This window comes from Brevundimonas sp. SL161 (genome assembly GCF_049896985.1).
Lineage (GTDB): Bacteria > Pseudomonadota > Alphaproteobacteria > Caulobacterales > Caulobacteraceae > Brevundimonas.
Window position 1 is genome coordinate 1 of the sequence record NZ_JAFCVJ010000021.1, and the last position, 47,463, is coordinate 47,463.

General features: G+C 66.1%; 62 protein-coding genes and 3 pseudogenes. 10 read left to right on the forward strand and 55 right to left on the reverse strand.

The window, feature by feature from the left end:
- Positions 1-114: 114 nt before the first annotated feature.
- The 3 genes from ACP7AU_RS13430 to ACP7AU_RS13440 are packed head-to-tail and all read right to left on the reverse strand — an operon-like array spanning position 115 to position 1,378.
- A complete protein-coding gene (locus tag ACP7AU_RS13430; protein WP_426051731.1) occupies positions 115-414 on the reverse strand; it encodes a hypothetical protein in 300 nt (99 codons plus the stop codon).
- Positions 404-946, reverse strand: a complete 543-nt coding sequence (locus ACP7AU_RS13435) for an RNA polymerase sigma factor (protein WP_426051732.1) — start codon at positions 944-946, stop codon at positions 404-406. Before ACP7AU_RS13435 ends, ACP7AU_RS13430 begins: the two co-directional genes overlap by 11 nt.
- A 24-nt stretch (positions 947-970) precedes the next feature.
- Positions 971-1,378: a hypothetical protein gene (locus ACP7AU_RS13440; RefSeq protein ID WP_426035955.1), complete on the reverse strand. Its 408-nt coding sequence runs from the start codon at positions 1,376-1,378 to the stop codon at positions 971-973.
- 124 nt (positions 1,379-1,502) lie between these two features.
- Between ACP7AU_RS13440 and ACP7AU_RS13445 the strand changes: the two genes are divergently transcribed.
- Positions 1,503-1,742, forward strand: coding sequence for a hypothetical protein (locus tag ACP7AU_RS13445; RefSeq protein ID WP_426051733.1), 240 nt, complete (start codon positions 1,503-1,505; stop codon positions 1,740-1,742).
- A 373-nt stretch (positions 1,743-2,115) separates the two neighbouring features.
- Here ACP7AU_RS13445 and ACP7AU_RS13450 read toward each other — a convergent pair whose 3' ends face one another.
- The 6 genes and pseudogenes from ACP7AU_RS13450 to crcB form a co-directional block, all read right to left on the reverse strand.
- On the reverse strand, positions 2,116-2,466 hold the full coding sequence (locus tag ACP7AU_RS13450) for an arsenate reductase (RefSeq protein WP_426051734.1): 351 nt from the start codon (positions 2,464-2,466) through the stop codon (positions 2,116-2,118).
- Complete coding sequence (gene parC, locus ACP7AU_RS13455; RefSeq protein WP_426051735.1) at positions 2,463-4,664, reverse strand: DNA topoisomerase IV subunit A; 2,202 nt, start codon at positions 4,662-4,664, stop codon at positions 2,463-2,465. The genes ACP7AU_RS13450 and parC overlap by 4 nt, the downstream gene beginning before the upstream one ends.
- Before the next feature lie 58 nt (positions 4,665-4,722).
- Positions 4,723-5,487 carry an ATP12 family chaperone protein gene (locus tag ACP7AU_RS13460; protein ID WP_426051736.1) on the reverse strand — a complete coding sequence of 255 codons (765 nt, stop codon included), beginning with the start codon at positions 5,485-5,487 and terminating at the stop codon, positions 4,723-4,725.
- On the reverse strand, positions 5,484-6,158 hold the full coding sequence (locus ACP7AU_RS13465) for an HAD-IA family hydrolase (RefSeq protein ID WP_426051737.1): 675 nt from the start codon (positions 6,156-6,158) through the stop codon (positions 5,484-5,486). Before ACP7AU_RS13465 ends, ACP7AU_RS13460 begins: the two co-directional genes overlap by 4 nt.
- Positions 6,155-7,207, reverse strand: a complete 1,053-nt coding sequence (locus tag ACP7AU_RS13470; RefSeq protein ID WP_426051738.1) for an RluA family pseudouridine synthase — start codon at positions 7,205-7,207, stop codon at positions 6,155-6,157. Before ACP7AU_RS13470 ends, ACP7AU_RS13465 begins: the two co-directional genes overlap by 4 nt.
- Positions 7,204-7,598, reverse strand: a pseudogene (gene crcB, locus ACP7AU_RS13475) (fluoride efflux transporter CrcB). The gene ACP7AU_RS13470 and the pseudogene crcB overlap by 4 nt, the downstream one beginning before the upstream one ends.
- Before the next feature lie 173 nt (positions 7,599-7,771).
- Here crcB and ACP7AU_RS13480 point away from each other — a divergent pair.
- On the forward strand, positions 7,772-8,938 hold the full coding sequence (locus tag ACP7AU_RS13480) for a hypothetical protein (RefSeq protein WP_426051739.1): 1,167 nt from the start codon (positions 7,772-7,774) through the stop codon (positions 8,936-8,938).
- On the opposite strand, the gene ACP7AU_RS13485 is transcribed toward ACP7AU_RS13480, so the two are convergent.
- From ACP7AU_RS13485 to ACP7AU_RS13500, 4 genes are all read right to left on the reverse strand, one after another.
- Entirely contained in the window at positions 8,922-9,422 is a 501-nt protein-coding gene (locus tag ACP7AU_RS13485) for a CC0125/CC1285 family lipoprotein (RefSeq protein WP_426051740.1), read from the reverse strand. The two genes, ACP7AU_RS13480 and ACP7AU_RS13485, sit on opposite strands and share 17 nt — an antisense overlap.
- Before the next feature lie 300 nt (positions 9,423-9,722).
- Positions 9,723-10,454 carry an RluA family pseudouridine synthase gene (locus tag ACP7AU_RS13490; protein WP_426051741.1) on the reverse strand — a complete coding sequence of 244 codons (732 nt, stop codon included), beginning with the start codon at positions 10,452-10,454 and terminating at the stop codon, positions 9,723-9,725.
- Between the two features lie 231 nt (positions 10,455-10,685).
- A complete protein-coding gene (locus ACP7AU_RS13495) occupies positions 10,686-11,126 on the reverse strand; it encodes a hypothetical protein (RefSeq protein ID WP_426051742.1) in 441 nt (146 codons plus the stop codon).
- Positions 11,127-11,274: 148 nt separating this feature from the next.
- Positions 11,275-12,591, reverse strand: coding sequence for a replication-associated recombination protein A (locus ACP7AU_RS13500; RefSeq protein WP_426051743.1), 1,317 nt, complete (start codon positions 12,589-12,591; stop codon positions 11,275-11,277).
- Between the two features lie 70 nt (positions 12,592-12,661).
- Here ACP7AU_RS13500 and ACP7AU_RS13505 point away from each other — a divergent pair, with 70 nt between their 5' ends.
- A complete protein-coding gene (locus ACP7AU_RS13505; RefSeq protein ID WP_426051744.1) occupies positions 12,662-13,078 on the forward strand; it encodes a VOC family protein in 417 nt (138 codons plus the stop codon).
- Positions 13,079-13,197: 119 nt separating this feature from the next.
- Here ACP7AU_RS13505 and ACP7AU_RS13510 read toward each other — a convergent pair whose 3' ends face one another.
- From ACP7AU_RS13510 to ACP7AU_RS13520, 3 genes are all read right to left on the reverse strand, one after another.
- Complete coding sequence (locus ACP7AU_RS13510) at positions 13,198-14,589, reverse strand: Do family serine endopeptidase (RefSeq protein WP_426051767.1); 1,392 nt, start codon at positions 14,587-14,589, stop codon at positions 13,198-13,200.
- A 150-nt stretch (positions 14,590-14,739) separates the two neighbouring features.
- Entirely contained in the window at positions 14,740-15,933 is a 1,194-nt protein-coding gene (locus ACP7AU_RS13515) for a carboxynorspermidine decarboxylase (RefSeq protein ID WP_426051745.1), read from the reverse strand.
- Between the two features lie 3 nt (positions 15,934-15,936).
- The gene (locus ACP7AU_RS13520; RefSeq protein ID WP_426051746.1) at positions 15,937-17,142 is read right to left on the reverse strand and encodes a saccharopine dehydrogenase C-terminal domain-containing protein; all 1,206 of its coding nucleotides are present in this window, start codon (positions 17,140-17,142) and stop codon (positions 15,937-15,939) included.
- A gap of 225 nt (positions 17,143-17,367) precedes the next feature.
- Here ACP7AU_RS13520 and ACP7AU_RS13525 point away from each other — a divergent pair, with 225 nt between their 5' ends.
- The 5 genes from ACP7AU_RS13525 (at position 17,368) to ACP7AU_RS13545 (ending at position 21,310) form a co-directional block, all read left to right on the forward strand.
- Positions 17,368-18,309 (forward strand): ABC transporter ATP-binding protein, encoded by a 942-nt coding sequence (locus ACP7AU_RS13525; RefSeq protein ID WP_426051747.1) that lies wholly within the window; start codon positions 17,368-17,370, stop codon positions 18,307-18,309.
- Positions 18,299-19,162, forward strand: coding sequence for a hypothetical protein (locus ACP7AU_RS13530; RefSeq protein WP_426051748.1), 864 nt, complete (start codon positions 18,299-18,301; stop codon positions 19,160-19,162). Before ACP7AU_RS13525 ends, ACP7AU_RS13530 begins: the two co-directional genes overlap by 11 nt.
- A gap of 264 nt (positions 19,163-19,426) precedes the next feature.
- Entirely contained in the window at positions 19,427-19,843 is a 417-nt protein-coding gene (locus tag ACP7AU_RS13535) for a hypothetical protein (RefSeq protein ID WP_426051749.1), read from the forward strand.
- 82 nt (positions 19,844-19,925) lie between these two features.
- Positions 19,926-20,543 carry a response regulator transcription factor gene (locus ACP7AU_RS13540; protein ID WP_426051750.1) on the forward strand — a complete coding sequence of 206 codons (618 nt, stop codon included), beginning with the start codon at positions 19,926-19,928 and terminating at the stop codon, positions 20,541-20,543.
- 128 nt (positions 20,544-20,671) lie between these two features.
- Positions 20,672-21,310, forward strand: a complete 639-nt coding sequence (locus tag ACP7AU_RS13545; RefSeq protein WP_426051751.1) for a hypothetical protein — start codon at positions 20,672-20,674, stop codon at positions 21,308-21,310.
- Between the two features lie 8 nt (positions 21,311-21,318).
- On the opposite strand, the pseudogene ACP7AU_RS13550 reads toward ACP7AU_RS13545, so the two are convergent.
- Positions 21,319-21,990: pseudogene (locus ACP7AU_RS13550) on the reverse strand (LysR substrate-binding domain-containing protein).
- Here ACP7AU_RS13550 and ACP7AU_RS13555 point away from each other — a divergent pair.
- Complete coding sequence (locus ACP7AU_RS13555; RefSeq protein WP_426051752.1) at positions 21,871-22,263, forward strand: hypothetical protein; 393 nt, start codon at positions 21,871-21,873, stop codon at positions 22,261-22,263. The pseudogene ACP7AU_RS13550 and the gene ACP7AU_RS13555 sit on opposite strands and share 120 nt — an antisense overlap.
- Positions 22,264-22,416: 153 nt before the next feature.
- Here the strand turns inward: ACP7AU_RS13555 and ACP7AU_RS13560 are convergent, their stop codons facing one another.
- From ACP7AU_RS13560 to ACP7AU_RS13730, 35 genes are all read right to left on the reverse strand, one after another.
- The gene (locus ACP7AU_RS13560) at positions 22,417-23,070 is read right to left on the reverse strand and encodes a glutathione S-transferase family protein (protein ID WP_426051753.1); all 654 of its coding nucleotides are present in this window, start codon (positions 23,068-23,070) and stop codon (positions 22,417-22,419) included.
- Entirely contained in the window at positions 23,067-23,528 is a 462-nt protein-coding gene (locus ACP7AU_RS13565; RefSeq protein WP_426036000.1) for a GNAT family N-acetyltransferase, read from the reverse strand. Before ACP7AU_RS13565 ends, ACP7AU_RS13560 begins: the two co-directional genes overlap by 4 nt.
- A gap of 91 nt (positions 23,529-23,619) precedes the next feature.
- Positions 23,620-24,039, reverse strand: a complete 420-nt coding sequence (rplQ, locus tag ACP7AU_RS13570; RefSeq protein ID WP_303695910.1) for a 50S ribosomal protein L17 — start codon at positions 24,037-24,039, stop codon at positions 23,620-23,622.
- A 105-nt stretch (positions 24,040-24,144) separates the two neighbouring features.
- Positions 24,145-25,164: a DNA-directed RNA polymerase subunit alpha gene (locus tag ACP7AU_RS13575; protein WP_426051754.1), complete on the reverse strand. Its 1,020-nt coding sequence runs from the start codon at positions 25,162-25,164 to the stop codon at positions 24,145-24,147.
- Positions 25,165-25,258: 94 nt separating this feature from the next.
- Entirely contained in the window at positions 25,259-25,648 is a 390-nt protein-coding gene (rpsK, locus tag ACP7AU_RS13580) for a 30S ribosomal protein S11 (protein WP_013268944.1), read from the reverse strand.
- Positions 25,649-25,657: 9 nt separating this feature from the next.
- The gene (rpsM, locus tag ACP7AU_RS13585) at positions 25,658-26,026 is read right to left on the reverse strand and encodes a 30S ribosomal protein S13 (protein WP_425991014.1); all 369 of its coding nucleotides are present in this window, start codon (positions 26,024-26,026) and stop codon (positions 25,658-25,660) included.
- Positions 26,027-26,125: 99 nt separating this feature from the next.
- Positions 26,126-26,881, reverse strand: coding sequence for a hypothetical protein (locus tag ACP7AU_RS13590; protein ID WP_426051755.1), 756 nt, complete (start codon positions 26,879-26,881; stop codon positions 26,126-26,128).
- Positions 26,882-26,949: 68 nt separating this feature from the next.
- Positions 26,950-29,409, reverse strand: coding sequence for a zinc-dependent metalloprotease (locus ACP7AU_RS13595; RefSeq protein ID WP_426051756.1), 2,460 nt, complete (start codon positions 29,407-29,409; stop codon positions 26,950-26,952).
- A 71-nt stretch (positions 29,410-29,480) separates the two neighbouring features.
- On the reverse strand, positions 29,481-30,209 hold the full coding sequence (locus tag ACP7AU_RS13600) for a TonB family protein (protein ID WP_426051757.1): 729 nt from the start codon (positions 30,207-30,209) through the stop codon (positions 29,481-29,483).
- Positions 30,210-30,271: 62 nt separating this feature from the next.
- Complete coding sequence (locus tag ACP7AU_RS13605) at positions 30,272-30,838, reverse strand: adenylate kinase (RefSeq protein WP_426051758.1); 567 nt, start codon at positions 30,836-30,838, stop codon at positions 30,272-30,274.
- 68 nt (positions 30,839-30,906) lie between these two features.
- Positions 30,907-32,286 (reverse strand): preprotein translocase subunit SecY, encoded by a 1,380-nt coding sequence (gene secY / locus ACP7AU_RS13610; protein WP_426036012.1) that lies wholly within the window; start codon positions 32,284-32,286, stop codon positions 30,907-30,909.
- 117 nt (positions 32,287-32,403) lie between these two features.
- Positions 32,404-32,997 carry a 50S ribosomal protein L15 gene (gene rplO, locus ACP7AU_RS13615; protein WP_426036014.1) on the reverse strand — a complete coding sequence of 198 codons (594 nt, stop codon included), beginning with the start codon at positions 32,995-32,997 and terminating at the stop codon, positions 32,404-32,406.
- Positions 32,998-33,259: 262 nt separating this feature from the next.
- Positions 33,260-33,454 (reverse strand): 50S ribosomal protein L30, encoded by a 195-nt coding sequence (gene rpmD, locus ACP7AU_RS13620; RefSeq protein WP_425990979.1) that lies wholly within the window; start codon positions 33,452-33,454, stop codon positions 33,260-33,262.
- Positions 33,455-33,456: 2 nt separating this feature from the next.
- On the reverse strand, positions 33,457-34,065 hold the full coding sequence (gene rpsE, locus ACP7AU_RS13625) for a 30S ribosomal protein S5 (protein WP_303697172.1): 609 nt from the start codon (positions 34,063-34,065) through the stop codon (positions 33,457-33,459).
- An 11-nt stretch (positions 34,066-34,076) separates the two neighbouring features.
- A complete protein-coding gene (rplR, locus tag ACP7AU_RS13630; RefSeq protein ID WP_303697171.1) occupies positions 34,077-34,439 on the reverse strand; it encodes a 50S ribosomal protein L18 in 363 nt (120 codons plus the stop codon).
- A gap of 3 nt (positions 34,440-34,442) precedes the next feature.
- A complete protein-coding gene (rplF, locus tag ACP7AU_RS13635) occupies positions 34,443-34,976 on the reverse strand; it encodes a 50S ribosomal protein L6 (protein WP_426036016.1) in 534 nt (177 codons plus the stop codon).
- 2 nt (positions 34,977-34,978) lie between these two features.
- Positions 34,979-35,377, reverse strand: coding sequence for a 30S ribosomal protein S8 (rpsH, locus tag ACP7AU_RS13640; protein ID WP_303697169.1), 399 nt, complete (start codon positions 35,375-35,377; stop codon positions 34,979-34,981).
- Between the two features lie 15 nt (positions 35,378-35,392).
- On the reverse strand, positions 35,393-35,698 hold the full coding sequence (gene rpsN / locus ACP7AU_RS13645) for a 30S ribosomal protein S14 (RefSeq protein ID WP_131249458.1): 306 nt from the start codon (positions 35,696-35,698) through the stop codon (positions 35,393-35,395).
- 19 nt (positions 35,699-35,717) lie between these two features.
- Positions 35,718-36,278, reverse strand: a complete 561-nt coding sequence (gene rplE, locus ACP7AU_RS13650; protein WP_303697168.1) for a 50S ribosomal protein L5 — start codon at positions 36,276-36,278, stop codon at positions 35,718-35,720.
- Positions 36,278-36,586 (reverse strand): 50S ribosomal protein L24, encoded by a 309-nt coding sequence (rplX, locus tag ACP7AU_RS13655; RefSeq protein WP_425990986.1) that lies wholly within the window; start codon positions 36,584-36,586, stop codon positions 36,278-36,280. Before rplX ends, rplE begins: the two co-directional genes overlap by 1 nt.
- 2 nt (positions 36,587-36,588) lie before the next feature.
- Positions 36,589-36,957 carry a 50S ribosomal protein L14 gene (rplN, locus tag ACP7AU_RS13660; protein WP_426051759.1) on the reverse strand — a complete coding sequence of 123 codons (369 nt, stop codon included), beginning with the start codon at positions 36,955-36,957 and terminating at the stop codon, positions 36,589-36,591.
- An 18-nt stretch (positions 36,958-36,975) separates the two neighbouring features.
- Positions 36,976-37,227, reverse strand: a complete 252-nt coding sequence (gene rpsQ / locus ACP7AU_RS13665; RefSeq protein ID WP_303697165.1) for a 30S ribosomal protein S17 — start codon at positions 37,225-37,227, stop codon at positions 36,976-36,978.
- Between the two features lie 9 nt (positions 37,228-37,236).
- Positions 37,237-37,434: a 50S ribosomal protein L29 gene (rpmC, locus tag ACP7AU_RS13670; RefSeq protein ID WP_303697164.1), complete on the reverse strand. Its 198-nt coding sequence runs from the start codon at positions 37,432-37,434 to the stop codon at positions 37,237-37,239.
- Positions 37,431-37,874, reverse strand: coding sequence for a 50S ribosomal protein L16 (rplP, locus tag ACP7AU_RS13675; RefSeq protein ID WP_303697163.1), 444 nt, complete (start codon positions 37,872-37,874; stop codon positions 37,431-37,433). The genes rpmC and rplP overlap by 4 nt, the downstream gene beginning before the upstream one ends.
- 5 nt (positions 37,875-37,879) lie before the next feature.
- Entirely contained in the window at positions 37,880-38,629 is a 750-nt protein-coding gene (gene rpsC / locus ACP7AU_RS13680; RefSeq protein WP_303697162.1) for a 30S ribosomal protein S3, read from the reverse strand.
- A gap of 1 nt (position 38,630) precedes the next feature.
- Positions 38,631-39,011: a 50S ribosomal protein L22 gene (rplV, locus tag ACP7AU_RS13685; RefSeq protein WP_303697161.1), complete on the reverse strand. Its 381-nt coding sequence runs from the start codon at positions 39,009-39,011 to the stop codon at positions 38,631-38,633.
- A 1-nt stretch (position 39,012) separates the two neighbouring features.
- On the reverse strand, positions 39,013-39,291 hold the full coding sequence (gene rpsS, locus ACP7AU_RS13690) for a 30S ribosomal protein S19 (protein WP_013268924.1): 279 nt from the start codon (positions 39,289-39,291) through the stop codon (positions 39,013-39,015).
- 2 nt (positions 39,292-39,293) lie between these two features.
- Positions 39,294-40,127, reverse strand: coding sequence for a 50S ribosomal protein L2 (gene rplB, locus ACP7AU_RS13695; RefSeq protein ID WP_303697160.1), 834 nt, complete (start codon positions 40,125-40,127; stop codon positions 39,294-39,296).
- 4 nt (positions 40,128-40,131) lie between these two features.
- On the reverse strand, positions 40,132-40,434 hold the full coding sequence (locus ACP7AU_RS13700; RefSeq protein ID WP_298158548.1) for a 50S ribosomal protein L23: 303 nt from the start codon (positions 40,432-40,434) through the stop codon (positions 40,132-40,134).
- Entirely contained in the window at positions 40,434-41,102 is a 669-nt protein-coding gene (rplD, locus tag ACP7AU_RS13705; protein ID WP_426051760.1) for a 50S ribosomal protein L4, read from the reverse strand. The genes ACP7AU_RS13700 and rplD overlap by 1 nt, the downstream gene beginning before the upstream one ends.
- Positions 41,099-41,851, reverse strand: coding sequence for a 50S ribosomal protein L3 (gene rplC, locus ACP7AU_RS13710; RefSeq protein WP_426036021.1), 753 nt, complete (start codon positions 41,849-41,851; stop codon positions 41,099-41,101). Before rplC ends, rplD begins: the two co-directional genes overlap by 4 nt.
- 22 nt (positions 41,852-41,873) lie before the next feature.
- The gene (gene rpsJ / locus ACP7AU_RS13715; RefSeq protein WP_003164367.1) at positions 41,874-42,179 is read right to left on the reverse strand and encodes a 30S ribosomal protein S10; all 306 of its coding nucleotides are present in this window, start codon (positions 42,177-42,179) and stop codon (positions 41,874-41,876) included.
- Between the two features lie 402 nt (positions 42,180-42,581).
- On the reverse strand, positions 42,582-43,520 hold the full coding sequence (locus ACP7AU_RS13720; RefSeq protein ID WP_426051761.1) for a GIN domain-containing protein: 939 nt from the start codon (positions 43,518-43,520) through the stop codon (positions 42,582-42,584).
- Positions 43,521-43,775: 255 nt separating this feature from the next.
- On the reverse strand, positions 43,776-44,699 hold the full coding sequence (locus tag ACP7AU_RS13725; RefSeq protein ID WP_426051762.1) for a cupin-like domain-containing protein: 924 nt from the start codon (positions 44,697-44,699) through the stop codon (positions 43,776-43,778).
- An 11-nt stretch (positions 44,700-44,710) separates the two neighbouring features.
- The gene (locus ACP7AU_RS13730; protein WP_426051763.1) at positions 44,711-45,856 is read right to left on the reverse strand and encodes a GNAT family N-acetyltransferase; all 1,146 of its coding nucleotides are present in this window, start codon (positions 45,854-45,856) and stop codon (positions 44,711-44,713) included.
- A gap of 155 nt (positions 45,857-46,011) precedes the next feature.
- Between ACP7AU_RS13730 and ACP7AU_RS13735 the strand changes: the two genes are divergently transcribed.
- Positions 46,012-46,176, forward strand: a complete 165-nt coding sequence (locus ACP7AU_RS13735; protein ID WP_426051764.1) for a hypothetical protein — start codon at positions 46,012-46,014, stop codon at positions 46,174-46,176.
- A 5-nt stretch (positions 46,177-46,181) separates the two neighbouring features.
- Here the strand turns inward: ACP7AU_RS13735 and ACP7AU_RS13740 are convergent, their stop codons facing one another.
- From ACP7AU_RS13740 to tuf, 3 genes and pseudogenes are all read right to left on the reverse strand, one after another.
- Complete coding sequence (locus ACP7AU_RS13740; RefSeq protein WP_426051765.1) at positions 46,182-46,640, reverse strand: hypothetical protein; 459 nt, start codon at positions 46,638-46,640, stop codon at positions 46,182-46,184.
- Positions 46,641-46,805: 165 nt separating this feature from the next.
- Positions 46,806-46,940 carry a hypothetical protein gene (locus ACP7AU_RS13745; RefSeq protein WP_426051766.1) on the reverse strand — a complete coding sequence of 45 codons (135 nt, stop codon included), beginning with the start codon at positions 46,938-46,940 and terminating at the stop codon, positions 46,806-46,808.
- Between the two features lie 361 nt (positions 46,941-47,301).
- Positions 47,302-47,463 (reverse strand): annotated as a pseudogene (gene tuf, locus ACP7AU_RS13750) (elongation factor Tu); the annotation flags it as partial.

Genomic DNA, 47,463 nt, shown 5'->3' on the forward strand with positions numbered 1-47,463 from the left:
CGAAGAACGCCCACTCCGCATCCGACATCAAACCACGAACCATGGCTGCTCTCCGCAAAGAACAGCCTTGAATCAGCGATCAGCTGATTTGGGAATCCACTTTGTCCACATCACCTAGAGCGGCCTCAGCCGCTGCGCCGACGCCGTCAGCCCGACCACGCCCAACCCCGTCAGCCCTAGGATGGCGGCGGCGGGCGCCAGGGTCTGGCTTATGCCCTCGACCACCGGCGCCATCATCGGTCCGACGGCCCAGCACAGCACCATGGCCGCGATGGTCCACGGGATCAGGGCGACGACGGTGGCGACCGCGCGCCGGCGAGCGACCCGCTCGGCGACCCCGGCCTGAAAGCCCAGGTCGCGCGCCGCCGGCGTCGCCTCGGCGAAGAATGCGTTCAGCCGTTCCTCAGGCGTCATCGGACCCTCCCGTCAACGCGGCCAGCAACCGCGCCCTGCCCCTCGCAACATGGGACTTTACGGTCCCGAGCGGCAGGCCCAGCGCTTCGGCTGCGTCCGAATGCGACCAGCCGTCTGCGAGGCAAAGCGCGACGCAGGCCCTCTGGTCCGCCGGCAGTCCGGCCATCGCATCGGCGAGGGCCAGCCGGTCCTCTTCCGAGATCCCGCCCGTCGGCGCCGTCTCGTCCAACCACGACCGGTCGCGCGCCTGCGATCGCAGGCCCGACCGAATCCGGTCCTGCCCCTTGCGCCAGGCGATGCCGAACAGCCAGGATCGCACACCAGCCGGATCCTTCAGCCGCCCCAGGGAACCCCAGGCCGCCACGAATACATCCTGGGCCAGGTCGTCCGCCTCGTCCCAATTGCGTCCCAGCAGCCGCCTGAGAAAGGCCCGCACCGGCGCCTGGTGCCGTTCGACCAGCCGCGCGAAGGCGGCGTCCGAACCGGCGCGCGCGGCCGCCACCAGCCCCACATCCACTGAGGCGCCGTCCATCCTCATGCCCCCCACGGACCGACATCAGTCCCGGCGGCGTCGACGACCGAGAAGGCTCGAGACCAGCGAGGCCGCGGCCAGGGCGCCCATCACGAAGGCCACGATCAGGAAGGCGTCGCCGGCCCCGTACATGTTCGACCAGCTGGCGTAGCCGAAGCCCACGGCCATGATCCCGAACAGCACGACCGAGAAACCGTTGCCGTCGTCCATCCGCCTGTTCTGCGTGTACTCGTGGCGATCGTCGATCGGTTGCTCCACGATCTTCAGCAGCGCCTCGGGCGGCTGTTCGCCCCGGTCAGCGTAGGTCTTGATGATCTTCAGCACGTTCTTCTGGCGGTAGTAGTTCACCATTGCGTTGAAGCCGCCGAAGACGAACCAACCGAGCGGGAACAGAAGCCACCAGAAGGATTGGAACAGTTCGACCATCGTCATTCACCTCTTGGGCGCCGGCCCATCGCCCGCGCTTTCGATGAGTGGTCGGCGCCGACCATGTGAATGGATGCACGTCGGCGAAGAAAATGCCATCAAGGCCGAAATCCCCCACCGGAGTCACATCATGAGCCATGTCACATATCGCATCGTCGAGCACGACGGCGGCTGGGCCTACAAGGTCGGCGACACCTTCTCCGAGACCTTCCCCGATCACGACGCCGCCAAGGCCGCCGCCGTCCGCGCCGCCCGCGAGCAGAAGGTGTCCGACGACAACGCCATGATCGAATACGCCGACAGCAACGGCGACTGGGTCACCGAACGCGCCGACGGCCACGACCGCCCGGAGACGGACGTCGAGGGGTAACGTCCCCACCCTCCGATCATCCCCGCGGAAGCGGGGACCCAGTTCTTTGGGCGCTCGGCGCCCGCCGGACTTTGCACTGGTATTGATCCCACGCACCGTGCCCAACGAAAGCACTGGGTCCCCACTTCCGCGGGGATGAGCGGGATTCTTGAGGTGGTGCGGATTTATTTCCTATCCATGCCTTGCGCCCGTGAAGAAGGCCCACCATCTCCGAGAGACGATTTTTGACACGTCCAATATCCGCCCGCTGTTCGGACGAATCCGATCGGCCCCATCCGCAAGCCACCTCTGATTTTCCAGACGATTTCCCTCGATTTCGTCCGTTTCGTCCGGTTCGTCAGGGTGTTTTTCGTCCGGCCCAACCGGACACGGGTCAGGCCGGGAAGGCAGCCTCATAGAAAGCGGGCTTGAATCCGACGATCGTCTGGTCGCCCAGATCCAGCACCGGCCGTTTGATCATCGACGGCTGCGCCAGCATCAAGGCGGTGGCCTTGTCGGCGTCCAACCCTTCCTTATCGGCCGCGTCCAGTGCCTTGAAAGTCGTGCCGTTCCGGTTCAGCACGATCTCCCAGCCATGCTCGGCGACCCAACCTTCGAGCGACGCCCGGTCGATCCCGACCTTCTTGTAGTCATGGAAGACAAAAGCGCGCCCGTGCTGATCCAGCCAGACGCGCGCCTTCTTCACCGTGTCGCAGTTGGGGATGCCGTAGAGGGTCGGGATCACCGGAACTTCCTCAACCCGCGCGGTCCCATACGACCCGCCCCGGCGCGCTTGCCCAGCCAGTCCTTCCAGTCGGGCCAGTTGCGACGGCGTCCGCCGCCGTCGACCCATTCCGGCCCGACGTCGCCGATGAAGACCGCGATGTCGGTCAGGCCGCCCTGTTTGAAGGACTGCAGCTTGACGCCCTTGCCGCGGCCCATCTCGGGCAGCTCCTCGGCCTTGAAGATCAGGGTCTTCAGATTCTCGCCGATGGTGACGATGTGGTCGCCGGTGACCCGGATCACGGCCAGCAGGTCGCCGTTCAGCACCTGTTTCCCGCCGCGCTTCTGGGCCAGCAGCTCGTCTTCCGGCGCGATGAAGCCGTAACCGGCCTTCGACGCCATCAGCAGTTTCGAGCCCGGCTGGTGCGCCAGGACGGCGATGATGCCCGCGCTCTCCTCCAGCTCGATCATCAGCCGTAGAGGCTCGCCATGCCCACGCCCGGAGGCCAGCTTGTCGGCCCCGACCGTAAACACCCGGCCATCCGAAGCCGCCACAAGCAGCTTGTCGGTCGTGAAGGCCGGCACGAGGAAGCCGAGACTGTCCCCCTCCTTGAACTTCAGCTCGGAAGGATCGTCGACCTTGCCCTTTACAGCGCGAATCCAGCCCCGCTCGGAGAGGATCACCGTGATCGCTTCCTTGGGAATGAAGGCCTCGGCGGTCACGAAGGCCGAGGCATCCACGGCCTCGGCGATCGTCGTCCGGCGCGGTGAGACCATGGCCTTGCGCGTCGCGGCCAGCTCCTGTCCGATCTTCTTCCACTGTTTGGCGGGCGAGGACGACAGTGCCTGCAGATTCGCAAGTTCCTCGGCCAGAGCCTTGTATTCGTTCTCGATCGCCATTTCCTCGATCCGCGCCAGCTGACGCAGTCGGGTGTCGAGAATGTAGTCCGCCTGCATCTCGGTCAGGCCAAACCGGGCGATCATCACAGCCGTCGGCTGTTCCTCCTCACGCACGATCCGGATCACCTCGTCCAGGTTCAGGAAGACGATCCTGAGCCCTTCCAGCAGGTGCAGACGCTTCTCGACCCGCTCGATCCGCCACTGCGACCTGCGGTTCAGCACCTCGCGCCGGTGATCCAGGAAGGCCTGCAGACAAGGCTTCAGACCCATGACGTGCGGCGTGCCGGTCGCGTCCAGCACGTTCATGTTGACCGGGAAGCGGATCTCCAGGTCCGACAGCCGGAACAGGCTCTCCATCAGGCTCTCGGCGTCGATGTTTCGGCTCTTTGGCTCGATGAAGACGCGGATGTCCTCGGCCGACTCGTCGCGCACATCGCCCAGCAGCGGCGCCTTCTTCTGTTCGATCAGCTCCGCCAGGGCCTCGATCAGCTTGCCCTTCTGGACCTGATACGGGACCTCGGTGATCACGATCTGGTAGCCGCCCCGGTCCAGCGGCTCCCGCTCCCAGCGCGCCCGCAGACGTACGCCGCCGCGCCCGGTCTCATAGGCCTCGAGGATCGAGGCATGGCCCTCAACGGCCACGCCGCCGGTCGGGAAATCCGGTCCCGGGACGATCTCGACCAGCTCCGACGTCGTCGCCTCCGGCCTGTCCAGCAGCAGCAGACAGGCATCGATCAACTCGCCGACATTGTGCGGAGGGATCGAGGTCGCCATGCCCACGGCGATGCCCGACGAGCCATTGGCCAGCAGGTTCGGGAACCCGGCCGGCAGGACCACCGGCTCCTCGTCCTGGTCGTCATAGGTGGGGCGGAAGTCCACGGAATCCTGATCGATTCCGTCCATCAGCAGCACCGCCGCCGCCGTCAGCTTGCACTCGGTGTAGCGCATGGCTGCGGCGTTATCGCCGTCGATATTGCCGAAATTCCCCTGCCCGTCGACGAGCGGATAGCGCTGGGCGAAGTCCTGGGCCAGGCGGACCAGAGCGTCATAGATCGAGGCGTCGCCATGCGGGTGATAGGTGCCCATCACCTCGCCGACGACCTTGGCGCATTTCCGCGCTGCGGCCTGCGGGTTCAGACGCATCTGGTGCATGGCGTACATGATCCGCCGGTGCACCGGCTTGAATCCGTCGCGCACGTCCGGCAGGGCCCGGTTGGTGATCGTCGACAGGGCGTAGGCCAGATAGCGGCGCGACAGGGCCTCGGCCATCGGCTCGTCGACGATACGGCCGCCTTCGGGCGGAGGGGTGTGGATGGTCATGGGGCTGCGAATCACTCAGGCGAAGGTCGAAGTCTAGCCGCTTCCGGCCCGGTGCGGCTCAGTCGAGAGCCCGGAACCAGCGGTCGACCAGAACGGCCTCGGCGCGACGCGCGGCGGTCCGCTCTTCGGCCTCGGCGTCCACGCCCCACTGACGCTCCTGGAAGGCCTCGTCGAGCCGGCTCAGTTCGAACGCCGTCTCTCCGCCCAGCGCGCCGCGCTGCAAGGCGAGGCCGAGGAGCGCGCTGCCCAGCAGGGGCACGGCCATGGCCAGGGCCGTCAGGGCGAAGTCGTCCAGTTCCAGGGCCAGGTCGCTCACCCGGGCGATGCTCTCCGGCGGCTGGGCGCGGTGGATGATGCCCTGCGTCGCCACGACGACGACGCCCAGCTCCCGCTCGGCCCACTCGCGCCACGGCGTCCAGGCGCGGGTCTGTTCCGCGACCAGCGGCGTCGGGTGTTCGGCGAGATAGCAGAGCAGGTCCGACCCGACGTAGGCGGCGATTTCCTCGGCCACCGGCTCGCGCGTCACGGCTACCCGGTCGATGGCCGTGGCCGCGATCCGCGTCGCCGGCATGGTCCCGGGATCGAGGAACTCCCCCTGGGCCGCCCATTCGTCGGCGACCATCCGGGCGACAGCCTCGGTCGGCAAAAGGAAGCGGTTGTGCGCCGGCGTCTTGGGCGCGCGGCCGTCCAGCAGGACGATCCAGCCGCCTGCGTCTCCGGCGGCGACAGATGCTTCCTTCCAGAAGCGCTTCAGCCGCTCTTCGGATTCGCGAAAGCCCTTCCTGGCGGCGACCATCGGGTCCAGCGGCGGGATGTGGCTCATGCGAAAGCTCGTGCGGCGAAACGGTCGAGTGCGGCTTCCAGATCGTCGAAGTCCATGGCCACGTGAGCGGCGCCGGCTGCGGTCTGTTCCTGCGGCGTATGGAAGCCCCAGGCCACGCCCTGAGGCATGACCCCTGCCGCCACCGCCATCGAGATGTCGTGAGCCGTGTCGCCGATCATCACCGTCGAGGCGGGCTCGGCCGACGCGGCGGTCATGGCGGCGTGCAGCATGGCAGGGTCGGGCTTGCCCGGACCATCCTCGGCGCAGTGCGATGATACAAACAGCTCCGCCCACCCGGCTCGGGCCATATTCCGCGCTACGCCGCGCCGGTTCTGGCCTGTCGCCAGCGACAGCCGCCAGCCGTCTTTGTGCAATCGACGCAGGGTCTCCATCGCGCCGGGATACAACGGCTCCTCGTGACCCGCATCGAACATCCGGCCGAAGCTGGCTCGGAAGGCGGCGGTGAACCGCTCCAACTCCAACGGCGTCAGGTCTGGCTCAAGCACCGCCAGCGCATGCGGCAGCGACAACCCCACGATCTGACGGACCCTGTCGTATTCGGGATCGGGCAGCCCGAGCTCCCTCGCCGCATCCGTCGCGGCCTGAAGGATCGAGGCGCGGCTATCGACCAGCGTCCCGTCGATGTCGAAGACTGCGAGCGGACGGCTCATCGCTGACGCTTCACGCCTTCGAACGGATCGTAGTCCGCCTCGCCCTCGTCGAACCCAAAATGCTGGAAGCCGGCGCGCAGTTCGGCGCTGATCGGCGCCTCGACGATCAGTTTTCCGCCCGACGGATGGTCCAGCTCGATCCGTCGTGCATGCAGTTGCAGCTTCAGCGGCCCGCTCAGTTCGGTCGATTTCTCGTCGCCGTATTTCGGATCACCCAGAATGGGATGACCGATCGCCTTCAGGTGCGCACGCAACTGGTGCGTTCGCCCGGTGAACGGCCGCAGAGCCATCCACGACGCTCGCTGGCCCGCATGGCTGATCAGGGCAAAGGCGGTTTCGGCCGGCTCCGCCCCGTTCTCCTTCGGATCGGCCGGGCGCATGATCTCGTAGTCGTTGATACCCGACTTCTTCAGATGCATGTCGATCTGGCCCGCGTTCGGCTTGGGCAGGCCCATGACGATGGCCCAGTAGGTCTTCTTGGCCTGACGTCGCGCGAACGCCCCCGCCAGCCGCTTGGCCGCCTCCGGTCCCTTGCCGAGCAGCAGGACGCCGGACGTATCCCGGTCCAGTCGATGCACCAGACGCGGACGGTCCATTCCCTCGCCCCAAGCCGACAGCAGTCGGTCGACGTGGCGCGTCGTCTTGGTCCCGCCCTGCACGGCCAGGCCCCAAGGCTTGTTCAGGGCGATAACCAGGTCGTCCTCATAGATCACCATCGACCTGGCAAAGCCGATCTCTGCGGGCGTCAAGGCCATGTGCTCGCCGGGCGCACGGACGATCGGTTCGGGAATCGGCGGCACGCGAACGGCGGCCCCTGCGGTCAGGCGGCCTTCCGGCTTGATGCGGGCGCCGTCGACGCGGATCTGGCCGCCGCGCGCCATCTTCTGCACCTGGATGTTCGACAGGTGCGGCCAGCGCCGGCGGAACCAGCGGTCCAGCCGGATTCCGTCCTCGGCCTCAGCGACATAGAGGATCTGGGCCTCGCGGGCGCCAACCGGGCCCTTGGGCGCCGGGGCTTCCGGCGCGTCTTCCTTGGGGTCGTAGCTCACAGGGCGTCTCCGAATGCGCGGCGGGCCAGCATCAATCCGGCCATCAGGGCCGCCACGGCCAGCACCACCGACAGCAGACCATAGCGCCCGCCAGACCGTATTCACGCCGCTCGATCATCAGCGCCGTCTCCAGCGAGAAGGCGCTGAAGGTGGTGAAGCCGCCGAGAACGCCCACGGCCGCGAAGACGCGAACCGTGTCCTGCCCTGCCCCTGCCTTCAGACCCATCCAGCCGACCAGCAGACCCATGGCCAAGCCGCCGACGATATTCACCGTCAGCGTGCCCCACGGCCAGGTGGAGGCCGGAAACAGGCGAGCGGCGCCCAGTCCCACGCCATAGCGCGCCATTGAGCCGAGGGCCCCGCCGATGGCGACGAGCAGAAGTCTTGTCATGATCGGGGCCTTATACCTTCACAGACGCCTGCGTCACCTGACCGAAACTTCACTTGCCGCGTTATAGGGTTAACGGCGATACCCAAGCTTCGCGTTGGGAGAGAACCCGGTCGGTCCGCCGACGGGTTCTGCCATAGTGCCGGGTCAAGGTCGCAAGGGTTACACCGTCCGCCATGTCGCATGACGATCATCATACCCCAGAGCCGGGTCCCGACCTGACGATCCCGGCGTCGTCGGCGGCGCCGCCGTCGGGCGCGGCCGATATTCCCGACCGCCCGATTCCGGCGGCCGCGCCCGCCCCGGCGCCCAAGCCGATCACGGCCCAGGAAGGCATCCTGCGTCCGATCCAGGAAAGCGATTATTTCACGCTGGATCCGGAGGCGATCCGGATCATCTCGGCCAATATCGACCAGTATTTCAACCAGGCGCTCGATATCTTCCCGTTCTGGGAGACCGAGAACAAGCCGGACCGGTTCCACGTCCTGTTCACACGTCAGATCGAGGAACGCTTCCCCGCCGACGAGGATATCCGGGGCCGTATCCACGGGTATGGCCGTCGCGTCTTCAACGCCTTGCGCGTGCATGTGATCACCAAACGTCTGACCCAAGGTCTCTCCCTGATCGCATTCGCGGCCATGGCGGTCCTGGGCCCCGGGATCTTCGCAGACTGGACCGGGGGCCAGCCCCAAGGTCTGGGCCTGGCGGTTCTGGGCATGCTGATCACCGTGGGCATCTTCTTCGGCGTGTCCTCGATCCTGTTCGTCCAGTACAGGTTCCGGCTGGAGAACGATTCCTACGAACTGTCGCGCGAAGTGGTTCAGCGGACGCGCGAGCTGCAGAACCTGTTCACCAACGCCCGGGCCCTGTCAGATCAGGCCGAGACCCAATTCCAGATGGACGGCAAGGGTTGGGGCCAGCGCGCCTTGTTCCTCACGCGATTGGTGATGTGGATCGCGGCACGGATGGAATATCTCGAGAAATTCGCCCAGATGGAGCTGTGGCGCGTGCGCCGCGAGCGCTACTGGATGCGCTGGGTTGCGCGGATCACGACGCCTTTCGTCCTGCTGGTCTGGCTAGCCATCTTCGCCTTCTGGCCCGCCCCTGCAGCCAATGAAGCGGGCTTCCGGATCCTGCAGCTGGTCGCTCTGGGTATGGGGCTTCTGGTGTCCTGGCTGTCCTACTTCAACTGGCGGACCCCGACTGCGGCGGTCAAGGACAAGCTGGGGGTCGAGGGATGGGTCCGCTACGCCTCGCTGGACGTCGACAACACGATCGGCGACCAGGTGCGACGCGACAAGGAACGCCTCGTCGAATACCGAGCCCTCACTCGCGGCCGCTGAGGGAGTAACGCACCTCCCGCGCCTCATAGGCCTCGCCCCGATCGGGGCGGGCGCCTCGGCCCAGACGGATTTCCAGAACGGTCGAGGTCGCCGACGGCCCTTCGAAGTTGAGGCCCACGCCGACGCCCACGCCGGAAGACGAGTATCGGCGACCGCCGTAGCGGCCCGAGCTGCCACCGTAGCCGACCGAGACGTTCGGACGGACGCCGCCGGCGCTGTCCGGCCGCCCGTCGATATAGCGCTGGGTCACCTCGAACCAGTCATAGCCCTGCTCGACGGTCAGGTCGGCAGCGCGCAGCAGGGCCATGTCCGCGACGGGTCCGGGCGCGCCGACGCCCTTGTAGGTGACGCGATAGCGGTCGCTCTCGATCCGCTGTTCCGAATAGCCCTGCCCGTTCGGGCCCCGCTGGGCTCCATAAGGGGCGAGGCTGGCGCAAGCCGCCAGCGACAAAGCGGCCGTGACGATGACGAGGGTGCGGATCATGGGCGTAGTCCTTTCCTACGAGTAAGCGCCGCGGGCGGGCGAGCCGTTCCCGATGAACCCGACTCCGGAGAATTCAGTGCAAATAGTCCATTGAGTCTGGCCGGCCCGAATCCGAGAACTCCGTCCGAAACGTTCGCCCATGGTGATCCTCGCCGCACGAAAGGGATCAGTATGGGGGCGTTTCAGGGGGTGATGGATAAAAGACCTCTCGTTAAGGCCGAACCTTGATTTGATTGAGCGAATCGACGCGTCCGTTGATGGGTATCGCCTGTCTTCCTTCTCCCCCTGCGGGAGAAGGGTTTAGATCTTGAGCCCCATCGCTTCCGCCAGCGCTTTAAAATCCTCCGGCGGTTCAGCCGTCACCGTGCGCTCTCCACCGTCCGGGTGCGGGAACTTCAACGACGCGGCATGCAACATCAACCGGGGCGCGCCCCGGCCCGCCGCTGTCAGAGCGCCTCCATAGCGGACATCCCCGACCAGAGGCCGTCCGATGTGGGCCATGTGGACGCGCAGCTGGTGCATACGACCGGTGAAGGGTTGGAGCTCGACCAGGGCGCCGTCCTCGCTGGACGACAGGGTGCGGTATTTGCTGCGTGACCCCTGCGCGCCTTTCGCGTCGAAGGCGGCGACCCGCATGTAGCTTTCGCGGCCGATCTCCTGGCGGACCAGGGGGACATTGATGTCGCCGCTGGGCGGCTCGGGCGCGGCCGAGACCAGGGCCAGATAGGTCTTGGTGAGCTTGTGGGCCTGGATCGCCTTGCCGATGAAGCCGGCGGCCGGCTTGGTCTTGGCGGCGAGGATGACGCCCGAGGTATCGCGGTCCAGACGATGCACGAGATCCGGCCGCTTGCCGTTCGAGCGGGCGAAGGCCCACAGCAGGTCGTCCAGTGTGTGCGCCTGGATGCGGCCGCCCTGGCTGGACAGGCCGGCGGGCTTGGCAAACGCAATCGTCGAGGCGTCCTCGTGGATGACCCACGAGCGGACGGCGGCGATCTCTTCGGGTGACAGGATGACGGGGATGCGGTCGGACACCCCCGGTCCTTAGCGGTCCAGGCAGGCGGCGTCAGCAGTCATAGCACTCACGCAATCCCCAATCAGATAACTTTCTTATTAAAACAGTTACTTAGGGGCCTCATCAGACATCGTCGGACAGCCTGCACCATGTCAGGAGTGAACTACGAAAAAACAGCGTCAAAAGAGTGCAAGTCATTGATCTTGCTGCTTTTCGATTTCACCCAGCGGACTCAGGGAGTCCGATGGATTTCAGCGGAGCACGCCTCGGCGGCTCATGGCCCAGGCGTACCAGAGCAGGAAGGCGGCGATCGCGGCGATGACCCAGGGCATCCAGGCCATGACGGCCATTTCAGGCGGGAGGCCGGGCATGGGGTTCGTCAGGCCGAAGATCAAGCTGGTGACCGCGCCGATGACCGACAAGGCGAAAGCGTGCACCGCCCATTTCATACGCAGCAGCAAAAGGATCGACCCGGCGATCGCGCCCCACACGCCAAAGGTCCACGGTACATACATCCAGGTCGGCATGGCGTTGAAGTAGTCGATCATGGGCTGGGTCATGCCCGAGGCGCGCAGATAGGTTTCGCCCTGGGTGTTGGTCATGATGAAGTCGTAGCCGCCGTAGGCATTCCACAGCAGGCTCAGCACCCCGACCATCCACACGTGCCAGGGCGTCTTCGTTAGGTCAGTCATCGTCCCCTCCCAAGGATTTGAAGGGCAAAGCTATGCCGGAGACGGGCGTTCGACAATGAACGGCGATCACTCAGGGGCTGACGTATTCCCACTTTCGTCATCCCAGGCGCAGCGCAGCGAAGACCGGGGAATGAAGTAGGTGAAGAGGTCAGACGTCTGAGGCTTTGCCCGCGATCTCCGCCCGCATCTGCGCCCAGCGTTCCAGCCGCGACTTGATCTTCTCCTCGTGACCCTGGCCCCTGGGCGAATAGAAGGTCCGCCGCTCCATCTCGTCGGGGAAGAAGTTCGCGCCGGAGAAGCCTTCCTCCGTGCTCGGGTCGTACTGGTAGCCCTTACCGTAGCCGAGCTGTTTCATCAGCTTGGTCGGGGCGTTGCGGATATGGGCCGGCGGCATCAGGGAGCCCGTCTCGGCGGCCGCCTTCTTCGCCGCCTTGAAGGCTTCGTAGACGGCGACCGACTTGGGCGCGGTCGCGAGGTGGACCACCGCCTGGGCCAGGGCCAATTCGCCCTCGGGACTGCCGAGGAAGTCGTAGGTATCCTTGGCGGCGTTCGCGACCATGATGGACAGAGGGTCGGCCTCGCCGATGTCCTCGACCGCCATTCGCACGATCCGGCGCGCCAGATAGAGGGGATCCTCGCCGCCGTTCAGCATCCGCGCCAGCCAGTACAGGGCCGCGTCCGGGTCCGAGCCGCGCACGGATTTATGGAGCGCCGATATGAGGTTGTAGTGTTCTTCTCGACTCTTGTCGTAGGCGGGGGCGCGGCGTTGAAGGGTTCCTGCCAAGGCTTGGACGTCCAGCACCGGCTCGGCCGGCAGGGCGAACAGGGTCTCGGCCATGGTCAGCAGATAGCGGCCGTCGCCGTCGGCCAGGGCGGTCAGGGCGTGACGCGCCTCGGGCGTCAGAGGCAGGGCGTGACCCTCCTGCGCCTCGGCCCGCATCAACAATTGATCCAGAGCCGCGTCGTCGAGACGCTTCAGCACGAAGACCTGGCTGCGCGACAGCAGCGCCCCGTTCAGCTCGAACGACGGATTCTCCGTCGTGGCCCCAACCAGGGTGATGACCCCCTCCTCCACGAACGGCAGGAAGCCGTCCTGCTGGGCACGGTTGAAGCGGTGGATCTCGTCGACGAACAGCAAGGTCGACTGACCGGCGGCGCGACGCACGCGGGCCTGTTCGAAGGCCTTCTTCAGATCGGCGACGCCGGAGAAGACGGCCGAGATCTGCTGGTACTGGTAGCCGGCGGCCCTGGCCAAAAGGCGGGCAATGGTGGTCTTGCCAGTGCCCGGCGGCCCCCACAGGATCATCGAGCCCAGACGTCCGGCCTCGACCATGCGCCGGATCGGCCCGCCCTCGCCCAACAGGTGATCCTGACCCACCACCTCGTCGAGCGTGGCAGGGCGCAGGCGGTCGGCCAGCGGCGCGTCGGGGGGATGGATGCCGGAGGCTTCGAACAGATCGGTCATGGACGGTGAGGTGTAGGCGTTCGCACGGGCGATTTCACGCGTTACAATGGGCCTGAATCGAGGAGATGACATGGAACAGGTCGATGCGCCCCGGCCGCTGACCGGCATCACGCCCTATCTGAGCATAGCCTCGCGCGGCGGCCAGGCGGCGGTGGTGTTCTACGCCCGCGCCTTTGGAGCGGTCGAGGTGCGACGGATGCTGGCGGATGACGGCGAACGTATTATGCACTCCCATCTGCAGATCAACGGCGGCAGCGTGATGCTGTCGGACGAGTTCCCGGAAATGGGCGGCGAGGTCGACGTCGTGCCGAAGTCGGTGACGCTGCACCTCTATGTCGACGATGCGGACGAATGGTGGAACCGCGCCATCGTAGCCGGAGGGGCGCCTGTCCATCCCTTGGCCGATCAGTTCTGGGGCGACCGCTATGGGGTCCTGAAAGACCCGTTCGGCCATTGCTGGTCCGTCGGGTCGCCGATCAAGGGCTAGAGTATTCGACGCGCGAGTTGCGGCGCACTTGGTGGGCGGACCTCCAGGTCCGCTCTTCAGCGGCGAAAAGAGCGGACCTGGGTCCGCGCTCCTTCAAGTGTTTTCGACCACCGAACGCTCTAGCCGACGACGCCCGTCATCCGGCGGCCCTGACGTTCGATGGTGATCTCGGAGCGCCCGATGCGCTGCAAGGCGTCCGGCGAGCGGACCGGGCGACCATTGATCTCGCGCACCAGATCCCCGGGACGCAGGCCCGCGCGAGCCGCGTAGCTGCCGGGTGCGACATTGGTGATCAGCAGACCCTGGGCGAAGGGATCGCCGCCCAGACGATCGGCCAGAGCAGGGTTCAGCGCGGCGATCTGGGAACCCGAGAAGGGGCCCTGCTGGATCAGCAGGCCGTCAGTCTTCGCGTCACCCGGAAGGGATTGGACGCGGGCGTTGATGGTCTGGGTGCGGCCGTCGCGCAGCACGGCGACCGCCACCGTCTCGTTCGGGCTGCGGGTTCCGACGCGGAAGTTCAGACCGGCCTGGTCGTGGACCTCGGCGCCATCCAGCGCGGTGATGACGTCGCCTTCGCGCAGACCCGCGCGCGCACCCGGGCCGCCGTCGTAAACGTCGGTGACGATCAACCCCTGGGGCCGCGCCATGCCGAGCGAGCGCGCGATCTCGGCCGAGACCGTGTCGCCCTTCACGCCCAGCCAGGGGCGCACGACGGCCGTCGCGCCTCCGAGGGCCGAGTCGACCACGCGACGGACCATCGAGGCCGGGACGGCGAAGCCGACGCCCGAGGACGAGCCCGAGCGGGAGAAGATGGCCGTGTTGATACCGATGACGTCGCCGTCCATGTCGACCAGGGGCCCGCCGGAGTTGCCCGGATTGATCGCCGCGTCGGTCTGGATGAAGGAGCCGGAGTCCGAAATGCCGGTCTCGGTTCGGTTGAGGGCCGAGATGATGCCGTTGGTCACCGTCTGGCCGACGCCGAAGGGGTTGCCGATGGCCAGCACGAGGTCGCCGACCTCCTGTTCCTCGCGGTCGTCGATGGCAAGCACGGGCAGCTGTTCGGTGACCCCCTGAAGCTTCAGCACGGCGATGTCGCTGCGCGCATCGGCCAGGATGACCTCGGCCGGGTATTCACGACGGTCATTCAGGACCACGCGGATCTGGGTCGCGCCCTCGACGACATGGTTGTTGGTGACGACGATTCCGTCGGAGCGAACGATGACGCCGGAGCCGGCCGATTCCGCGACCCGCTGCTGGGGCATGCCGCCGCCGAAGAACTGGAAGAAGGGGTCGGCCTGGACCCGCTGGATCGACCGGGCCGAGATGTTGACCACGGCGGGCGCCGCCTCGCGCACCACGGGGGCGAAGCTCTGCTTCATCGACGTGGAGTCGGTGGGCGTCTGGCGCTCGTTGGGCTCGGCGAACACGCCGTCCTGGGCCCTGGAGGAGTTGGCGTTGCCGCAGGCGGCCAGCGTCAGGCACGCCGCGAGGGCGATCATCGAGATCTTCATTGCAGTCCGGAAGTGAGCCATGTCGTGGCCCCTATATCTGTCCCGCTTTCGGGCCGGATCAAGGCGTCGCGGCCCCGCGGCTCCCGAGAGCCAGCATCGACAGGGTCCGGCGGATCCCGCCGATGGATCGCGAATTGTCTCCGCGACGGCTCAGGATAGCCGGTCGCGGAAGTCGGGATAGTCGAACCGGCGAACCACCCGCAGGGCGTCGGTGTCCGAGTTCCAGAGGGCAATGGCCGGCAGCGGCACCCCGTTGAATGTCGTGGTCTTGACCATCGAATAGTGGGCCTGGTCGAGGAAGGCGATGCGCGTCCCCGGGGTCGGCGGCGAGGCGAAGCGGTAGTCGCCGATGATGTCTCCGGCCAGGCAGGACGGGCCGCCGAGCCGGAAGGTGACCCCCTCGTCAGCCTCTCCCAGCATCGCCGGGCGGTAAGGGGCCTCGATGACGTCCGGCATGTGGCAGGTGGCCGAGATGTCCGTGATGGCAACTGGCAGGCTGTTCTCGAAGGTGTCCAGCACCTCACCGACCAGTATGCCGGCGTCGAGCGCGATGGCCTCGCCGGGCTCGATATAGACCTCGATGCCGTGGCGTTCGCCGATGCCGCGCAGCAATGCGATCAGGCCCTCGCGGTCATAGTCGGCGCGAGTGACATGGTGGCCGCCGCCGAGGTTCAGCCATTTCAGCGAGGCCAGGGCGCCCTCGATCTTCGGCTCCAGCGACGCCCAGATGCGTTGCAGCGGTTCGAAGCCCTGCTCGCACAGGGCGTGGAGGTGCAGGCCGTCAACGCCCTGCAGATGTTCGGGCCTGAGCTGCGACACGGGGTATCCCAGCCGCGAGCCGAACTGGCAGGGGTCGTATTTGGCGACCTCGGCCTCGGACTGTTCGGGGTTGAGGCGCAGGCCGATGTCGAAGGTCTCGCCGGCCGCGCGAGCCTCGGCGATCAGGTCGGCGAAGCGCGCGATCTGGGCCGGGGTGTTGAAGATCACCGAGTCGGACAGGCGCAGAATTTCAGATAGATCCCCGGCCTTGTAAGCGGGCGAATAGGTGGTCAGGTGGCCGCGATAGAACTCCCGCGCCAGCCGCGCCTCCCAAAGTCCAGAGGCGCAGACGCCGTCGAGGTATTCCCCGACGAGATCGGCCAGCGACCACATGGAGAAGGCCTTCAGCGCCAGCAGCACGCGCGCGTTCCCCCGCGCGCCCACGTCCTTGAGGAGGGCGAGGTTGCGAAGGATCGCCGCCTCGTCGACGACGAAGGCGGGTGACGGCACGCGGTTCAGGTCGAAACGGGCGAAGGCGCCGGGCCCCCCCGCCCTGGTTTCCATGGCGTCGGAAGGAGTGTGCATCGATCAGAACGCCAGCGGGGCGTCCAGGTCCTGCACCTTCCAGGGCAGGCCGTGCTTGTTCAGCATGTCCATGAAGGGATCGGGATCCAGCTGCTCCATGTTGACCACGCCCGCACCCTTCCACTGGCCGGTCAGGATCATCGCGGCGCCGATCATGGCAGGCACGCCGGTCGTGTAGCTGACGGCCTGATTGCCGGTCTCGGCATAGGCCTCTTCGTGGTCGCAGATGTTGTTGACGTAGACCGTCTTCTGCACGCCGTCCTTCAGGCCGGTGGCGATGGTGCCGATGTTGGTCTTGCCCCTGGTCAACGGACCGAGCGACGACGGCTCGGGCAGGAGCGCCTTCAGGAACTCGATCGGGATGATCTCGCGGCCCTGGAACATCATCGGCTCGATCGAGGTCATGCCGATGTTCTCGAGCACCTCGAGGTGTTTCAGATAGGAGTCGCCGAACGTCATCCAGAAGCGGATGCGGCTGATTTCCGGATAGAATTTCGCCAGCGACTCCAGCTCCTCATGGTACATGAGGTACATGTTCTTTTCGCCCACCTGGTCGAAGTCGAACACCTGTTTGCGAGTCAGGGCCGGGCCCTCGATCCACTGGCCGTTCTCCCAGTGACGCGACGGGGCGGTCACTTCGCGCAGGTTGATCTCGGGATTGAAGTTGGTCGCGAACGGCAGGCCGGTATCGCCGCCGTTGCAGTCGAGGATGTCGAGCGTCTCGATCGAATCCAGCAGATGCTTCTTCGTGTACGTCGTGAACACCGAGGTCACGCCGGGATCGAAACCCGAGCCCAGAAGAGCCATCAGACCGGCCTCCCTGAAGCGGTCCTGATAGGCCCACTGCCACCTGTATTCGAACTTCGCTTCCTCGCGCGGCTCGTAGTTGGCGGTGTCCATGTAGTGGACCCCCGCCGCGAGGCAGGCGTCCATTACGTTCAGGTCCTGGTACGGCAAGGCCAGATTGACCACGAGCGCGGGCTTCACGGCCTTGATCAGGGCCGTGGTCGCGGCGACGTCGTCGGCATCGATGGCCGCCGTGTCGATGACGACGCCGGTGCGTTCCTTCACCGAGGCGGCGATGGCGTCGCATTTGGACTTCGTCCGCGAGGCCAATGTGATGTGGGAGAAGATGTCGGCGTTCATCGCCATCTTGTGGACGGCGACGGAGCCTACGCCCCCCGCCCCGATTACGAGAACCCTGCTCATCTCATGCACTCCTGAAGTCTGCACCGCCTGAAACCCGTCACATCGACGCGTTGGGTGGGGTCCTATACGAGGATGGGCTTTCCCGTAACCGTCCCGGCCGGTGTTTTGCGTTGCCAGGCGTCCTTATTTCGATCGCCAGAGGGACAGGACGCGCCCCGCCGATCCTGTCGGAAGCTTAATCCTCCACACGCTTGCCGAGCGCGATTGGCCGGGCGATGGTCGGGCATGACCGCAGTGATCGAAACCCGGAACCTGACCAAGACCTACGACGCAGTCCGTGCGCTGGACGGGCTCAGCCTCTCCATTCCGCGCGGCGGGGTCTATGGCGTGCTGGGGCCGAACGGCGCCGGCAAGTCGACCCTGTTTCGCATCCTGCTGGGCCTGATCCGGCCGACCGACGGCGAGGCCTCGGTGATGGGCGGGCGCATCGGCGACGTCGCGGCGTCGCGGCGGATGGGCTCGATGATCGAGACGCCGCGCTTCCCGCCCTTCATGACAGCGCGCCAGGTGCTGGTCTGGCTGTCCGCCGCCCACGGGCTGACGCCTGACGCCGCGCGCGTCTCCGGCTGGCTGGAGCGCGTCGGTCTGACCGAGGCCGCCGACCGCAAGGTGCGCGGCTTTTCCGTCGGCATGATGCAGCGACTCGGCGTCGCCGGCGCCCTGATCACCGATCCCGAGCTGGTCATCCTGGATGAGCCGACCAGCGGCATGGACCCGCCCGGCATCCAGGAGATGCGCGCCCTGATCCGGTCGCTGGCCGAACGCGACGGGATCACCGTCATCCTGGCCAGCCATCAGTTGCTGGAGGTCCAGCGCGTCTGCGACCGTGTCGCCATCCTGAACCGGGGCAAGCTGGTGCGCGAAGGCGCCGTCAGCGAGTTGACCGCCTCGGGCGAGCGGCTGCGTCTGTCGGTGACGCCGATCTCGAAGACGCTGGAGATCGTGTCCGGCCTGCCCGGGGCGTCGGGCGTGCTGGAAGGTGACGCCGTCATGGCCACCCTGCCCCGCGCCGACACCCCCGCCCTGCTGCGCGCCCTGATCCAGGCCGGTGTCGACATCGACGAAGCTCGCTGGATCGGCGCCGATCTGGAGAGCGTCTTCATGTCCGAGACCGGCTCCGTGCAACATCCGGAGACAATCATTCAGGAGGTCGGACATGCTGGCTGATTCCGTCCGCTCCGAGCTGTATCGCTTGTCTCGCAACCGCATGGCCGTCTTCTGGTCGGCCCTGTTCGTGCCGCTGCTCTTCGTCGTCGGCGGGGCCGCGTTCCACCTGATCACGAAGTCGAAGATGGCGGAGGTGAGCGGCGATCTGGTGCCCGGCGCGGCCGCCTCGATCGCCGTCACCAACCTGGGTCAGGACCTCGTGCAGGGTGCGGGCATCGTCGCGAACGGCGCCGTCCTCGTCTTCATGCTGATCGGCGCGGCGACCCTCTATGCGGGCGACTACCGCTGGGAGACGTGGCGGCTGATCAGCGCGCGCAACAGCCGGCTCAACCTGATCCTCGGCAAGGTCGGCGCCTTCAAGGTCCTGACCCTGGCGGCCATGGTGGTCTTCCTGATCGCGGGCCTGGTCTTCTCGATGAGCGGGGCCCTGATCAACGGTAACAGCATTACCTTCAGCTTCGACGGCGGCGACGCGGCCGACTTCGGCCTGCTGCTCCTGCTCGGCTACATCCGCATCATCCAGTACGCGATGGTCGCCCTGCTGACGGCGGTGCTTACCCGCTCGTTGCTGGCCACCCTGTTCGTCCCGGTGGTGCTGGGCTTCGGCCAGAGCCTGCTGGGAGGGCCCGGCCTCGCGATCCTGCAGTGGGAGCCGACGGCCTGGCAATCACAACTGCTCCTGCCGGGCCTCGCCTTTGACGCCCTGAAGGCCATGGTAACCGCCGGCGTCGGCGCCCCGCCCGCGCCCGACGGCCTGATGCTCAAGGCCATCGTCAGCCTCGCCCTTTGGCTGCTGGTCCCCCTGGCCGGCGCCATCGCCTGGTTCAATCGCCAGGACCTTTCGAAGGAATAGGCGGAGGCATCCCGTTTGCTTGGCCGACGGTCGTAGTTATTCAGGCGTAGTTATACCGTCGTAGTTATACCGGCGTAGTTATACCGGCGTAGTTATACCGGCGTAGTTATACCGGCGTAGTTATACCGGCGTAGTTATACCGGATAGCCGCCGCGAGGGGCGAGGCCTACGGCTCATGCCAGGAGAGTGTCAGCAAGCCTCTGGCGGCGCCATCTCCCGCTCGGACCCGCACGGGTCTGGCAGCCGTCGCCAGGGAGTCCTGTCATGCGTGTTTCCGGCCTGTTGCTCGGCTTCTCCGTCGGCGTCTACCTCATGTGGAAGGTCGCCGTACCGGCCCCGGACGCGCCTCTCTCCTGCTCCGTCGCTCCCGATTGCGCGGTTGCGACCGGCGGCTCCCCGGATGCAACCCCTGCAGCGCAGCCGGGTCTGCGAGTCGTCGTGTATGATCCCGCGATCGAACCGCGCGACAGGGCCCATGAGGGGCCGCACAGCCCTGGATGGACATCGGCCGAGGACACGTCTCTCGCCGACCGCCCCGTGTTCCCTCCAGCGGCCAATGTGATTCCCCTCCCGAGATTCCGGATCGTCGGCCTCGATCAGGCCAACGCCCACGGGGCATGCGCGGTTCTCGGCGAAAGGAAACTCGGCTGTTTGGGACTGACTAACCTGGGCGAGCAATAGGGAACCGCTTTCGATCACGTGCGTATGATCGAGTGAGTCGGGTATACGACTTATCCTCGCAAATCCGCGGTCACGGGCGTCAATGCATCACAGGGCTTTCGATCGAATTGTCCATATCGTCGATGCTGACGCGGCTGCAAGACAGCATGGCGCGGCGGTCCTCCGCGCTTCAGACTACGAGGTTCAGACCCACGCTTCCGGTAGCGACTTTCTTCTCACCCACCCTGATGCACACCCGGGCTGCGTCCTGCTCGACATCCAGATGCCCGAACCCGACGGCCTCGACGTTCAGGACAAGCTGATCCAGGCCGGTCAGACGATGCCTGTCATCGTTTTCACCGGCGAGAACGCATTGGATATCGCGGTGCGCGCGATGAAGGCCGGCGCGCTGTATTTTCTCGAAAAACCCTATCTGGACGCCGATTTGTTGCGCATGGTCGCTGAAGCGCTTGCGCGCCAGGAGGCGACCCAAGACAGCGCGGATTGCAAGGCGGACGCGACGGCCCGGCTCGACTCGTTGTCGCCTCGTGAAACCCAGGTGATGCAGGGACTGGCGGAGGGCTCGCCCAGCAAGATCATCGCGCATGAGTTGGGACTCAGCATCCGGACCGTCGAGATGTATCGAACCCAGCTGATGGAGAAACTGGAGGCGCGTAGCCTGTCGACCGTGCTCAGACTCTGGTTCGACGCGGGCCGTTAGGCGACCGCCCCGGCTCCCGGTATAACTACGATATCCACCCCGAGGGGCCGTCGGGCTACAACCTGCGAACAGGCAGGTTCATGATTAACGCACAACGTGGAGTCAAATCGGTTTTCAGGGGCCAGTCGGTGCCGATCTTCGGCGCGCTCGGGGCGACACTGCTCGGCGCCGGGGTGGCGCTGGAGTTCGACCGCCTGGTCGCCGTCGCCGACCATCTGATGCTTCCCGTCGGCCGGGAGGTCTTGATTGGGGCGGTCACCACGGCAGGTCTGACAGGCTTTCTGGTGTGGGTCGCCAGCGCGCTCATCGCACGGAGCATCATCAGGGTGACGCTTGAACCCTATGACACCCTGACCGAACAGCTCGAAGGTCTGGCAGACGGAAGGACAGGTACCGACCTCGCTCTGCAGGGCGCGGCCCAGGGGATTCAGCGCCTGGCCCGCGTGATCGTGACGTTCCAGACCAGGCTGGTCGAAAGCCAGCGCTCAGAGGCCGCGCTCCGCGTTCGGTATGACGCTCTTTGCCAGGCGAACGATCATGAGCGCCAGAGCCTGATGGCAGTCCTGCTGGACCGGTCGACGACTGTCACAGTGAAGGCTGCGCCGGTAATCGATGTCGAACCGTCCTCGGGATACGATATCCCCGAGTATTCCGCCGAAGCGTTCGAGGCTCAGTCGCCGGATCCGATCGGGGAGGTCATCGACCTGACGGACCAGCTCGGCCCCATAACGCGGCCCCCTGCATCGTGCGAGGCGACGAGCCATTGAGGCAGACGTCAGGCGGCGTTCCAGCAAACGGGCGGTCCCGGACTGACAGACCCTTCCGCGACCAGCCAGTCACGGAAGGCGTCGACGGACCGGTCCGGGCGGCTCTCCGGCCGCAGGAAGACGAATTTCGACGGCCGCTCGGCAAAGCCGAACGGCGCGACCAGCCGACCGGCCGTCACGTCGGGCGCAACGAAGGCCCACGGCGCGATGGCCGTGCCCATGCCGGCGGCGGCGGCCTCGATCATCGAGTTGTTGTGCTGGAACTCTCGCTCCTGCGGGGCGGCAGGCAGCCGGACCCCGACCAGTTCGCTCCACACGGCTCAGCTTTCGCGGAAGGTCGAGGCGTGCAGGCGCGGCAATCGGCCCAGGGTCTCGATGCTCATTCCGGGCGGCGTGACGGAGGGAGCGCCGACGGGGCCCTGATACTGGCGCAGGAACGGCGTCGCCTCCTGGCGAGCGGGAGCCTGTCCCGGATTGAAGATGCGAATGGCGCCGTCCAGCCGGTCACGGGCGAAATCGACGGCGGCATACGACTCCGACACCTTGACCCGGATGTTTGGATGCAGAGCCATGAACCCGGGCAGGCGCGGGATCAGCCATTTCAGGGCGCAGGTGCCGAGGCAGGAGATTTCGATCTCGCGCCGTTCGTCCCGCCGGGCCGCGTCGACGGCGTCGGTAATCGTCGCGAAGGCGACGGACAGGCGCGCCGCCAGTTCTGCTCCGGCGGGCGTCAGGGTCAGGCGGTGACGCGGGCCGACAACGAGGGCGACGCCGAGATGTTCCTGAAGCGCGGCGACCTAACGGCTGACCGCGCCGTGGGTGACGCAGAGTTCCGTCGCCGCCGTCGTCATGGCACCATGGCGCGCGAACGCCTAAAAGGCACGCAAGGCGTTGAGCGGCGGCGGGGCGACGGACTTCATGTGATCTCAGCTCACAGATTGCCGCCGGTTTAATCGATTTCGGCCCGGAGGCAATTCGGATTGAAGCTGGTCGATGCTGCAGTTCGACAAAGACCCGCCCCCGCCGCGCCGGACCCTCTGGGACCGCATCCTCTATGTCGTGGCCGCCGTCGCGATCTGGGCGGCCGTCTTATACTGCGCCCTGGGTTAGTCCTGGTCGGGAGCGCCGAGAGGGAAATAGTTGCGATATGGCCGTGCCTCATCGAGCGCCCGCGCATAGGTCGGCCGGGCCAGCAGGCGACGGCGATAGGCCCATAGATGGATGTGGTTCTCGGGGATCGCATGGGTCCAGTGGGCGTAGAGCAGGCCCGGCGCCGCGCCGCAGTCGGCCAGGGTGAAAACCTCGCCCGCCGCCCAGGTCCGGTCGGCCATGACGTCGTCGAGCCAGGCGTAGGCGGTCTCCAGTTTCGCCCGCGCCTCGGCCTCAGCGATGGGGTCCCGATCGGCCTCGGGCCGCAGGGCGTTGTAGATGATCCTCTGCTGGTTCGACTGGACGTGGTTGTCGAACACCCGGTCCATGAACCGCGTCTCCAGCGCCAGGGCGGGATCAGCCGGGATCAAAGGGGTTGCGGGGGCGATCTGGTCCAGCCGCTCGATGATGATCGAGGCCTCGGCGAAGCGGCGGTCGCCGTCCTTCAGCACCGGGAACTGACCGAAGGGCCATAACGCCGCGAGTTCGACCATCGCGCCTTGGTCTTCCAGCATCCGCTGCTCGAACGGCAGGTCCTTCTCGTAGAAGGCGACGATGGCCTTCTGGCAGTAGGACGAGAACGGGTGGCTGTAGAGAACGAGGTCGGTCAAAGGCGTTTCTCCATCCAGACATTGCAGCGGGCATAGGGAGTCGGTTGCGGCGGCAGATCGACGAAGCCGAACCTGCGATACAGAGCGATGGCATGCGTCTGGGCGCTGTTGGTCTCGAGATAGAGGCGCGGCGCGCCGGCCGACCGGGCGTGGGCCGCGCAGGCGTCCAGCAGTCGACGCCCGAGGCCGAGGCCCTGGCCGTCCGCCGCCACAGCCATCTTGCCGACCTCGTAGCCGCCGTCCGGCATGAGTATCAGCGAGCAGCAGCCGATCGCCTCACCATCCCGCTCGGCGATGAAGATCACGCCGCCCCCGGACAGGATCGACCCGTCCGGATCGTCGAGCACGAGCCGGTCCTTGGCCTCGATGGCGTAGCCACCGTCCAGAATCCAGTATTCGTTGAGGGCGATCCAGGCGGCGGCGTGATCTGGGCGGTAAGGGAGGATTTCGATGCTCATCAGCCTTACCGTGCACCGGCGCGCGAAAAAGCAAAAGAGCGGCCCGATCGCTCGGGCCGCCCTTTCAATAGCTCAACCGTGGCGTCGAAGCTTACGCTTCGTCGTCGCCCTCGATCGCATAGACCGGACCAGAGTCCAGGCCCTTGGCGTCGACGTCGCGATCGACGAACTCGATCACGGCCATCGGGGCGTTGTCGCCGTGGCGATAGCCGGCCTTCATGATGCGGATATAGCCGCCGTTGCGTTCGGCGTAGCGCGGGCCGATCGTTTCGAACAGCTTGCCGACCTGGGTCACGTCACGGACGTGGCTGATGGCCTGACGACGCGCATGAAGGTCGCCCTTCTTGCCGAGCGTGACCAGCTTTTCGACGAAGGGGCGAAGCTCCTTGGCCTTGGGCAGTGTGGTCGTGATCTGCTCGTGCTTGATCAGAGACGCAGCCATGTTGGCGAACATGGCGGTCCGGTGGCTGGCCGTACGGCCGAGCTTGCGATAGGCGGCGCCGTGGCGCATCGGGGTCTCTCCTACTCCGGCCCTGGTTTCCGTCTTACCGGACCCGTGACCGCATTATTCTAACCGCTCCAATGACCAACAAACGGTCCGGGCGGAGGGTTGAAACTAGATTTGGTCGTCAAACTTCTTGGCGAGGTCTTCGATGTTTTCCGGGGGCCAGTTCGGCACATCCATGCCGAGCGACAGACCCATGGAGGTCAGCACTTCCTTGATCTCGTTCAGCGACTTACGGCCGAAGTTCGGGGTGCGAAGCATTTCGCCCTCGGTCTTCTGGATCAGGTCGCCGATGTAGACGATGTTGTCGTTCTTCAGGCAGTTGGCCGAACGCACCGAAAGTTCCAGCTCGTCGACCTTCTTCAGCAGGGCCGGGTTGAACGGCAGATCGGGCTTGCCGTCCGTCGCTTCCACAGCCTTCTTCGGCTCGTCGAAGGTGATGAAGATCTGCAATTGGTCCTGCAGGATGCGCGAGGCGTAGGCCACGGCGTCCACAGGCGACACGGCGCCGTTGGTTTCGACTTCCAGCACCAGCTTGTCATAGTCCAGCGACTGACCCTGACGGGTTGGCTCGACGCGATAGGCGACGCGCTTGACCGGCGAATACAGGGCGTCGACGGCGATCAGGCCGATCGGGGCGTCTTCCGGACGGTTGAACTCCGAAGCGACATAGCCCTTGCCGTTCTGGACGGTCAGTTCCATGCGCACCGAAGCGCCGTCATCGAGCGTGCAGATGACGTGGTTCGGGTTCAGCACCTCGATATCCGCAGGGACGTCGATCTGGCCGGCGGTGACCGGGCCTGGGCCGGTGGCCTTCAGCGTCATGCGCTTGGGGCCCTCGGCGTGCATGCGCAGCGCCAGTTGCTTGATGTTCAGCACGATGTCGACGACGTCCTCACGCACGCCTTCCAGCGACGAGAATTCGTGCACGACGCCGTCGATCTGGATAGCGGTGACTGCGGCGCCTTGCAGCGACGACAGGAGCACGCGGCGCAGGGCGTTGCCGAGCGTCACGCCGAAACCGCGTTCGAGGGGCTCGGCCACCAGGCGCGCCTTGCGCTGGGCGTCAGAGCCGAGTTCGATTTGCGGCTTCTCGGGACGAATCAGTTCTTGCCAGTTTCGTTCGATCATGGGTGTCCCTCGAATGGAGTTCGCCGGCCCCTCGCTACCTCGTCAGGTGCGTCCAGGGCCGGCGGAGAATAGGGTCGGCGTAGGCGGTGTTCGCTTAGACGCGGCGGCGCTTGGGCGGACGGCAACCGTTGTGCGGCATCGGCGTGACGTCGCGGATGGTCGTGATGGTCAGGCCGACCGACTGCAGGGCGCGGAGCGCCGACTCACGACCGGAACCCGGACCCGAGACGTTGACTTCCAGCGTCTTGACGCCGTGTTCCTGGGCCTTCTTGCCGGCGTCTTCGGCGGCCATCTGGGCGGCGTAGGGCGTAGATTTGCGCGAACCCTTGAAGCCCATGTGACCCGCCGACGACCACGAGATCGCGTTGCCCTGGGCATCCGTGATCGTGATCATGGTGTTGTTGAAAGACGCATTCACGTGGGCGACGCCCGAGGTGATGTTCTTGCGCTCGCGCTTCTTTACGCGACCCGGTTCCTTGGCCATGTGTCTGTCTTACTTCTTCTTGCCGGCGATCGGCTTGGCGGGACCCTTGCGGGTGCGGGCGTTGGTGTGCGTGCGCTGGCCGCGGACCGGCAGGCCCTTGCGGTGACGCAGGCCGCGGTAGCAGGCCAGGTCCATCAGACGCTTGATGTTCATCGACGTCTCGCGGCGCAGGTCGCCCTCGACGGTATGATCCTTGTCGATGGTCTCGCGGATCTGAAGGACTTCGGCGTCCGTCAGTTGGTTGACGCGGCGGGCGGCTTCGATGCCCACCTTGCCCACAATGTCCTTGGCGGCGGCGGGGCCGATGCCGTGAATGTACTGAAGCGCGATTTCCACGCGCTTGTTGGTCGGGATGTTGACGCCAGCAATACGGGCCACGTAGCTCTCCAGATGCGCATGATCAGACGCAGAAACCGCTCCGGTCAACAGACCAGGAGCGTGCGCGTCTTTCGCGGAAGCCGGCTTTATACAGGTGATTCAGCTTCCGTCAACCAGCGCTGTGACGGGTTCCGCCTCGGGGGCAGCCGGAAACGCCATGGCGACGATTTTCCAGCGTCCATCGACGGGTCGCCCACCCTGCTGTGGTGGCAGAAAGCGAAACTCGCGCGATCGCAGGAGGGCGGCTCTGCGATAGCCGGAGGGGCGCGGATGCTCTCCTATCACGCGGCAACCCGTCAGCCGCTGATCTAGACGTATCCGGCAACGCAGAATGACATGAGACTGACCGGCTTGCACCAACGCGGCCGACTGCACGTCCTGGGTGATGACCGCGCCGGCGGGTCCCTCGATGAGGACCGCATCCCTGCTCCCGGCCGCACCAGGCCCTGGTCCGGCCCCTATGCCGTCGCCGCTTACCGTCCCCGCCCCCGCCGATGACGACGGGCTGATCAGGGGCGCGAAGCCCAGCACCAGAGGCTGGAGGGGCGCGGGTTCAATAGGTGCGGTCAGCTCCACCGCATCCAGACGGGGTTCGGGCGCAAGATGGAGGGTCGAGGGGGCGGAGGCCGCGCCGCCACTGGAGGTCGGACTGTCGGAATCGGGGTTCGGCTTCATCGCGGGTCGCATCAGGACAACGTCGAATGCCCGGGTCGTCACCTCCGGGAGGACGGGAACCACACTGACGCCCAGCCAGATCAGCACGGCGACGTGAAGGGCCGTCACGGCGGCGCCGATTGCGGCTCGCCTGCGACGCTCGACATTGACCGCCCCGTTGACCGCCGCGCCGCCGTTCATCGCGCCCGTCCCTTAATTCCGAGAACGCCGGATGCTGGATCTCGGCGGCGAGACGGTCAAGTCCCCGGTCAGCAGTGCCAACAGGCCTCCGCACCTATCGGGCTGCCCGGTGGCGTGGGAGTCTCGACCCGGTTTGCCTCCAGCAGTTGATCCAGGCGTTCGCGATCCTGCAGCAGGGCGCCGAGCCAGCGGTCGTGCGCCCGCTGCACCGGATCAGCGGCGCGGGAGGCCGCCAGCCGCCCGGCCAGCGTTTCCAGCCGGTCGGAGACCACGGCGGCCGTGGTCGCCGACACCGCACCGGACCGCAGCAGACCGGCCAGGGTCAGGGCCGTGCGAGCCTGGACACGGCGCGCGGGCTCGCCAAGGCGACCGGGAGCGGGCGCGAACACGGCCGTGGTCAGGCTGTCGATCGTCTCGGCGAGACCCAGGGCGGCCGGATCGCGGCGCCCCATGTCTGTGAGCCGCTCGACGCGTTGGGGCGCGAACAGGGCCTGAAGGGTGACGTCCGCCGCCGCCTCCGCCGCGCTGCCGGCGTCGAAGTTCCGGCCCTGGCGCGAGGCGAAGACCTCGATGTCGTGCTGCGGGTCGCTATCGCCCGACTGCTGGGCCGCCAGCAGGGCCAGAAGCGGGTCAGGCAGGTCGAGTTCAGCGGGCGACAGGGTCCCGATCAGGCCCGCCAGGGCCGCGCGCTGGATCGCGGCCGGAACCGCCGTCGCCGCTTCATGCCCGTCGCCGACGATGGGGTAGGCATAGTCCACGCCCGCCACCAGCTTGGCCACCGCGTCGACCTGGTAGCGGTGATACAGATAGATCGGCACCAGCCGCCGCCTCAGATCATTGACGGCCGAGCCGGCGGGCAGGTTGTCGGGTCCGAAATGTTCCAGGGCGACGCGGCGGACCTGCATAAGGTGATCCAGTTCGGCGACGGGGTCGGCGCCGTTGTCCCACAAACTGCCCCAGGCCTGGGCATCGCCGCCAATACGGGCGTCCGGATCGGACACGAAACGCCAGGTCGCCGCCCCTGCTGCGGCCCGGCGGTCCAGTTCAGCCTGACTGACATCGGCGTAGAGCCAGTCGATGGCGAACCGGTCCCAGCCGCCCATGCCGACCGAATAGGCGTCCGTGAAGTCCAGGCGGTCACCGTTCACCGCGACCTGGGGAACCGGATAGTCCATCACCGAGGCTCGATCCTGCGTCGAGGCGGCGAAATTGTGCAGCAGGCCTATGGCGTGGCCCACCTCGTGCGCCGACAGCTGGCGAATGCGGGCGAGCGCAATGGCCTGCGGATCGTTGGGGCCGCCCGCGCCGGTCTGGCCGGCGCCGACGAGACCTTCGAAGATCAGCATGTCCTGGCGGATGCGGAGGGAACCCAGAAGAACGCTGCCCTTGACGATCTCGCCCGTGCGCGGATCGACGACGCTCTGGCCGTAGGACCAGCTGCGCGTCGCGCGGTTGACCCAGTTGATGACATTGTAGCGGGCGTCGAGCGGATCGACGTCCTCGGGCAGGACCTCGACGCGGAAGGCGTCGATATAGCCGGCTCGGTCGAAGGCGTCGGCCCACCACATGGCCCCATCGACCAGGGCCGAGCGGATCGGCTCGGGCGCGGCGCGGTCGACGTAGAAGACGATGGGCTCGACCACGGTCGAACGGGCCGCAGACGGATCGGTCTTCACCAGCCGGAAGCGGTTGGCGAGGCGGCTGACAATCGGCTCGTCCAGCGGCGCGGAGAAGTCGGTCACGATAGTGCTGATCGCACCGGTGCGCGGATCATAGGGGCGCGGCGCATAGCCAGCGTCGGGCAGGCGGATGAAACTGTGGCGCACGGTGAAAGTCACCAGCCGAGCATCCGGCGCGATCTGGCGCAGCACCGGGCCGGGGCCATCGACGGAGAAGGTCAGCCGGGCCTCCATCTCGACATTGTCGGGGAAGGACTTCGCCTGCGACGCATCGACCATCGTCAGGTCGGCGACGGGACGCAGCGTCCCCTGCCCTGCCAGCCCCTGGACGATGCCGTGGGCGTCGCGGGTCACGAAACCGGAGATGTCGATGAGGACAGAACCGTCGGGCGCCGTGGCGACCACGTCCCCCGCCCAGATGGTCGAGCCGACGAAGGCGTCGCGCGCCGCCGCCTGCTCCTCGGCCGAGCCCGCCGGCGCGCGATAGCGGGGGTTCTCGAATTCGGCGACGACGCGTTTGCCGACACGGCGGAAGACAAGGATGTTGGTCGCCCCGATCTGTGCCCGGTCCAGCCCGGTTACGGCCGAGCCGACGCCGGTTCGCAACGCCGTGTGATGGATAACGCGCGCCAGAGTCCCGTCCGCTCCGGGCGCGGGCAGTTGCAGCAGAAGCTTGCCGGACGCCGCATCGGTGAACAGGGTCAGGAGGCCGTCCTGCCGCGTCAGGCCCTCGACACTCTCGGCATAGCTCACGGGGGTCGTTTGGGCGATCACGACCGAAGGGGCCATGCCGCCCATGGTCAATACCAGAGCGATCGCCGTCGCCGTCCCGCCGAACCTGAAAGTCATGGTCGCCCCCAACGCAAAATCTGCGCCCCATCTGGGGGTGATTGGGGAGCGGGTGTCAAACCGCCGGGGCTCTACTGGCGGCCGAAGTTGACCGTGACCGTCACGCGGAACCCGTCCACCGGCCGTCCCGATGCCGTCGTCGGCGGGCGGAAGCGGAAATGGGTCTCGGCGATCCGGACGGCGGCCTCACCGAAGCCGAAGCCGCCGGGAGATTCATCGACGACCCGGCAGCCCTCGAGTCGGGTGTCGGCGCGGATCACACAGTTGACCGCGCTTCGGCCCGACCGCCGCTGTCGCCTGGCTTCGGGCGGCACGAAGGCCAGGATCTCACCATTCGAGGCGCCTCGCAGGATGATCGGCCCCGAGCCCGAGCCCGGCCCCTCTCCTTCGCCCGTTCCTGATCCCGTCCCGGTCCCCTGCCCGCCCTGACCGAGGCCTGAGTTCAGACTGGCGGTAGGCGAGGCTCCGACGACCAGCGTCGGAGCGGCCGCGGGCGTCGGCGGGGCGACGGGCAGTTCGGGCGGAACCTCGGGAGGCTTGGGCGTGACATGGACGCGGGACGGCGCTGCGGGCGCGCCGCCGCCGGGAGCGACCTCGACCAGCGCGGGAGGCGGAGGCGGCGGTGGTGTGATGGGGCGGAACAGCTCGACGTCGATCGGCGTGCGCATGGGCACATCGATCGACTCAACCTGTCCCATGCCGACGGCGGCGAACAGGCCGGCATGGACCAGGACGACCAGCGCCACGGCGCCGGCCCGGGCCGCACTGCGGGCTCGCGGAGAGGATGGAGGATGTAACACGGCCGCTTCTACCATGCCCGGCTGAACGCGCAGGAATGCCGAAGGCTCAGCTCCGGTTCAGATCAGGACGCGTCGAGTGCGGTGTCGATGGCAATAGCCACCGTCTCGATCGAGCCCATGCCATCAACCTCGGTCAGCAATCCCTTGTCGCCGTAGTAGGGCAGCAGGGGCGCGGTGTTGCGGTTGTAGGCGTCCAGACGAACCTTGAAGCTCTCCAGATTGTCGTCCGGACGGCCTTGTTCGGCAAAGCGTTTGGAAATCCGATCCGTCAGGGCTGCGTCATCGACCTTGAGGCGGACAACCCGATCGATCTGCTTGCCCATCTTGGCCAACATGGCGTCGAGCGCCTCGGCCTGGGCGATCGTGCGCGGGAAGCCGTCGAAAATTGCGCCTCCGGCGTCTTCGGCTTCCTTCAGTCGGGCCTCGATCAGGGCGATGACGATGTCGTCGGCGATCAGACCGCCTTGCGCCATGATCTCCTTGCACTGCTGACCCAGTTCCGAGCCGGATGCGATCGCCACGCGCAACATGTCGCCGGTCGACAGCTGGACCATGCCGCACTGCTCGACCAGCCGCTTGGCCTGGGTGCCCTTGCCGGCCGCAGGGGGCCCGAACAGGATCAGGTTCATGTTCAGGCCCCTCCCCGGGCGCTCGGGCTCAAATCACGCAATGCGCGACAGCCCATCACAATGCTGGCTTAGCGGCGAACGGGCGTAGGCGCGCCTCGGCCGCCACGACCCCGCAGTCGGGCCTTCTTGATCAGGCCTTCGTACTGGTGAGCCAGCAGTTGAGACTGGATCTGAGCCACGGTGTCCATGGTCACCGACACGACGATCAGGATCGAGGTGCCGCCGAAGTACAGACTGTTGCCCATCTGGGCGACCATCAATTCCGGCAGGAGGCAGACGGCCGTGATATAGGCAGCGCCGATCACGGTCAGGCGGGTCAGGACGTAGTCCAGATATTCCGCCGTGCGCTTGCCCGGACGGATGCCCGGCAGGAAGCCACCGTACTTCCTCAGGTTCTCGGCCGTGTCTTCAGGGTTGAAGGTGATCGAGGTGTAGAAGAAGCAGAAGAAGATGATCAAGCCGGCATACAGCAGCATGAACAGCGGCTGGCCATGGGTCAGCTGGGCGGTCACGAAGGGCAGCCAGCTCATCCATGCCGGCAGGTCGGCCGTGGCGGTCATCTGGGCGACCGTGGTCGGCAGCAGCAGCAGCGACGAGGCGAAGATCGGCGGGATGACCCCGGCGGTGTTCACCTTCAGCGGCAGGAACGAACGCTCGCCCCCGGCCATCCGGTTGCCTTCCTGGCGCTTCGGATACTGGATCAGAAGACGGCGCTGGGCGCGTTCCATGAAGACGATGAAGACGATCGTGGCCACGGCGAGGACGGCCAGGAACAGGAGGCCGAACGCTGAAATCTGACCCTGCTGGGCCAGCCCAAGCATCCGGGCGACGGTGCCCGGCAGAACCGCGACGATACCGGCGAAGATGATCAGCGAGATGCCGTTGCCGACCCCGCGCGCTGTCACCTGCTCACCCAGCCACATCAGGAACATGGTGCCGCCCGTCAGGGAGACGACCGTGGTGGCGATGAAGAAGATGCCGGGCTCGTCAATCAGGCCGGGCTGGGCGTTGAGGCCCGCCGCGATGCCGAACGACTGGGCCAGAGCCAGGAACACGGTCAGGTAACGGGTGTACTGGTTCAGCTGCTTGCGGCCGCTTTCGCCGCCTTCTTTTTTCAGCTTCTCCCACGGCGGATACACACTGCCCATCAGCTGGACGATGATCGAGGCCGAGATGTAGGGCGTCACATTCAGCGCGAAGACGGCCATCCGTTCCACGGCGCCGCCCGAGAACATGTTGAACATGTCCAGGACGCCGCGCTGTCCGTCCGGATCCTGGAAAAACTGCAGGAAGGCGGCGGAGTTGATGCCCGGGATCGGCACATAGGTACCGATGCGATAGACGAGAAGCGCGCCAAGCGTGAACAGCAGACGCTTGTGGAGCTCGGTCGCCTTCGCGAACGAGCCCATGTTCATATTGGCGGCGAGTTGTTCGGCGGCCGAAGCCATATGTCGTTACCCCGACTTGTCAGTACGCTGCGTCCGATCCGCTTTCGAATCCGACGCCTTCGTCCAGATAGGCGAAGGGCGGCCCCTTAGCGAGACCGCCCCCCACGCTTTATTGGATTAAGCCTTGGCGGCCGTGCGGGTCGTGCGAGCCGAGATCTTGTTGGCATCGCCGCGCGGGGCCTTGGCAGCCGGAACCTTGCCCTTGGCGAGGTTGCGCTTCTCGACGCGCGCAGCGGCCTTGGCTTCAGCAGCGATCCGCTCCTGCACGACCGAGCCGCCTGCGGCTTCGATCGCCTTCACGGCGCCGGCCGAGGCCGACCAGACGACCAGGCTCAGCTTGGACTTGACCTCGCCGGTGCCCAGCAGACGGACGCCGTCCTTGACGCGACGGATCACGCCGGCGGCGACCAGGGCGTCGCCCTTGATCTCGCCCTTGATCTCCAGCTTGCCGCCGTCGATGGCGTCCTGCAGGCGCCACAGGTTCACTTCGGCCAGCTTGAGGGCGTTAGGATTGTTGAAGCCGCGCTTGGGCATACGCATGTAAAGCGGCATCTGGCCGCCTTCGAAGCCGCCGATGGCGACGCCCGAACGGGACTTCTGGCCCTTGACGCCGCGACCGGCGGTCTTGCCCTTGCCCGAACCCGGGCCGCGGCCGACGCGCATGCGCTTCTTGTGGGCGCCTTCGTTGTCGCGAATTTCGTTCAGTTTCATGTGCCTGATCCTTTCGGGTGCTAGCGCCCGCTGTATCAGCGGACTCGGCTTGTTGGTCTCGGTCGTCTCCCTCCCCGTCCGGGGAGGGTGGTCGGCGAAGCCGACCGGGGGGGAACGGCAAGGCGAGCCAGGCCCAAATCTCTAAGGGACGCGCGCTATAGCGGCTCCCCCGACAGCAGTAAAGGCGGCTCGCCGAGCCGCCCCCACCCGGTCGCCCGAGGGCGACCTGCCCTCCCCCGAGGGGGAGGGAGATACAATCGGCTTACTTTTCGACGATCTCGGTCAGGTGGGCGACCTTGGCGATCATCCCGCGAACCGAAGGGGTGTCTTCCAGCGTGGACTCGCGGCCCATGCGGTTCAGACCCAGGCCCACCAGGGTGGCGCGCTGATCGTTCTTGCGGCGGATCGGCGAACCGGTCTGCTTGACGGTGACCGTCTTGGCTTCTGACTTGGCCATGCTCAGGACTCCACGGCTTCAGGCGTCGAGGCGCCGTCGTTGCGGCGGCCCATCAGGTCGGAGACCTTCTTGCCACGCTTCGAGGCGACCTGGCGGGGCGAGGACTGAACTTTCAGCGCCTCGAACGTCGCCCGGATCATGTTGTAGGGATTCGACGAGCCCGTGGACTTGGCGACCACGTCGGCGACGCCGAGGGTCTCCAGGACTGCACGCATCGGACCGCCCGCGATCACGCCGGTTCCCGGAGGAGCCGCGCGCATCATGATCTTGCCGGCGCCCCAACGGCCGTTGCCGTCGTGGTGCAGGGTGCGGTTTTCGCGCAGGGGAACGCGAATCATCGTCTTCTTGGCTTCTTCGGTCGCCTTGCGGATGGCTTCCGGCACTTCGCGCGCCTTGCCGTGACCGAAGCCCACGCGTCCCTTGCCGTCACCGACGACCATCAGGGCTGCGAAGGAGAAGCGACGGCCGCCTTTGACGGTGGCCGCGACGCGGTTGATGTGGACCAGCTTTTCGACGATGTCCGAATCCGGACCGTCGGCGGCAGGGCCGTTGCGGTTGTCGCGACGATTGCGGTCGTTGCCGCCGCCGCCGCGTTGAGGTGCTTGCGCCATCTGTGCGGTCCTTAGAAGTTCAGGCCGGCTTCACGCGCGGCATCCGCCAGCGCCTTCACCCGTCCGTGATAGATGTAGCCACCGCGGTCGAAGACCACATCGGTGACGCCCTTCTCGATGGCGCGCTGGGCGACCAGCTTGCCAATCGCGGCAGCCGCCTCGACGTTGGAGCCCTTGGACGTCCCGGCCTTGTCGCCTTCCAGCGACGAGGCGGAAGCCACGGTGATCCCCTTGAGATCGTCGATGATCTGGGCCGAGATGTTCTTGTCCGAACGATGCACGGACAGACGCAGGCGACCGTTGCCCATCGCCTTGAGCCGGCGACGGTTGCGATCGGTGCGGCGGACGGCTTTTTGCTTGAGAGTCGTTGCCATGACCTACTTCTTCTTGCCTTCCTTGCGCCGCACCTTCTCGCCCGAATAACGGACGCCCTTGCCCTTGTAGGGCTCGGGGGGACGCAGCTTGCGGATGTTGGCGGCCAGTTCGCCGACGACCTGCTTGTCGTTGCCGGAGATGCGGATTTCGGTCTGCTTGGGCACGGTGAAGGTGACGCCGGCCGGGGCCTTGACGTCAACTTCGTGCGAGAAGCCCAGTTGCAGCGACAGGTCCGAACCCTTCAGGGCGGCGCGATAACCGACGCCGACCAGTTCGAGCACGCGCTCGAAACCGTCCGTGACGCCGACGACCATGTTGTCGACCAGAGTGCGCGACAGACCCCACATCGCGCTGGCGCGTTGCGAGTCGTTACGGGCGACCAGGTTGATCTCGCCGTCTTCAAACTTGACCTCGATCTCGTCAGCGACGGTCCAGGAGCGTTCGCCCTTGGGACCCTTCACCGAGACGGTCTGGCCGTCGATGGTGACCGTGACAGCCTTGGGCACCGTGATGGTGCGTTTTCCGATACGGGACATCTTTAGTAGACCCTGCAGAGGACTTCGCCACCGACGTTCGCGTCGCGGGCTGCGGTGTCGGACATGACACCCTTTGAAGTCGAAAGGATCGAGATGCCCAGACCGTTCTTGACCGGCTTCAGGTCAGTGATCGCCGAATAGACGCGGCGGCCCGGTTTGGACACGCGAGCGATCTCGGCGATGACCGGCTGGCCGTCGAAGTACTTGAGCTCGATCTCGAACTGCGGGAATTCGCCGGGGTTCTGAACCAGCGAATAGCCGCGGATGTAGCCTTCGTCCTGCAGCACGTCGAGGACGCGCTGGCGCAGACGGGAGGCCGGGGTGAGCACTTTGGAACGCTTGCGCATGGCCGCGTTCTTCATGCGAGCGATCATGTCGCTCAGGGGATCGTTGATCATCATGTCTGTTCGCTCCCCTTACCAGCTGGATTTCGTCAGGCCCGGGATCTGTCCCAGGTTGCCGAGTTCGCGCAGCGCGATCCGGCTCATCTTGAGCTTGCGATAGAAGGCCCGCGGACGGCCCGTCACTTCGCAGCGGTTGCGGATCCGGACGGCGGCCGAGTTACGCGGCAGCTCGGCCAGCTTCAGGCGGGCGTCGAAACGCTCTTCCAGAGGCAGGCTCTCGTCGTTGGCGGTCGCCTTGAGGGCGGCCCGCTTCGCGGCATACTTCGCAACAAGGGCTTTCACCATCTCGTTGCGGTTTACGGCGCTTTTCTTTGCCATTTTGCTTTTCCCTTCCCGCTCAGTTCTTCACGAACGGGAACTTGAACTCGGTCAGAAGCGCGCGCGCCTCGTCGTCTGTCCTGGCCGTGGTGCAGACGATGATGTCCATGCCCCACATCTGGTCGATCTGGTCGTAGTTGATCTCGGGGAACACGATGTGTTCCTTGAGGCCCATGGCGTAGTTGCCGCGACCGTCGAACGACGTCGGCTTGAGACCACGGAAGTCCTTCACGCGCGGCAGGGCGATCGTGATCAGACGGTCCAGGAACTCGTACATCTGGTCGCCGCGCAGGGTGACCTTGCCGCCGATGACCATGCCTTCGCGCAGCTTGAAGCCGGCGATGGAGTTGCGGGCCTTGGTCGGCACCGCCTTCTGGCCGGCGATGGCCGTCAGATCCTTGAGGGCCGCATTGGCCTTCTTGGAGTCGGCGACGGCTTCACCGATGCCCATGTTCAGGACGATCTTGTCCAGACGCGGCATCTGCATCGGGTTGGTGTAACCGAACTTCTCGGTCATCACGCCCTTGATGCGGGTGTTGAACTCGTCCTTCAGACGAGGGGTGTATTTGGTATCGGCCATCAGATGACGTCTCCCGTCGTCTTGGCGAAGCGAACCTTCTTGTCGCCTTCCATGCGGAAGCCGACGCGGCTCGCCTTGCCGTTGGCGTCGGCGATCGCGACGTTCGACAGGTGAAGCGTGGCTTCCTTGTTCTTGATTCCGCCCTGGGGGTCGCCTTGGGTCGGACGCGTGTGGCGCTGGACCATGTTCACGCCCTGGACCAGGACGCGGTTTTCGGTCGGCAGCACCTTGGTGACTTCACCGGTGCGGCCCTTGTCCTTGCCGGCGAGGACGACGACGCGATCGCCCTTTTTGATCTTGGCGGCCATGACTACAGGACCTCCGGAGCGAGCGAGATGATCTTCATGTGGTTCTTGGCGCGCAGTTCACGGGGAACCGGGCCGAAGATCCGCGTGCCGACCGGCTCGTTCTGCTTGTTGACGATGACGGCGGCGGACTTGTCGAAGCGAATGACGGAACCGTCCTTGCGCTGGATGTCCTTGGCGGTGCGCACGACGATGGCGCGAACCACTTCACCCTTTTTGACGCGGCCACGAGGAATCGCTTCCTTGACCGAGGCGACAATAGTGTCGCCCACCGAGGCGTAGCGACGCTTAGCGCCGCCGAGCACCTTGATGCACATGACCCGGCGAGCACCCGAATTATCGGCTATTTCCAGGTTAGTTTGCATCTGGATCATAGTGTCAGATCCCTCTGATTACGACGCCGAGGCCGGGGTGTCCTTCGAGAGGACCTCCCAGCGCTTCAGCTTGGACTTCGGGGCGCACTCACGGATGCGGGCGATGTCACCTTCCTTGAAGGCGTTCGCTTCGTCGTGGGCGTGGTACTTCTTGGAGAGGCGCACGATCTTTTTCATGACCGGGTGCAGCAGCGTGCGTTGGACGACGACGACGACGGTCTTGTCGCCCTTGTCGGACACGACCACGCCTTCGAGGATTCGCTTGGGCATAGTGTTTCCTTACGAGGCCGACCGCTTCTCACGCAGAAGCGTCGAGATGCGGGCGATGTCTTTGCGCACTTCACCAACGCGGTGAGTTTTTTCCATCTGGCCGGTGGCGGCCTGGAAGCGCAGGTTGAACTGTTCCTTTTTCAGGGACAGCAGCTGGTCGCCCAGCTGATCGGGGGTCTGGACCCGGAGGTCGGCGATCTTGGTCATGCGCCTACGTGCTCCACATGGGCGACGCCGGCGTCGAGGCGGGTGACCACCTTGGTGCGGACCGGCAGCTTGGCGGCGCCCAGACGCAGGGCTTCGCGAGCCACGTCGTCGGCGACGCCGTCGATTTCAAACAGGATCCGGCCCGGGTGGCAGCGCGCCGCCCAGTGATCCACGGCGCCCTTGCCCTTGCCCATGCGGACTTCGGCAGGCTTGCCCGAGACGGGAACGTCCGGGAAAACGCGGATCCAGACACGGCCCTGACGCTTCATCTGGCGGGTGATCGCGCGGCGGGCCGCCTCGATCTGACGCGCAGTGATGCGTTCCGGCTCAAGCGTCTTCAGGCCATACGAACCGAAGTTCAGCGAGAAGCCACCCTTGGCGGCGCCGTGGATACGGCCCTTGAAGGCCTTCCGGTACTTGGTTTTCTTAGGCTGCAGCATTTTCCCTAGCCCTCACGGCCACGGCGGGGACCACGGTCACCGCGCGGGCCACCACGTTCGCGGCCTTCGTTGGACGACGGACCGGCGGCTTCCAGAGCCCAGCGCTTGTCCTGGGCCATCGGATCGTGCTCGAGCACTTCACCTTTGAACACCCAGACCTTCACGCCGATGATGCCGTAGGTCGTCTTGGCCTGAATGAAGCCGTAGTCGATGTCGGCGCGCAGGGTGTGCAGCGGCACACGGCCTTCGCGATACCATTCCATCCGCGCGATTTCGGCACCGCCGAGGCGACCCGACACGTTGATGCGAACGCCCTTGGCGCCGAGACGCATGGCCGACTGCATGGCGCGCTTCATCGCGCGGCGGAACGCGATACGGCGTTCCAGCTGCTGGGCGATGTTCTCGGCAATCAGCTGGGCGTCGGTTTCGGGCTTGCGGACCTCGACGATGTTCAGGTGAACTTCGCCTTCGGTACGGGCGGAGATGTCCTTGCGGAGCTTCTCGATGTCAGCGCCCTTCTTGCCGATCACGACACCCGGACGGGCGGCGTAGATCGTCACGCGGCATTTCTTGTGCGGACGCTCGATGATGATGCGCGACACGCCGGCGGCGTTCAGGCGTTCCTTGAGCCACGTGCGCAGCTTCAGGTCCTGGTGCAGCAGACGGGCGTAGGTCGGGCCGTCGGCGAACCAGCGGCTGTCCCAGGTACGGTTCACGCCGAGGCGGAAACCGATCGGATTGATTTTCTGACCCATATCAGGCGGCCTCGCCGGCTTCACGGACCACGATAGTGATCTCGCTGAACGGTTTCAGGATACGCGACGAGCGGCCACGAGCACGGCTCGCGAAACGCTTCATCACCAGGTTCTTGCCCACGAAGGCCTCGGACACGATCAGGTTGTCGATATCGAGGTTGTGGTTGTTCTCGGCGTTCGAAACCGCCGAATACAGAACCTTGCGGACGTCGTCCGAGATGCGCTTGCGGCTGAACTCGAGTTCGTTCAGCGCCTTTTGCACCGGCAGACCACGGATCGACTGGGCAACCAGGTTCAGCTTCTGAGGGCTGATCCGGACGTTCACCAGTTTGGCGCGGGCTTCGGTCGGACCGACGCGGCGTGTGTTGTTCGTCTTTGGCATCTTACTTCCGCTTCGCCTTCTTGTCCGCGGCGTGGCCGGGGAACGAACGGGTGGGCGAGAACTCGCCCAGCTTCATGCCAACCATGTCCTCGTTCACATGCACGGGGACGTGCTTGTGACCGTTGTGGACGCCGAAAGTCAGGCCCACGAACTGCGGCAGGATGGTTGAGCGGCGCGACCAGGTCTTGATCACGTCCTTGCGGCCCGACGTCGAAACGGCGTCGGCCTTCTTGAGCAGATACCCGTCGACAAACGGGCCTTTCCAGGAGGAGCGAGCCATCTTTAGCGAGCCTTCTTGAGGTGACGGCTACGGATGATGAAACGATCCGTAGACTTGTTCTTGCGGGTGCGCGAACCCTTGGTGTCCTTGCCCCACGGCGTAACCGGGGTACGACCGCCAGAGGTCTTGCCTTCACCACCGCCGTGGGGGTGATCGACCGGGTTCATGGCGACGCCGCGAACGTGCGGACGGAAGCCCATGTGACGGACGCGACCGGCCTTGCCCATGTTCTGGTTCATGTGGTCGGCGTTAGAAACGGCGCCCACCGTGGCCATGCAGCCGTCCAGAACCATGCGCAGTTCGCCGGAGCCGAGGCGGATCTGGGCGTAGCCCTGATCGCGACCGACCAGCTGGGCATAGGCGCCGGCCGAACGGGCCAGCTGGGCGCCCTTGCCCGGCTTCATCTCCACGCAGTGGATGATAGTGCCGACGGGGATGGAGCGCAGCGGCATGGCGTTGCCAGGCTTAACGTCCGTCTTTTCGCCGGCCACGATCGTGTCGCCCGCCTTCAGGCGTTGCGGCGCGACGATGTAGGCCTTTTCGCCGTCCTCATAGGTGATGAGGGCGATGAAGGCGGTGCGGTTGGGGTCATACTCCAGCCGCTCGACGGTCGCGGTCTGGAACTTGCGACGCTTGAAGTCGATCTTGCGATACAGGCGCTTGGCGCCGCCGCCGCGGAAGCGGACAGCGATGCGACCGCCCTGACCACGTCCGCCCGACTTGGTCAGGCCTTCGGTCAGCGACTTTTCGGGACGGCCCTTGAAGAGCTCCGAACGGTCGATCAGCACCAGGGCGCGACGGCCCGGCGAAGTCGGATTGTATGTTTTCAAGGCCATCTGATCAGAGCCCCGTGGTGACGTCGATCGACTGGCCGTCGGCCAGCGTCACGATCGCTTTTTTGATGTCGACCCGACGGCCCATGATGCCGCGGAAGCGCTTGGTCTTGCCCTTTTGGACCAGGGTGTTGACCTTCAGGACGTTGACCTTGAACAGGCTTTCGACCGCAGCTGCGATCTCGTCCTTGGTCGAGGTTCCGGCAACGCGGAACACGACCTTGTTTTGCTCCGACAGGATCGTCGCCTTCTCGGTGATGATCGGCGACAGGATGGTGTCGTAGTGTTTGGCGGTGGGTTGGGCAGCCATTACGCGGCGTCCTTCTCGGCTTGCTCGCGACGCGACGGCTTGAAGTCGGCGTAGCGGGCTTCGATGGCTTCGACGGCGGCCTTCGAGAGGACCAGCTTGTCGGCGCGCAGGATGTCATAGACGTTCAGGCCGGCGTTCGGCAGCACGTGGATCTGCGGGATGTTCCGCGAGGCCAGCGCAAAGTTCGCGTCGACTTCGGGACCGGCGATGATCAGCGTCCGGGTCCAGCCCAGCTTGCCGAAGGTCTCGCGCAGAACAGCGGTCTTGGCGTCCTTGACCGTCAGGGCGTCGACGACGACCAGGTCGCCCGACTTCGCCTTGGAAGACAGGGCGTGACGCAGGGCCAGGGCGCGAACCTTCTTGGGAAGGTCGAAGCCGTGATCGCGGACGATCGGGCCGAAGGCGCGCGAACCGCCGACGAACTGCGGTGCACGGCGCGAACCGTGACGAGCGCCGCCGGTGCCCTTCTGCTTGTACATCTTCTTGCCCGTACGAGAGTTCTCGTTGCGGGTTTGAACCTTGTGGGTGCCGGCGCGGCGCTTGGCCAACTGCCAGTTGACGTAACGGGCCAGAAGGTCGCCGCGAATGTCGGTGATGCCGAAAACGGCGTCCGACAGTTCAACGTCGCCCAGGGCCTTGCCGTCGAGGTTGATGCTCGAAAGTTTCATGCTTCACCGCCTTCGACGGTCTCGACCGCTGCCGGCTCTTCAGCAGGCGTTTCGGCCGGAGCGGCTGCAGCGCCGCCCTTGGTCTTGAACGAGCCGGGGAACGGCAGGTCGGCGGACGGCTTCTTGTGCGCGTCGCGAACCTTGACCCACGAGCCCTCGTGGCCGGGGACCGCGCCCTTGACCAGGATCAGGCCGCGCTCGGCGTCGACACGGACGATGGTCAGGTTCTGGGTGGTGATCGTCTCGTTACCGAGCTGACCCGCCATCTTCTTGCCCTTGAACGTCTTGCCCGGGTCCTGGCGTTGGCCGGTGGAACCCAGCGACCGGTGCGACACGGACACACCGTGCGACGCCCGCAGACCGCTGAAGTTCCAGCGCTTCATGCCGCCCTGGAAGCCCTTGCCGATCGTCTCGCCCTGGATGTCGACCTTCTGGCCGACCACGAAGTGGTCTGCCGTGAGGGTCGCTCCGACGTCGATCATGGCGTCGTCCGACACGCGGAACTCCATGACGACGTGCTTGGGCTCGACTTCCGCCGTGGCGAAGGTCGTGCGTTGAGCCTTATTCGTATTTTTTGCCTTCTTGGCCCCGGCGCCCAGTTGCAGGGCGACGTAGCCGTCCCGCTCCTGAGTGCGTTGGCCGACGACCTGACAGTCGTCGAGCTGAAGCACAGTGACCGGAACGTGCGCGCCGTCTTCGGCGAACACGCGGGTCATGCCCAGCTTCTTGGCGATCACGCCCGTGCGCATATCGGATCCCGCCTTTGTTTCTTTAAATCTTGATCTCGACGTCCACACCGGCGGACAGGTCGAGCTTCATGAGCGCGTCCACGGTCTGCGGGGTGGGGTCGACGATGTCGAGGACACGCTTGTGCGTGCGGATTTCAAACTGCTCGCGCGACTTCTTGTCGACGTGCGGCGAGCGGTTCACGGTGAACTTTTCGATCAGGGTCGGCAGCGGGATCGGACCACGTACAGTGGCGCCCGTGCGCTTGGCCGTATTCACGATTTCGCGCGTCGAAAAGTCGAGGACGCGGTGATCGAAGGCCTTGAGCCTGATGCGGATGCTTTGATCCATATCGGTCGTATTTCCCAAGCAGGCGAACCTGCGTCCCTGTGAACCATTTCAAAGACCGGAGGCCTTCAGGCACGAATGCCTTCAGAGTACGCACGTCCGCAAAAACGATCGGCCCACGCAGTCGCCCGCGAGAGCCGTTGAAGTCCCAGGTCGCTGCAAAGAACAGGTCCGAGGTCGTTCCTGCGGACTGCGTCTGCGGTTTCCCGCACAGCCAGTCCAACAAGAGTTGGCGCTTATGACGATTGATTCCGTTTTGGTCAAGCGGCCCGGACCGTTACGGGCGACTTTCTCTCGTTTCGGAGACGAGCAGTTCGCCGGTCAACTCCCGTTTGATAGTAAGACGGCCCGGGCGGTTCCACTCGCCCGGGCCGCCTCCTTGTCAGCAGACTGAGTTCAGGAGGCTCAGTTGCCGATGCGCACGCGGCCTCCGCCCATGACGGATTGGGAGACCGAGCCGGTGACCCGGCCCACGCGGACGTCGCCGCCGCCCAACAGGCTGGCGTCGACGCTCGCCGCCGTGCCTGTGACCGTGATGTTGCCGGAGCCGGCGATGGAGGCGTCGAGAGGCCCGGCGTCGCCGGTCACGATGATGTCGCCCGAGCCCGCGATGGAGGCGTCGACCGAGCGCGTACGGCCGCTGTTGACGCGAATGTCGCCCGAGCCGCTGATGGCGGCGTCGACGTCGCCGGTGGCCCCGGCGACGGTAATCGTGCCCGAGCCGCTGACGGAAGCGTCAAGCTCGCCCGTCGCCCCGGCCGTGATGTCGCCCGAACCGCTGATGGAGGCTTCGAGGCTGCTCGAGGTCCCGGCGCGGATGCTGCCCGATCCGCCGATCGACAGGTCGGCCGAGCCCGCGGTGTTCGCCACGGTCCAGTCGCCGCAACCGCCGCTGCCCAGTTCGATCGAGGCGGCGCCGCGACCGATGGAGCCGAACACGGCCGAGTCTTCGGTGGAGATGTCCACGGCCGGCGGGGTGCGGACGACGATCAGGGGAGCGGCGGACAGGTTGACCCGGCCGTGCTCGCGCACCTCCACGGACGCGCCCTCCCCAGGCTGACGGGCGTCGGCGGGGCCGCTTTCGCAGCGGCGAAAGGCGCGACGGCCGAGGTTGCCGTTGATGCGGACCTCGTCGCCGTTGCGGGTCACGGTCGGCAGGGGCAGGCCGCCCGAGCCCGGCTCGATCTCGACGGCGATGTCGGTGCGGTTTTCGACGATCACCACCACGCGGGCGGCGGCGTAGCGAATGCGGACTTCGCGGTCGGCCCTGGCCGAGGCCGGGGCTGCGGCGCCGAGGGCGGCCAGCAGGGCGACGGATGCGGCGGCGGTTACGAAAGCTCTCATGACGTGGTTCCTCTCCAAGGCTTGAAGCGAACCTGACCCCGGGATGAACGGAAGTCAGTTTAACTCGACGTCATGACCTCGAATTAATCCGGGCCCAAGTTTTCCCTCCCACTCGGGGGAGGGTGGTCGAAGCGTAGCGGAGACCGGGTGGGGCCGGCTTGGCGAGGCCCCCGCACAGGGCTGCACTCGTTCGCTCTGCCGCCCCCACCCGCTCGCTACGCGACCCCCCTCCCCCGAGTGGGAGGGAAAAGTCTGTCACGCCTGCAAGGCCCCTGCCCCGTCGGCGGCGCCGACGTCCGGGGTGAAATCGCGCTCGAAATGCTCGATCCGGCTCTTGAGGCCACCGACGCGACGCAGGGCCAGAGACGCGGCCCAGCGGGCGGCGAGTTCGGGTGTAGACATGGCGTCGGTGAACCGCGGACGCCCTCCCCGGCTGCGGATCACGGCATTGGTGTAGATGGCCCCGTTGCGGAACCGCGTCGGCCAGGTCTGGAAATCCATCGACAGGCTGACGCAGAACCTGTCGAGATTCTCGACCCGGTGCGGCGCATAGAGCGGCCAGGTCAGGGCCTCGCCGGGCTCCAGATCCATGACCTGGGCGTCCGCCTCGAAGGCGCGGGTGTAGGGCAGTTCCTCGGTCGTCTGGCGGGCCACGACCTGCTCCATCGCCGTCTCCGGCAGATGGGTCTCGTCACCCGGATAGATGAAGAGGCGTTTGCGGCCGCGCAGGTGGAACAACACCACCCCGGCGGCGTCGAAATGATAGGGCACCCTGGCGACCGGCGACGAGATGATCAGCTGGCCGGCGTTGGTCACAGCCTTCATGCCGGGATAGGTGGCCTGGATCGTGGCGAACTCGCCCATGGCAGCCTGCCACAGGTCGGGACAGCCGGCCTCGGCCTGACGCAGGTTGACCCACAGACGCCCGGCCTGGACCGCCGCCAGAAGCTGGTCGCCCGACAGGCCGCTGCGCGCGCCGGTGCGCAGGCTGACCTGCCCCTCGTCGTCGTAGTCGTACAGGTTGATGTCGAACAGGTCGGCCGGATAGCGGTGCAGGATCTGAGCCAGCGCCTCGTCGGTGGCGAAGCCCTGGTCGACGAGGGCGTGCGGGTGCTTCTTCGCCTGATCGATCGGGCCGGGATAGCGGGTGCGCCGGGTCTGGCTGGGGGTCTGGCTCATGCTCATCTCGATCAGGCGGCCTGGGGGGCGCTCTTGACCTTCTTCATGGCCGCGCCGGCGGCGGCGACCGCACCCATCAGGCGGTTGGCGGATGTGGTCTCGCAGGCCTCAATGGCGGCCCAGCGACGCCGTACGCTGGTGCGCAGCCGCTCGCCCTGCCCACCCGCGGCGGTGTTCAGGAGGCCCACGGCCGCGTCAGACAGCATGGAGCCGACGCCTGGCTTCACGATCACCGCCTCGCGCACCGTCTGGGTCGCGTTGCAGAAATATTTCTTGTAGCCCTCGCCGCCGAAGCCGAAGTCGAAGACCCGGAACCCGGCATCGCAGCCCAGCCGCATCGTATCCATGGTCAGGAGGATGCCGGGCGAGCAGCGCGCCAGCGCAGGCTCATAGGCCGGGAACCAAAAATGGTAGCGGTCGCCGGCGTGCAGCGAATATTCGATGGCGGTCAGCCTGTCCCCGGCCCACAGCGCCGCCATCGAGGCGCCGAAATCCTCGTGCTCCGAGGCCATCAGGGCGTGCAGCAGATCGCGGGTCCAGCCGCAGGCGAAGATGTCGTGCCGGCCCGTGCGGGCATACTGGTCGCGCTTCAGCCCGATCAGCTGATCCAGCAGCGCCGGATCGGTCAGGCCGCGCTGGACCCGGATCGGCCCCAGCTCGGCCTCGAGGCTGCGGCGCGCCCGTTCCTTGTCCTTGAAATATTTGCCCCAGGTCTGGCGACGCTCGACGTACCAGACGTCGAACCCCTCCTCGGGCGTGACCGTCATCAGGGTGTCGCGCGGCTCACCGGCGCCCGACGGTCCGACCCAGGCCGAGACGTTCAGCCGGGGCGCATTCAGCAGGGCCGCGACAGTCGCCAGCGACGGCGCCTCGCCCGGCATGGCGATGACGCCGTGATAGTCATTCATGGGCGCCCCGAGCGGCTGGATCGCCGATCCGCGCCGCTGGTGCGGGAAATAGCCGATGGTGCGCCCGCCCCGGCTGAAAATCGCCACGGCGGCGTTGGGGCTGATCCGGGCGGCGATCTCGGTGAACTCCCAGCGAAAATAGGGGCTGGCGAGATCGGGGTTGGCCTCGACCATGGCGCGCCACAGCACCCGGTCCGCGACCGTCAACTGGTCCGCCTTTACGACCTCGATCTTTAGCGTTCCGGGCATGCAAGTCTCCGACCCACGCCCATGAGCAAGGCGCGTTCCTGTCTCAGGTCTAGCCCACCTCCCGTTTCGCGACGGTGTAATGGCATGGTGAACAAAAGCCTCCCTTGGAGCCGCCGCGCGTCTGGGGCGTTGTGTCGGCCATCAGGAGCTTGAGCATGACCGACCCCGCCCGACCGCCGCGCCAGACCGAGGACGAGAACCAGCGCCCAGCCGGCGACGGCCAGCCGCCGCGGCCCGCGACCGAACCCGTGGGATCGAATGGATCGAGCAACTCCGGCGAGACGGCGACGGATCCTGCGACGGGCAAGCCGAACGGGTAATGGCGTTACCGGGGCCCTGTCTTCTCATCGTCGCGTAGCGACGGGGAGGTGGATTCGGAGCGAAGCGGAGGAGACGGTGGGGTCCTCGCCGCACGAAGACCCCCTCCGTCCGCTCGCGAAGGGCTCGCGTCAACCTCCCCATCGCTACCCGACAGGGAGGAGAAATCCGCGTCGTCCACTTCGCGTGGCTTCACGCGCGCCAACTCGCCATCCCGGGTGATGTGGACCCCCCTGACCGGGCCCTGGTCTTCGAGGCTCTCCGCGAATTCAGAGTCCAGATAGTTCCTAGAGTCCGGCTCGGCCTCCTCGGCCTCGATATCGCGGGCGCGCTGGCGGATGTGGTACTTGCGGACCTCTTCCTCCTCGGCCCAACGGCGCAGTTCGGCCTCGCGGACCTCGATGATCTCGGCAACCTTGTGCCAGCGCATGAACTCGGCCGAATCCCCGCGCAGGACCGCGCGCATCATCCGCCCCTCGGCGACGCCCGACAGTTCGCCCCATTCGATCAGGTCGAGATTTCCGCAAATACGCTCTTCGAGAATACGGCCCTCGTCCCAGGGATCGAGCGACTGAGGTGAGATCCAGGGCTGGTCCGAGCGCCGCCAACCCTCGCGAGCCGCCCGGTTTCGCTAGGCCGACAGGCTCACACCGTGCCGCCGGCAGCAGTCGGGCCCCGACAGACCGGCGAGATAGTCCGCCTTCACCGTCTCCCAGACCTCCTCAGGAACGACCTGTCGGCCGGTGTTTGTCGCCTGATCATCCATATCCGCGCCTCCGCAAAAGGACCGGACAGTGTGAGGCCGTTTCAGGGGGTGATGGGTATAAGGGCTTTAAATAGAGCCGGGTGTTGTTTCGATTGAGGAAATCGGACCATCCGTTGATGGGTATGGCAGGTTCCCTTCTCCCCTTGCGGGAGAAGGTGGCAGCCGAAGGCTGACGGATGAGGGGTCGTACCGGCGGCTGACAGGAGGGTTGGCTGGGCCGACTTCGAGCATCAGCGTGACCCCTCATCCGCCCCTGCGGGGCACCTTCTCCCGCAAGGGGAGAAGGGAAAGAAAAAGGCCCCGCCGGATTGCTCCAGCGGGGCCTCATTCAACTTAATCCATCGCTGGACCGTCGTATTCGCTACTCGAGGATCTTGGCGACGACGCCGGCGCCGACGGTGCGGCCGCCTTCACGGATGGCGAAGCGCAGGCCCTGGTCCATGGCGATCGGGGTGATCAGTTCGACGTTCAGCTCGGCGTTGTCGCCGGGCATGATCATCTCGACGCCTTCCTTCAACTGAAC

Coding starts and splice junctions, on each gene's coding strand:
- ACP7AU_RS13740 (WP_426051765.1), bottom strand. CDS start 46,640: ATGCGCGCGGTCCTGCGCGGGGATTCGGCCGAGTTCATGCGCTGGCAC.
- ACP7AU_RS13735 (WP_426051764.1), top strand. CDS start 46,012: ATGACCGACCCCGCCCGACCGCCGCGCCAGACCGAGGACGAGAACCAG.
- parC (WP_426051735.1), bottom strand. CDS start 4,664: ATGACCATCCACACCCCTCCGCCCGAAGGCGGCCGTATCGTCGACGAG.
- ACP7AU_RS13700 (WP_298158548.1), bottom strand. CDS start 40,434: ATGGCTGCCCAACCCACCGCCAAACACTACGACACCATCCTGTCGCCG.
- ACP7AU_RS13495 (WP_426051742.1), bottom strand. CDS start 11,126: ATGACTGACCTAACGAAGACGCCCTGGCACGTGTGGATGGTCGGGGTG.
- ACP7AU_RS13535 (WP_426051749.1), top strand. CDS start 19,427: ATGCGTGTTTCCGGCCTGTTGCTCGGCTTCTCCGTCGGCGTCTACCTC.
- ACP7AU_RS13725 (WP_426051762.1), bottom strand. CDS start 44,699: ATGAGCCAGACCCCCAGCCAGACCCGGCGCACCCGCTATCCCGGCCCG.
- rplC (WP_426036021.1), bottom strand. CDS start 41,851: ATGCGCACGGGCGTGATCGCCAAGAAGCTGGGCATGACCCGCGTGTTC.
- rpmC (WP_303697164.1), bottom strand. CDS start 37,434: ATGACCAAGATCGCCGACCTCCGGGTCCAGACCCCCGATCAGCTGGGC.
- rplP (WP_303697163.1), bottom strand. CDS start 37,874: ATGCTGCAGCCTAAGAAAACCAAGTACCGGAAGGCCTTCAAGGGCCGT.
- ACP7AU_RS13605 (WP_426051758.1), bottom strand. CDS start 30,838: ATGAACCTGATCCTGTTCGGGCCCCCTGCGGCCGGCAAGGGCACCCAG.
- rplD (WP_426051760.1), bottom strand. CDS start 41,102: ATGAAACTTTCGAGCATCAACCTCGACGGCAAGGCCCTGGGCGACGTT.
- rpsK (WP_013268944.1), bottom strand. CDS start 25,648: ATGGCCAAGGAACCGGGTCGCGTAAAGAAGCGCGAGCGCAAGAACATC.
- ACP7AU_RS13575 (WP_426051754.1), bottom strand. CDS start 25,164: ATGATCGAACGAAACTGGCAAGAACTGATTCGTCCCGAGAAGCCGCAA.
- ACP7AU_RS13445 (WP_426051733.1), top strand. CDS start 1,503: ATGAGCCATGTCACATATCGCATCGTCGAGCACGACGGCGGCTGGGCC.
- ACP7AU_RS13530 (WP_426051748.1), top strand. CDS start 18,299: ATGCTGGCTGATTCCGTCCGCTCCGAGCTGTATCGCTTGTCTCGCAAC.
- rpsH (WP_303697169.1), bottom strand. CDS start 35,377: ATGATGATCAACGATCCCCTGAGCGACATGATCGCTCGCATGAAGAAC.
- ACP7AU_RS13480 (WP_426051739.1), top strand. CDS start 7,772: ATGTCGCATGACGATCATCATACCCCAGAGCCGGGTCCCGACCTGACG.
- ACP7AU_RS13565 (WP_426036000.1), bottom strand. CDS start 23,528: ATGAGCATCGAAATCCTCCCTTACCGCCCAGATCACGCCGCCGCCTGG.
- rpsS (WP_013268924.1), bottom strand. CDS start 39,291: ATGGCTCGCTCCTCCTGGAAAGGCCCGTTTGTCGACGGGTATCTGCTC.
- ACP7AU_RS13510 (WP_426051767.1), bottom strand. CDS start 14,589: ATGAAGATCTCGATGATCGCCCTCGCGGCGTGCCTGACGCTGGCCGCC.
- rpsC (WP_303697162.1), bottom strand. CDS start 38,629: ATGGGTCAGAAAATCAATCCGATCGGTTTCCGCCTCGGCGTGAACCGT.
- rpsQ (WP_303697165.1), bottom strand. CDS start 37,227: ATGCCCAAGCGAATCCTCGAAGGCGTGGTCGTGTCCGACAAGGGCGAC.
- rplB (WP_303697160.1), bottom strand. CDS start 40,127: ATGGCCTTGAAAACATACAATCCGACTTCGCCGGGCCGTCGCGCCCTG.
- ACP7AU_RS13730 (WP_426051763.1), bottom strand. CDS start 45,856: ATGCCCGGAACGCTAAAGATCGAGGTCGTAAAGGCGGACCAGTTGACG.
- rplF (WP_426036016.1), bottom strand. CDS start 34,976: ATGTCCCGTATCGGAAAACGCACCATCACGGTGCCCAAGGCTGTCACG.
- ACP7AU_RS13505 (WP_426051744.1), top strand. CDS start 12,662: ATGGAACAGGTCGATGCGCCCCGGCCGCTGACCGGCATCACGCCCTAT.
- ACP7AU_RS13515 (WP_426051745.1), bottom strand. CDS start 15,933: ATGCACACTCCTTCCGACGCCATGGAAACCAGGGCGGGGGGGCCCGGC.
- rplR (WP_303697171.1), bottom strand. CDS start 34,439: ATGGCAACGACTCTCAAGCAAAAAGCCGTCCGCCGCACCGATCGCAAC.
- ACP7AU_RS13595 (WP_426051756.1), bottom strand. CDS start 29,409: ATGACTTTCAGGTTCGGCGGGACGGCGACGGCGATCGCTCTGGTATTG.
- ACP7AU_RS13555 (WP_426051752.1), top strand. CDS start 21,871: ATGCAGAGCCATGAACCCGGGCAGGCGCGGGATCAGCCATTTCAGGGC.
- rplE (WP_303697168.1), bottom strand. CDS start 36,278: ATGGCCGATACCAAATACACCCCTCGTCTGAAGGACGAGTTCAACACC.
- ACP7AU_RS13440 (WP_426035955.1), bottom strand. CDS start 1,378: ATGACGATGGTCGAACTGTTCCAATCCTTCTGGTGGCTTCTGTTCCCG.
- ACP7AU_RS13500 (WP_426051743.1), bottom strand. CDS start 12,591: ATGACCGATCTGTTCGAAGCCTCCGGCATCCATCCCCCCGACGCGCCG.
- ACP7AU_RS13745 (WP_426051766.1), bottom strand. CDS start 46,940: ATGGATGATCAGGCGACAAACACCGGCCGACAGGTCGTTCCTGAGGAG.
- ACP7AU_RS13525 (WP_426051747.1), top strand. CDS start 17,368: ATGACCGCAGTGATCGAAACCCGGAACCTGACCAAGACCTACGACGCA.
- rplQ (WP_303695910.1), bottom strand. CDS start 24,039: ATGCGCCACGGCGCCGCCTATCGCAAGCTCGGCCGTACGGCCAGCCAC.
- rplO (WP_426036014.1), bottom strand. CDS start 32,997: ATGAAACTGAACGAAATTCGCGACAACGAAGGCGCCCACAAGAAGCGC.
- ACP7AU_RS13485 (WP_426051740.1), bottom strand. CDS start 9,422: ATGATCCGCACCCTCGTCATCGTCACGGCCGCTTTGTCGCTGGCGGCT.
- rpmD (WP_425990979.1), bottom strand. CDS start 33,454: ATGGCCAAGTCAGAAGCCAAGACGGTCACCGTCAAGCAGACCGGTTCG.
- ACP7AU_RS13435 (WP_426051732.1), bottom strand. CDS start 946: ATGGACGGCGCCTCAGTGGATGTGGGGCTGGTGGCGGCCGCGCGCGCC.
- ACP7AU_RS13430 (WP_426051731.1), bottom strand. CDS start 414: ATGACGCCTGAGGAACGGCTGAACGCATTCTTCGCCGAGGCGACGCCG.
- ACP7AU_RS13520 (WP_426051746.1), bottom strand. CDS start 17,142: ATGAGCAGGGTTCTCGTAATCGGGGCGGGGGGCGTAGGCTCCGTCGCC.
- ACP7AU_RS13460 (WP_426051736.1), bottom strand. CDS start 5,487: ATGAGCCACATCCCGCCGCTGGACCCGATGGTCGCCGCCAGGAAGGGC.
- rplX (WP_425990986.1), bottom strand. CDS start 36,586: ATGGCCGCCAAGATCAAAAAGGGCGATCGCGTCGTCGTCCTCGCCGGC.
- ACP7AU_RS13465 (WP_426051737.1), bottom strand. CDS start 6,158: ATGAGCCGTCCGCTCGCAGTCTTCGACATCGACGGGACGCTGGTCGAT.
- rplV (WP_303697161.1), bottom strand. CDS start 39,011: ATGCCAAAGACGAACAACACACGCCGCGTCGGTCCGACCGAAGCCCGC.
- ACP7AU_RS13720 (WP_426051761.1), bottom strand. CDS start 43,520: ATGAGAGCTTTCGTAACCGCCGCCGCATCCGTCGCCCTGCTGGCCGCC.
- secY (WP_426036012.1), bottom strand. CDS start 32,286: ATGGCTTCGGCCGCCGAACAACTCGCCGCCAATATGAACATGGGCTCG.
- rpsN (WP_131249458.1), bottom strand. CDS start 35,698: ATGGCAAAGAAAAGCGCCGTAAACCGCAACGAGATGGTGAAAGCCCTT.
- rpsE (WP_303697172.1), bottom strand. CDS start 34,065: ATGGCGCAAGCACCTCAACGCGGCGGCGGCGGCAACGACCGCAATCGT.
- ACP7AU_RS13590 (WP_426051755.1), bottom strand. CDS start 26,881: ATGAACGGCGGCGCGGCGGTCAACGGGGCGGTCAATGTCGAGCGTCGC.
- ACP7AU_RS13540 (WP_426051750.1), top strand. CDS start 19,926: ATGCATCACAGGGCTTTCGATCGAATTGTCCATATCGTCGATGCTGAC.
- rpsJ (WP_003164367.1), bottom strand. CDS start 42,179: ATGGATCAAAGCATCCGCATCAGGCTCAAGGCCTTCGATCACCGCGTC.
- rplN (WP_426051759.1), bottom strand. CDS start 36,957: ATGATCCAGATGCAAACTAACCTGGAAATAGCCGATAATTCGGGTGCT.